Genomic DNA, 42,977 nt, shown 5'->3' with positions numbered 1-42,977 from the left:
GGAGCAAACTTCAAACAACGCCTTACCCTGCACGCTGAATTCCACACATGTGCAAGACCAGGCTGTAACAAGCCGGCTGATTACTGCCAAGTCCATCACCTCATCCCCTGGCAGGCAGGCGGCTACACCAACATCAAGAACCTGACCTTCCTGTGCGCCTACCACAACGGTATTAACGATGATGACCCGCAAAGGCCTACCGGCCGCGGCTACATGTACCGGCTCAACACCGGGGTCAGCTTCATCCCACCCTGGGGCACACCAATCACCGCAATGCCCGAATACCAAGAAGCAGTAGCCAGACTCAACGCCGAACAAGCAGGACAACCACCAGAGGAACCACCCGACTGCAGCTAACACCCACAACCACCACACGCAGCAACAGCAGAAAGGACACCGCCAGCCACCGATCCCGCCAACCCAAAGATGGTTGACGGGCAGATCGGTGATCCTTGATAACACTTCAAATACCGGCAGGAACAACGTGCATTTAAGCCCTTAAAGAACGAGACCCACCAACCGGATGAGGGTTGACGGGCCACTTGGGGTGGGTGAAGCGTCGTCAAGCGCGTGCGGCGCCGAAGATAGCTAGGCATTCACCGACGAACCACCCAGAGCCGAGTCAAGGATTCCCGCACCCACGAGATAGTTGGCCAAATCATTCAAGTCCGCTTCGTCCCCGTTGGAATCATAGCCGTCCATGACGTACTCGATAACCGCATTGCCATCCTCAAGCACTTCAGCAATCACGTACTCATCTTCCTCACTAAAAGCGCCAATCTGGGAGCCGCGGGCCGAGGTGAAGTCCTCGACGGTGCCGGCGAGCCCAACGCTTTCAGTATCGCGTATAGCATCCTTGTTCTCTGTGTACTGAGCCACGAATTCTCTGTCCGGACCATAGATGCAAGAAATCGTCGGAACCCACTGAACATCTAGGCCCAGATAGTCCGCCTGCCCGAAGAATGACGTGTCCTCATAGCACTCGTCCGAAAGGTCAATGAGCGGAGCGGGCACCGGGGCAGAAACCTCGGAGGCGCGGATCCTGTCAACCTCATCGGAGTCATATGTGCTGTTCCAATAGGCATTGTCGGAAGCACTTACGTCTTGTGGCGCATCATCAAAATCGGCAGCAACATCTTTGAAGAAAGAAACTGCAGCAAAAATAGCGACGCCTGCGATGATGGCGAATACAAGAACTACCGCCAGAACGATCCACAATGCTGTCTTCGAGCTGGGCCTCTTTTCGGGCGGCTGTGGCATCGCCGGGCCACCGACGTGAGATCCTTGATTTTGATTGATAAAGCCAGGCGGTGCTTGGTTGTGCTGCGGGTTCTGGCCAAATCCACGGGGCGGCTGTTGCGGGCTACCGAAAGGGTTCGTCATGCCGATCAATTTAGCAGAGACCTACATCACATTACTGCCAACAGTGCAGGATGCTAGGCCCATTCCCCGCACTGGCTTTTCTATCTGGCAGCGAAGCAAACTAGACTTCCACCCGATGAATACTTTCGCCGAACTCGGCCTCCCCCGCGATGTTGTCCGCGTCCTTGACAAACAGGGCATCACGACCCCCTTCCCTATCCAAGAAGCCGCGATTCCCGACGCCCTCGCCGGCAAGGACGTCCTCGGTCGCGGCCCCACGGGCTCGGGGAAAACCTTCACGTTCGGCCTTCCCATGCTCACTCGACTTGCCGAATCCGGTGTCTCGCGCCCTGCGCACCCACGCGGTCTCGTGTTGGCGCCAACGCGTGAGCTGGCAACGCAGATCCAACAACGCTTGGAAGAACCCGCAGCCGCGCTGGGGCTGCGGGTGTTGGCGGTTGTCGGTGGTGTCAACATCAACAACCACATTCGCTCATTAGCACGCCCGGTTGACCTACTTGTTGCTACGCCGGGCCGCGCACAGGATCTCATCAACCAAGGCAAGCTTTTCTTCGACCAGATCACCATCACTGCGCTCGACGAGGCCGACCAGATGGCGGACATGGGCTTCCTTCCCCAGGTACGCAAACTGCTCAAACTCACCCCACCAGACGGCCAACGCTTACTCTTCTCCGCCACCCTCGACGGTGAGGTCAACAAGTTGGTTGAGCAGTTCATGCACGACCCCGTAACCCACTCCACAGCCCCCGTCGAGGCCGCCGTGGACACGATGGAGCACCACCTCATTTTCATCGGCACGCGCGAGGCACGCAACGACGTCGTCCTGCGGCTCGGTGCGCGCAAGGGAAAGACCATCATGTTCATGCGGACCAAGCACGGAGTCGACAGGCAGGCGAAGAAGCTGCGCAGAGTCGGTATTAACGCACTGCCGCTTCACGGCGATAAGGGCCAAGGTTCACGTACCAAGGCAATTGAGGGCTTCGCCGACGGAAGCGTACCCGTGCTCGTCGCCACGGACATCGCCGCACGCGGTATCGACATTGCGGATGTCTCCCTCGTCGTCCACGTAGATCCACCCGCCGAGCACAAGGCTTACCTACACCGTTCCGGCCGCACCGCCCGCGGCGGTGAGTCAGGCACCGTCGTCACACTCGTTACCGACGAGCAGCGCGGAGAGGTGGCCAAGCTCATTGCAAAGGCCGGAGTGGACCACACCGACCTCGACATCAGTGACCGCGCCAACCCCGCCAGCAGCCCCGAACTTGCCCAGATGACCGGTGCGCGCAAGCCGAAGGGCGAGCCGCTCGGGCCACCGAACCAACAGCAGCCTAAGCAGGAAGCACCGGGGCACCGCCGCCGCGGCCGTAACAACCGCCGCCGTCGAGGCAGTGCTGGACAACGATGATTCTCGCGCCCAAGGATTGGCAAGCCCGGATGCGACAGCACGAGGAGGAAGCAAATGAGTTCCTCGCTCGCTATCGCCACCCAGGCTCGTATCACCCTGTCTACGACTTCCTTTTCGAGTACTACCCCGTCCGCCCCTCTCATCTGCGCCGTTGGCACCCAGGCGTAGGGGTCACCCTGGAAGGGAACGCTCCGCACAGCGAATGGCGCTACTACCGCCGCACTGCCGAGGGCATCACGATGGACACCGAGGCCTTCCTCGAACGCCGCGGCGGAACCGTGCGCTACATCCTGGAACTTCTGGAAAAGACGGCGCACAATCCCACCCAATTTGATTGTTTTGGCCTGCATGAATGGGCCATTGTGTACCACACCGATTCCCCTCGCCATGACCTGCCGTTGCGGTTGGGAGCGGAAGGGACGAACGCAGTCGTCGACAAGCACCGCATCAAATGCACGCACTACGATGCCTTCCGTTTCTTTACTGAGCCCGCCCGCCCGCTTAACCTCACGGTGCTGACCCGTGAGGACCAACCGGACAACGACCAGGCTGGCTGCGTCCATGCGACTATGGATTTATATAAATGGGCGTGGAAATTGGGCCCGTTGGTGCCAGGTGACTTGTTCCTCGATACCTTCCGGTTGGCGGTGGCCGCGCGCACGCTCGACATGGAGGCCTCGCCATATGACTGCCGCGAGTGGGGCTTTGGGGTCGTCCCCATCGAAACGCCAGAGGGAAAGTCGGAGTATGTGCGGCGCCAACGCGCGCTTGCCGACGCCTCCGAGCCACTCCGCGCGCGGCTTGTCTCCCAAATTAGAGCAGCACTGAGCGCTACAATGAGAGACCATTGATGTGACCCGTCGGGGCGCCCTCTACTGCCCCGAGACCCCAGCGCGGAAGGAAAAAGATGGCCCGGCACTCGGATGGAAAGAATAACTATGCAATCGCACCGTGGGTCATCATCGTGGCCGTCCTCGCGGTTTTGGCGTTGGTTATCGGCGCATTCTTCCTCTTCCGCGGAGGGGAATCCGATTCGAGCGAGCCAGTAGCGGCGGATAAAACCACTGAGTCATCGGCCGTACAGAAACCAACAAGTGTAAGCGCTAGCACTACGTCTGCATCGACCACGCCCTCGAAGTCAGTACAGCCGTCCGAATCGGTATCAGCCACGCCCAGCACTGAAAACAAGGAAGATCAAGGGGTGGCGCCGAATACGTTGTTCCTTCTTGATACCTCCGACAACCTTGCGCCGTACTTCGATGAGGTAACCGAGGGCGTGGCGGAGGCGGCGTCGGCAGTCGGCGCGGAGGGAAGCCAGGTGGCTCTCTGGAACTATTCCTCACCCATTTCAGCCACGGCCACCGTGGGCTTCCGTCAGAATGTAGCCTATGGCGACGCCGAGAACGTGGCCTTCGCAGTACGGCAATTCGGCACTGGTGGCGTTCCTCAAACTCGCAGCGCCGTGGTCGCGGCACTGAATAACGCCACGGACCAAAAGGCAGAAACGGGCAAAGACGCCCGCGTCGTGCTCGTTACTACTGGGACCCAACAAGATATGGATGACGCAAGCTTTACAGAGGCAGTCAAAGCCGCGCGCGGTCAGGGCGTTAGCTTGAGCGTGGTGCATATCGGTGAAGGTGAAAAGGACGCCGAGCTCGAAAAGCTCGCTGACTCCTACAAGACCATCTCGGACCCTTCAAATGCCCAAGAGGACAAAAAGGCCATCGCCAACGCCGCCGGGGCACGATAACCGGGACACTTCAGGCGCATCGACGCCGCACATCAAAAAAGCCGCCGCTTCCTCTAGAGCACTGACGTGAGCTGCAGTGACTAAGAGGAGCGGCGGCGGATGGCTTCCTTAGGAGGTTTTGAGCTTGCGCCGAGCAGCCAGTTCGTCGAGGCCAAATACAACGTCGACTTCTTCGTCCTCCACAACGCGCTCGGCCGGGAAGGAAGTGATGGTTCCGGAAAGCTCCTTCAGGATGCCTGGGACAGCGATGCCAAACACGCCCTGTCCACCGGCAAGAAGGTCGATGACTTCGTCGTTCGAGCGGCACTCATAAACCGTGGTGCCGTCGGAGACGAGGGTGAGCTCAGCAAGATCATTAACTCCGCGATCCCTCAGGGATTCCACCGCGAGGCGAATATTCTGCAAAGAAATGCCGGTGTCCAAAAGGCGCTTGACAATCTTGAGAACCAGCACGTCCTTAAAGGAGTACAGGCGCTGGGAACCAGAGCCGCGAGCAGTGCGAATCGAGGGCTTCACCAGGTCCGTGCGCGCCCAGTAGTCCAACTGGCGGTAGGTAATGCCGGCTACCTGACAAGCGATGGGCACGCGGTAGCCCAGCTCCTCGTCGGGCCCGACATCAAAAAGGGATTCCTGAACGTAGTCGTTGGCTGCGAAATCTTCGAGCGGCAGTGCGCTGGACTCGGGACGGTTATTCTTACTGCTCACGTAATTACTCCAGTGATACTTGAGGGGAGTTCTATTTTTCTATTAAAGGGCACGTCAGCGACCGCGTCAAGAGTCGTCCTCCGTGAACCTCTAGTAGAACTTTAGACTTTTTGAGTCACTTTGTCATCATTAGTCACACGCGTGTCATTAAAAAATTCAGTGGTAGCACGACTAAAGCGACGCCACAGAGGGCGCCGCTTCTAATGTCTAGCTGGGATCAGGGCTTAGGGCTGAATTATGTGGAAGGGAGCTTAAACTCCCCTTTTACTCCTCTTCACCATCTTTGCCGCCGAGCAAATCTTCCTCGGAGATTCCGGAATCACGCATCATCTGCTCGAAGTCATCGTCCTCCAGCGCGCTTTGCTGGGAATGGCGCTCCTTAAACTCGCGCATGCGCTTCTCCGGGAACGTCTCCAGGGATTCTGCCTCGCGTTCTAGGCCGTAATATTCTTTAAGGTCCTCATCGCTAATGTAAATGGCTACCTCGTCGAGCACATCCTTCTCAAAATGAATGGGCAACCCATAGTGATCTGCGAGGACAAGAGCGTCGCACAAGCGGGCATCGTGCTCTTCGCCGGTACCATCCAGGAGATCAACCATGAAAACGCCCTTACGGTACTCGGACACGCAAATATGCTCGATGCCATCTAGCTGATCCGCAAAGGCGATGAGCAGTTCATACGTGCTTGGGCGCGCATTAAAGTGCCGCTCAAGTACTTGGAGGACACGCGCGCCGTCGATGGGTGAGACCCAGACCGGCACGTGCCGGTCCGCCTCCGCCCAATAGAAAAGAGCACATAGGTTATTTTCGGGGCCAACGGGGTGGATACCTAGAAATTTCAATACTTCAGTGTTCATGGAATCCACTTTTACACACATTCCTTGCACATGGTTGTCGGGCCGGTTAAGTGGCGTAGAAAAGTCGGCGCCAAACTTACGGAAATAAAAGCCCGTATGGTTTAAGGGCGGAATTCGTCACGAAGCTCGGTCTTGACCAACGTCCCGTGAAGCGACAGAACAAGGGCCGCCATCTGCTGAGAAAGCTCCTCGGCCTGTTGCGGGGCAGTATCAGACTTCGAATGCGCCACCGGCGTTGCCACCTGCGAAATCATGTCCGCCTGGCGGCGGGCAGCATTGCGCAGCGACTTCAACTGTCGCGCCTCAAACCCGAAGGATTCCAGCGCCACGGCCGCGGCCACGATGGACACGTCATCCGTATCAAAGAAGCCCGCCGGATCCGGCTTAATCAGTCCCACAGAAACCAGCTTGGCGATGTTTTCCTGCGTAGTGCCTGCTTGGTCGGCCACATCGGCGTCGGTAAGCCGAGTGACCACCGGCGCGCGCAGCTGCTCGGCGCTGATGAGGGCCTCGGCCTGGGAGGACACGATGGCGGTAACTTGCCCCGAATCCATCGCGTCTAGCTGTTCCCGAATAACCTTGAGCGGCGTATAGTGATCGCGCTGCGCGGTCAGAATATAGCGAAGACGATCAAGGTCCTTCTGGTAGTAGCGGCGGTAGCCCTTCGCGGTGCGCTCTGGAGTAATCAGCCCCTCAGATTCCAAGAAGCGAATCTTCGACACCGTCACATCCGGAAATTGCTTCTGCACGTGCTTCAGCGTTACGCCAATAGACATGGGCTTCTGCTTAGCAGGCTTGGTCTTCTTGACCACGGAAGACGCTGCTGCGGCAGCGGCGGTGGACTTCTGTGCGCTCACGATAGGACTACTACTGCTTTCTTCACGATTTCACTATGACAAAAGGGGAGCTCAGGTGGAAGCTTCCCCCGGCCTTCTCCCCTAGTTCTTTAGGACAGGCACTGCCTTATTTCGGGGCAATGAATACCAAGCGGAATTTACCAATCTGGATTTCATCGCCCACTTCGAGTACCTGAGCATTGCGCGGCTCGCGGTTCACGTAGGTTCCGTTGAGCGATCCGACATCGACTACCTCAAACTGACCGTCCTTCGCGCGGAACTCCGCGTGGCGACGAGACACGGTGACGTCATCGAGGAAGATATCAGCCTCTGGATGGCGGCCGGCGGTGGTGGTCGGCTGATCAAGCAGGAAGCGAGCGCCTGCATTGGGACCGCGCTTGACGACGAGCAGTGCCTGGCCCTCAGCCAAGTTCTCAGCTCCAGCAACGGAGGCGTCAGAACCCGCCGCGGTGCCGTTTTCCATCTCCTTGAGAAGATCTGCGCGGAAGACAGAAGTAGTTTCTGCCTGCGGTTCCGGCGTTCCGGTATTCTCGCTCATTTTTACCTCCGAAGGGTCGGATCAATGTTGACTCATTCCATATTAGCGACTCCGCCGCCCGCGCGAGTCGCCTCTCCGCAATTTACATCAACGGAAAATGTTTCCTATGCCCTTGAGCACGGAGTTTCCGCCCCCTGATAGTGGGTTATCGGAGACCATATAAGTCCACGTTGCGCTCGGGCGGGACAGGCCGTGATCCTCTAGATGGGCGCCATCTGAATCGATAAGCACGGTTTTAAAAGTATCAACGGCGTCATTAACCGCGCGCTGCGCTAGGTCTTTAAACTCGCGCACCGCGATGCGGTGGTATTCGTCGATTGGCGTCTCGCGGGCGATGGCACGTAGGTGGATAGATTCCCGCACATCATCCATCAACTCCAGGTGGTCGGCCCACGCTTGGTCGAGGTGGAAGAGCATAATCTCACGGGCCGCCCGCTCACGGGCTTCAGCGGGGACATCACGAAGCTCAGCGGCACGCTCCGGTGCCCGCTCAGCCAGCTCTTGCCAGGCTTGGTCGGTATCGAGCAGCTTGGCTCGCCGCTCATCAATGATGATGCGCTGATCTGCGAGTAGGTGGTTGTACTTCCAGGTCTGCGCGTGAATCTCCAGAAGTTGCCCCTCGGTCACGCGCTGACAGTGCGCAATGAAATCACGAACCCTTTTGGATTCGATGAGCCCGTCGGCATCGGGGCGGGCGGACAAGGATTCATCTTCCCCACCCTGCTTAACCACGTCATCTTCTAAGGAAACGAAGAAGATGGACTTGCCCGGATCTCCCTGGCGGCCAGCGCGACCGCGCAACTGGTTATCCAGACGCGAGGAACGGTGCCGCGAGGTGCCGAGCACCGCCAGACCACCCTTCTCGACGACGGCATCGCGGTCTGACTCATCAGCGCCACCCAGCTTAATATCCGTGCCGCGGCCCGCCATCTGGGTGGAAACGGTGACACGGCCGACGTCGCCAGCCTCCGCCACAATGCGCGCCTCGTCCTCGTCATTCTTCGCATTAAGGACGTTTACCTCGATCCCCCGTTCGCGTAACGCAGCGGCGAGATCTTCGGATTCGGCGACGTCGTGGGTGCCCACCAAAACTGGTTGGCCGGTGCTGTTGATCGCGACGATTTCGTTCACGATGGCGCGGGACTTCTCATCCACCGAGGCATAGATGCGATCCGCCTCATCGAAGCGCTGCAGTTCCTTGTTTCTATCGATGACCGATACGTGGAGGTTATAGAACTGCCGTAGCTGATCGGTCGCCTCCACAGCGGTACCGGTCATCCCGCACACCAACGGGTAACGGCGCATGAGTTCCTGGAGCGTAATGGTGTCGAGGATGCGCCCTCCTTCCGATACCTCCAAGCCTTCCTTGGCCTCCACTGCGGCCTGCAGGCCATCGGGCCAGCGCTGCAGTTCGGCAACGCGGCCGCGGGAGGCGTCGATAAGCTGCAGCTTTCCGTCCGTAATGATGTAGTGAATGTCACGTATGAGCAGCGCCTTCGCGTGCAGCGCCAAGTTCACCTTGACCAGTACGGAGCCGATATTCTCCTCGGAGTAGAGCGAATCAATGCCCAATTCGCGCTCGACTCGCGCCGCTCCATCGTCGGTCAGCGCCACCGTACGCCCATCCTCCGCGATGACATAGTCCTGATCCTCACGCAGGCGCGAAACCACGTTGGTGATGTGGCCTGTGGACTCCTCACCCGGGCGGTTTCCGGCGAGGACGAGGGGAACGAGGGCTTCGTCGACAAGCACGGAGTCCGCCTCATCCACCAACGCAACATCTGCGCGCGCCTGTACCGTCTGCTCGCGGGAGGTGATCTGGTTATCCCGCAGAACGTCGAATCCCAGCTCGTTGACGGGGGCATAGATGATATCGCTCAGGTAGGCCGTGCGACGCTCCTCTGGGCCTAGCTTCTCGGTGACCGAGGCCACCGTGAGGCCGAAGAACTCCACGAGCGAGCGCATCCACTCGGCATCGCGCGCCGCGAGATAGTTATTGACCGTCACCAGGTGGACGCGTTTTCCGGTCAGCGCAAAACCAGTCGCGGCCATTGCGCCCACCAGGGTTTTTCCCTCACCGGTGGCCATCTGGATGACATCACCCTCAAGCAAGCGGAGAACGGCTTGGGACTGGACATTAAATGGGCGCATGCCGAGCTTGCGTTCGCTGGCCACGGCCAGAGCAGCGAGGAAACGCGACTTATCCGCAATCTTGCCATCCTTCACGCATTCCCGTGCGGTGGTGGCAACGTCTGCATCCGATAAGTTGGCAATTTCTTCCACCGCCGAGTCCGCAGCCGTGACGACGGCTTTCGATTTCTTATTGTTGCGCTCGGACTGTGCGCCCATTGCCTTCCAGAACCAATCGAATGCGCCCATGAGCACTCCTCCATCCTTGTGCGTCATACAGGTCTTCTATCGACTTTAGTCAACCCCGGTTCGCAGGCGTGCAGTTGCCCTTATATCCTTGTGGGCATGCAATCCGTGAACGTGTCGCTCCCCTCCAGCACCGGTACCACGATGGCCGGAACCATCGATTTCCCAGACTCCCCTCCGCAAGCCTTCGCCATCTTCGCGCACTGCTTTGCCGGCTCGCGCCATACACCCGGTGCCGCCCGCGTGAGCAAGCAGCTGACAAACTTTGGTATCGCCACCCTGCGCTTCGACTTCCCAGGCTTGGGACAGTCCGAGGGAAACTTCGCTGATACCTGTTTCAGCCAAAACGTTGCAGACATCCAGGCCGCCGCCGAGTGGCTGGCCCACAACTATTCTGCGCCGCAGCTCCTCATGGGTCACTCGCTGGGCGGCGCCGCAGCCCTAGCGGCGGCCAACGACATTCGTTCCCTCAAAGCCGTCGCCACCATCGGTGCCCCCTTCGATCCCGCACATTCAGTGCTGCATTACGCCGACAAGATTGGCGAGGTCGACGCCAATGGCGAGGTAGAGGTCACCTTGGGCGGCCGCGCGCTAACCATTTCGCGCCTTTTCCTCGAAGACCTTGCTGAGACCAACCCGGAGGAGTACCTTCCGCGCCTACGCAAGCCACTCATGGTGCTGCACTCCCCCATTGATCAGACCGTTGGCATCGACAATGCCCAGAACATTTTCCGCACCACGCGCTACCCCAAGTCCTTGGTGGCCTTGGACAAGGCTGATCACCTCGTCACCAAGCAAGGCGCGGCCGCACGCGCTGCCGACCTGATTGGCGCGTGGGCGGAGCAGTTCATCGTTCCGGAGAACCTTCCCGCGCCGGTCGCTGAGGACTCCGCAGTTGCAATCCCAGCTGTGGGCACGAGGATGGGCGTCGTAGTACGCCACAACGACCGTTCTGTGACCGCTGACCGCACGAAGAAAAGCGGCGGCAAGGGCCAAGGTTTTACCGCTGAAGGCCTCCTCATGTCCGCACTGGCTGTGGCAAGCACCCAGGCCATCAAGGCAGCGGGCAAGGCACAGAAGATCGACGCGAAGGCTCTCGAAGCTGTGTCCGTCAACATTACCCAAGAGTCCGAATCCCGATTTACACGTACGGTGACACTTCCTGCCTCCCTTAGCGCGGATCAACAACGCGCGCTTGGCGACGCCTCCGCATCCACCACCATCGACTCCCTCCTCGCCGTCGAGGTGACCACCACCGTGACAACCGCGGCACGATAGATTCACATGATTGTTCTCAACCCTCTTGATCCGGCTGCCCGCTGCCCCTGCGGATCCGGCTTGACGTTTGGCGAGTGCTGCTCGCGCTACCACGCCGGCACGCCCGCGCCCTCGGCCGAGGCGCTGATGCGCTCGCGGTTCAGTGCTTTCGTAACCGGCGACGAGGACTATTTGCTCCGTACCTGGGACCCAGAGACCCGCCCTGAGCGCCTCAACCTCGCAGATAACGGCATCCGCTTTTACCGCCTCGATATTATCGATACCGTCGCCGGCGGCCCCTTGGACGATACCGGCGTCGTTGAGTTCGAGGCCTTCTATAAGGGCGCCGCACAAGGCTCTCAGCGGGAACGCTCCTTTTTCCGCAGACAAGACGGGCAGTGGGTCTACTCCACCGGCGAGTTCTAGAGCCTTCAAAACACGCGTCAACCTGGGATTTGTCGAAGCGAATACCGCTGGTGTAATCTGTAGCAGTTGCACCAAATGGTGCGGCGGCGGACTATGGCGCAGTTTGGTAGCGCACTACACTGGGGGTGTAGGGGTCGCAGGTTCAAATCCTGTTAGTCCGACAGCATCCAGGCTGGTCAGAGCTTTTCTGACCAGCCTTTCTTTTTCGCCCAGTTTATTGGCGGCCCTGTTTAGCGGATCTACTTCTCTTGGCTAAGGACGTGGCCCAGGGCGTCGATAAGCGTGCGGTGAGAATCCGGAGATTGTTCATTGAGAAAGGCCTGCCATTCCCCGCTCGGCGCTAATGCTGCAAGCAGCAAACACAACTGAGCGCCGGCCTCATATGGCAATCGATTGCGCAGAAAGTCATTGTCGATCTGCCCGGACTCTAGGAACGGAACAACGTCGGTGAAACGCGCTTCCTTAGTGTTGTCGAAGTACATCGGGCCAAAGTCATACCCCACCGCACGTGAGGCCATTATCCCGAGGTAGGTAGCCGTGCCTTCCACGGTTTCCATCCAGCGTTCTTGGCTGACGTAGTCAGGATCTGCAGCTAGGCGTTCCTTTTCCAGAGCGAGCAATTCTGTGGCCAGTTCCCTCAGCCGAGCTTGGTCTGCACCCGCGTCGCGGACTGCATCGAGCAGCCGCATTCTCTCGTCGAGCAGCTCCACCCCATGCGGGGAGAGCTCGCCAAAGACACGCGAGTCCAAAGCCCACCGAGCTTGACCGTAGAAGTGGAAGGATTCATGCGCGAAGAAGGTAATGAAGTGTTCTGAGGAGAATTGTTTGTCAAAATTATCCTCGCCGAATTTGAGGTAGTAGACATCGCTCCCCTGGACCGTCGTGGTCTCGCCCACCGTGTTGAAGTTGCCGCCGGCAATCTTAATCGGCCACAGCCTCGGGTAGATCCGGTCCAACCGATAGACTTCGAGGCCGGCGGGGTTATCGCCCATGTCTACAGGGGCAGCGAAGGGCGAAGAGACTTCTTGGGAGGGGTTGATCAGGTAGGAAAAGTGGGTCTTCCTGCTGATTAGCAGCGTGGGGAACTCGGTAGCGGCCGCATTGAGCCAGGCCGCCGACTCCGGACGATCTGCGACGGCAGCGGCGTATTCCGAGTACTCCTCTAAGGCGCGCCGATCAATCGGGTCCAACTCTCCCACGGATATCCCTGCGGTATTACGCGCCACGTGTACGCTGCCGGCGATGATCACGACGACGAGCAGGATTACGCCGATTTCCCACCACCGGCGCGGCCGCCTCCGCGAGCTCTTCATAGTTGCGAGCTGAGATGATTTGCCCACCTACTTCACCTCCAATGGGTCGGCGGCACCGCGGACGGCGTGGCGCATGAAAAAGAAATTAGTGCTTAAAGGACTGTTGCAGTCACGCTTCCCACTCTATAGTCCGGTGTTTACGACCTACTCATCGCCTAGAACCGCCACAGGAATGCTGCTCTTATTGCGATAAACCATCTGGTCAACACCGCTGTGTTCGTTGTGCCAGCCCAACACAAGGGCAAACGCCATCACAGGCAGCTCTGAAATACGCACTCACGCTGCTATAAACAGCAAGCTTTGGCCCAATGCTGCGCTTGCCTACCCCTCAATCGCTCATGCAAACAGCCCCACTGCGGATGCAATGGGGCTGTTCTGTATTGCTCTGCCTGAGATTTCTCTGCTCAGGCTGGAACTACGAGTTGGTCTTAGCGGTTAGCGCGCCACGGAATGCCTTCCTTGGGCAGGTAGCCCAGCAGGTAGAGGTAATCAATAGCGCCGAAGATGGAAACGATTAGACCGCCACCGAGAATCGCTCCAAGGAATGAGTAACCAACAGCGGAGGACATATCAGCGTCTTCACCATCTTTACCATCTTTGCCGTCGACGCCATCGCGGCCGTTGATGCCATCCTTGCCGTCAAGCCCATCGCGGCCGTCGCGACCGTCACGGCCATCCTTGCCGTCGGCGCCGTCCTTGCCATCACGCCCATCGCGGCCGTCGCGACCGTCACGGCCGTCCTTGCCGTCGGCGCCGTCCTTGCCATCACGGCCATCGCGACCATCGCGGCCGTCCTCACCGTCGCGTCCATCGCGGCCATCCTTGCCGTCGGCACCGTCCTTGCCATCACGGCCAGGCTCCCCGTCTTCACCGTTATTATCCTCATCATCGGAATCTACAGGGGCCGAGGTAGTGGAAGCAGGCTCGGATTCCTCCGTCGGATCCTCAGGTTCGGCCGCCTCGGACTCAGTAGATTCAGGCGCAGTCGACTCTGCGGACTCAGAAGCCTCATCTGATGCGGAGGGTTCACTCGACTCGGAAGGCTCAGTGGACTCGGAGGGCTTCTCGGAATCAGAAGGCTCGGCGGACTCAGAAGGCTCAGAGGACTCGGTTGTCGAGGTGGAATCCGGCGCTTCGTCGCTGACCTGCTTGCCATTGAGCATGTCCGCACACTTCTGTCCAGCCGGTGCGTTAACCTCGGCCAACGCAGAAGCCGCGGTCGAGATACCAGACAGGGTGGACTCAATTTCCTTGCGCTGAGTATCGCTCAGCTTCAAGTCCTTAGCGGCACTAGCGCCCGGGAAAAGGCCAGCAATCGTAACGGCGGCATTAAAAACCTTCAATACGGTAGCCACTCCAGTACCGAAAGCACCATCAGCAAACTTGATGAGCCCAGAGACGGTCTTCTTCGCCGCATCCGGGTTCTTCAAATCGACATCAGCATCGGAGTTCTCGATCTTTGCGATAGCCATGCCCTGCGCACGTGCGAGGTCCCACGTGACATCCTTGTCTTTCTCGCCTTCACGGACCATTTCAGCGATCCGCTCCCACGAGCTTGCGCCAATCTTCTTGATGAAGTCCGACGGGACGAGATCGCCGACAACAGGAATAACTTCCCATACGGTCTGCAGCAGCTTGTTGCCGCCATCATAGAATGCACGAGCTAGGTCGAGCTTGCGCTCAAGAATCTCGCCTTCCTTACCAGGAGCATCAGAAATCTCACAGACCAGCTTGCCGTCCTTCTCGACGACCTTGATCGAAGCGTCAGCCGTCGATGCTTCAGTGCTCTTCAGCTCATCAAGCGTCGTCGGTTTGCTGTTTTCCGCGTCATAAAAGCTGATGTCGTTGTTGCGAGAGTCGCGGTCAAGCTCTTCAATCGCGTTATCACCAGCGTTGTCTTCATCAACCAGGTTGCCGTCTTCGTCGAAGGCAGTGCCGTTGACATCAAGAGTGCCAGTGCCATTCTCCTCGTGAACGAAGGAAGATTCTGCCGGTTCCTCTACCGCAATTGCCTGAGGAGCAACGATAACGGAAGAAAAGGTAGCCACTGCCGCTACAGTGGCGACAATGCGAGAGCGAGTAGGGCGCATAGTTAGTCTTTCTTAAACTGAAGTGAAAACCCGCTTAGCCTTATAAGGCTTGCGATTAAAGTTCGGACGTGGCCACCATACAACCTGCAGAGTATATTTTCTACACTTGAGCAACTACTTGCTACCCCCATTCAGAGACACCGGCCATCGACATCTTTGCAGTTCACGCCGTAAACATTAGTCGCTCCAGACCGATTTCTACCCCCTTCACGCAATGAATGCGCCCAGCCAAAGCCCACGTCCACACCACCCCGACAAGGTGCAGCCACCCTCAGATATTGACAAAAGAATCCCCACTTTCACTCTAAGAAAGTGGGGAGGAATATGATGCGAATCACTCTCAGTTGAGCATCCCGCACGCTCATTTCACTGAACTAGCCTGCCATGCCATTGAGGCTTCGCATGATGCCGCCGAGTTCGATATCCATATACTGAGTCAGAATTCCAAAAATAAAATCGGAATTATACCCACGCAATGGCCCGTTGGTGCTCAGCATGGCAAGACCGTGGGCGCCAGCCCACACTGAAATCACTAATGTAAAAAGAACCCATGGAGTGCGCGGCCCGTCCACCTCATCGATAGCCTCGCGTACGAGAGACATAATGAACCCAAAGGCTCGGCCGAACTCGCTGAAATCACGTTGAAGCTCGACCGCTTTATTCGCGTTTGGCAGGAAGTCATCCTCAAACGACATGGGCACGATCGGGCCGGATGCGATCTTAATGAGCGCCTCAAATCCTTGCGGGTCATGCAAAGCATGCGAGACATATCCATAGCCCGTAGCTTTAATCTTCGACACTGCGCTAGCGTCCTGCGGCAACGCGGCTACCTGACGGTAAATGAACTCATAGTTGATTTTGTCCAAATAGCGCTCCAAGAAACTCGCCAGCTCTTGGTCGCTTTCAATAAGGTGTTCAGCCTCTTGGACGCTAAGTCCTGCTCGTTTTGCGGCGCCACCGATATGCAAGCCAGTCACGCCGTGGTCTAGAGCCTCCTCAACGGCACCTCGGAGCAGAGCTCTCCGCTGCTCTTCTTCAGTCCCCCGCGGAAAGTTTTCTGCACTGATTAGGAGTGTTTCAGGCTGCTCCCCTGCCAGGCCGCAAGGTTCGGCGCGCTTGATACGCTCGCCCCTAAAAAAGGGATAAAGACCAACGCTCAGCGTATCCATGACAGCACTAAAGGTTTGCTTTTTCGCCGCTGGCGAGAGGTAGCGCAGAATCCCTTCGGCTGCAAGCTGTGTAACGCCGTGTAGGTGGGAGAATATCGACAGAGCGGAGAGCAGCGTCCCATAGGCATCGAGCTCCGTGCCGCCGGATTCTTTAATAGCGTCTTTAGTCAGGTCAAAAAGAATACGCATAATGGGGCAGGTGTCAGCCTCTCCATCACGGCTAGCAAAGTCCTCAGCCGTCAATCCCGTGCGGGGAGAAGCGTAGACAGCAGTAAAAGCCGCAAAAGAGGATGGGTCCTCGACCGCAAAAGAAAAGTAGGACAGCGCGGTAGCACGAAGCTTATCTACCGCGGTCGCATTTTCGGGCAATCCTTGTAGGTGCACATCAATAGTTGACGTCAGTGCATCATTGAGAGAGTGCTTAGTTGCCTCGACGAGTTCCGCTTCGGAAGCAAAAAGTGCCTGAGCTTCCGCAAGAGGCACATCAACCTGGTCAGCAACCTCCCGAAGGCGCACTTCATCGATGCCCGCCTTAGCAATGACCCGGCCAGCTTGCTCAATCAGAAGCTGCTTAAAGGGCTGGCTACTTTGTTCCACACCTACTGAAGTATTCACAGTGTTCAGCCTACCTAGGAAATGACCGATTTTATATTCATAAACACAACATAGGAGGATTTAAAGGTTTCTCTCAGATTCCTTTTCTCTATCAACTCGCCCATATTATGTCCCAGCCGAAACCAACATATACATTGCTACAAAACTTATACAGTCCTGCCCACATCGTGGACAGGACTTATAGAGCGAGCCTAGCGTGGCATTTCAGAGGCAGTGGGTTCTTACTCCTGCGACGTCAGGGTACCAGGCACACTGCCTCCGCCCTCAATTTTTAGGACTTAAGCGCCCTCGTTACCGATACGATCATCGAGCTGGTCGCGAGCAGAGTCAATCTTATCGGCCTTATCTTCGCCGAGCTTACCCTTAGCAAGATCAGCGCCCTTGTCCAGTGCGCTGTCCGAAACCTGCTCGCCCTTATCGGAGTTCAGCGCGTCCTTTGCCTTGTCAAAAATACCCATTCCTACAATCCTTTCGTTGCTTTTACTGTTTCTAACCGTGCTAGCTACCAACGTGTCAATACGCCTGCGGCTACAACCGATCAGTAGGCGTGAACCCCATCGATCGGCTCCGCACACTACGAACAAGTGCACTATCGACCGCGGCATTCACGTTGCGAGCCATCACGAGACTCCACCGTACCGACGCACCAGAGTCTTCGCCACACGAGTTATTAATCACCCTAGTTATGAGACGTACCGTTCCCACCCAAAGCAGCACTCTAAGAATTCTCAGGGTCGGCGCATCCGTTTACCCCCTCCACCTACCCCTTTTCGTTCAACAACTTGGTAAAAGCAGGCGCGCTTTCGTTAGCATTGCTGTGCACTCTAGGACACACTTCTTTGGCTGCGCTCCGCGCTCAGTTCTTTGCGCAATAATTAACGCACATACCCTCGTCCGTAGATCAATCGCCAAAGTACAAACCTGCCCACAATGCCTTCCCCTCATTCTGAGCCAACTCCCCGACCCGCTACACAACCTGATTCTTCGACGCCCTCTCATGGGCTAGAAATACCCACAAACGATGACTCAGCCTTTGGCTTAGTGTGGCCCGGAAAGAATGCTGCCGCTGCGCTTGCTGCCTCTCAAGCTGCGGGGAGGCAAACGTTGATAAGCGGCTCGGATTCCACCACCAATTCAGTCACCGTCGCCGATAATCTATCCGCGCTCAAGAGCTTTGTTGCCCGCGGTATGAAGGCCGACGTCATCTATATCGACCCGCCGTATAACACCGGCAAGGATTTTGTTTATCGCGACAACTTCCGCCAACGGCGAGAAATGCGCTCAGAGCACTTTGGTCAATGGCATGCCGAATGGCTTTCTATGATGCTTCCGCGACTGATCCTTGCGCGTGAAGTACTCGCAGACACAGGATCCATCGTGGTTTCGATCGGCGAATCAGAATGTGCCCATGTACGCCTACTCCTCAACGAGGTTTTCGGCGAGGATTGCTTTGCAAGCCAGCTCATTTGGAAAAAAGGCGGTACTGGAAAGAATGATTCAAGATATGCCGTCCAAGAGCACGAATATGTCCTTTGCTACGCTAAATCTCCGGAAAACTCCGGGTTCAATGTTGATCTAGGGGCGCAGACATCGACCCGCTACAACCATCGCGATGAGAAGGGTAACTATTCCCTCGTTCGCCTAGATTCCAAGACCTTGGGTTATCTACCAAGCCTCGACTTTCCCATCGTCGGTCCGAATGGTGATAAATACTGGCCTCATCAACCCGACGGGAAGTCGAAGGTCGCGCGCTGGCGTTGGGGGCGGGACAAAGTTGATAAGCACTATGACGACCTGGTTTTCAGACGCGGCTTTGTCTATACCAAAAACTATGAAAAGAAGGGTGCGCGCCCACGCTCCATACTGGACGGGGAACGATTCGGTGTAACCCGTACAGGCCGTCGTGACGCTGAAGAGGCACTCGGTGTTAAAGGCGTATTCGATTTTCCCAAACCAGTGCGGCTTATCAAGCACCTCATCGCAATCGCCGGCGGCCCCAACGCGGTAGTCCTCGACTTTTTTGCTGGCTCTGGCACCACCGCGCAGGCCGTCGTCGAGCTCAATCGCGAGGATGGCGGCCAACGCTCCTTTCACCTCGTACAGATTCCGGCCCCCACGGAAACCACCAGTGCCGCGCACCAAGCTGGTTATAAAACGGTGGCAGATATCTGCTTAGCGCGGGTTCGCTCCCTCGGCATCCCCTTTAATCACTACACGCTGAGCGAGTAGTCCACGAAGGAATCAATCCTAGGCCACTCCGTGTTCCTCGGTGTCTGCAGGCCGGCCGGGGATACCGAAGAAGTCTAGTACCGCGTCGGTGGCAAAACCTTTACCCACCTCAGTTTTCGTAGCGTTGTTTCCACCAGGCCACACGTGGGATCCGCCTTCGATGCGAATGTGCTGCAGCGGTGCTTGGCAGGCAGTCCATGTCTCTCTGGTGGCACCGTTTGTGAGACGTACGGACTCAACGTCGCCACGACACTTGTTACGACGCTGATGCTGCCCGAGCACTTCTGCGACCGAAGCATAAGCAGTCTCGTGCCGCACGCCGCCCTCATAGTTGACAACGGGGTCTTTTGTACCGTGAATATCCAAACGGCCAACAGGCTTGTCTGAGCAATCCGTATGGATGCCTTCGTAATAAGCCGCCGATACAGTAGCTACCGAACGAAACGTCCCCGGCATACGGCAGGCTAAGAATGCCGCGAATCCTCCTCCATTGGACAGGCCCGCAGCGAAGATAGCGTTATCGTCTACCTCATAAGTCGCGCGCAGGCTGTCCACGATTGCTCGCACGAATTCTAGGTCTTCTTCCGCGCTGGTAGCAGCATAAGGTGCCGGAGCCCACGCCGCATTTTCCCCTGCAGGGTAGGCGACTATGGCGTCAGCCGCATCAAACTGGCTGTATTGCTCCATGTTTTCCGGAGAATCTGTATAACCGTGGAAGGACAACAGGACCGGCCAGGATCGATCTGCAGTGTAGTTTTCGGGCACGTGGAGGAGAAAACTACGTCCGGAGGCCAACTTCATTTTTTTCGTGTGCCCGGGGTCGGGGCCAACGAGCATAGGGGCGACGGGAAAACCGAGGTCACTTCTCCACTCTGCTGTTGATGGAGAAGTAGTCGTGTCTTCTTCAGGCGAGCTGCACGAGACCAGCGCCATGACGCAAGCTGCGGTTGAGATGATCCCAGCCAGCGTGCGCGAACACCGCAGCCATGCTGCAGAATCTTCACTCATCATTTGCCTCGCCACGCTCGCCCTCGGGAAAATATCCTCGTCCACCTTAAAACATCCCACCGACATCCACGAACCTGCAGCACCGCGGTAGATTTAGGAGCATCATGAGCCCAACTCCTTCCGAATCAACTGATTCCCCCAGCGCCTCATCCCCTTTCCCGGTTCCCGAGCATTACCCCAGCTATCGCCCGGCTTCGGGGAAAGAGGCACCGAGCTTCAACACAGTTCAGCAGCGTCTTCGTTCTGCCCAATCATTCAGTCACGGCGCCGACGCCTATCATGACGTGCGTCCTGGTTACCCGCAGGAGGTATCACGGCTCATTGCCTCCGCGCGGACTGTCCTCGATGTTGGCGCAGGCACCGGAAAGCTCACTGAATCACTAAGCAACCCCGTTGTCTACGCCAGCGATCCATCCCCTGACATGACCCGAGTCCTAAACCGCCTCGGGGTGCCGTGCTGGCGTGCAACTGCCGAGAACACTGCGCTTGCCGACGCCTCCCTCGACGCCCTCACCTGCGCGCAGACCTGGCATTGGGTTGACGTCCAACGAGCCTGTGCAGAATTTGACCGGGTTCTCCGCCCCAACGGAAAAGTCCTCTTGGTGTGGAACACTCTGGACGTCAATGCGGACCCGTGGGTCCTGCGTCTTTCCCGCATCATGCATTCCGGAGATGTCCACCGTCCCGGGTTCTATCCCGCTTTTTGTGAACCATGGACGCTTCGCCAAGAGCTCCGCTTGACGTGGGAACACGAGCTGAGCCCCGAAGGCCTTCATGCTCTTATGCATACTCGCTCATATTGGCTTCGCAATGGCCAAAAGATCCATGAACGCATGACACATAACCTCAACTGGTACCTCTTCGAACACATGGGCTTTCGCCCCGGCCAAGTCCTTCGCATTCCTTATCGGACGGATGCGTTCTTATTGGCCCGCGCTGGCGAGTAGCCAGCCCGCCCCAACCATGACAACTGTCACGTCTAATTGGTGACACCACGTCTACGCTGCACATATCTGCCCACCATAGCGTGAAGATATGAGCACAACACGCACTCTCCTACCAGTCATTGACGTCAATGGCGTCAGCAAGGTTTTTAATGCGGCCTCGCCCAATCCTGTACAAGCGCTTCACGACGTCTCCCTTTCCATTCATCGGGGCGAAATCGTTGGCCTGCTGGGAACGAACGGCGCCGGAAAAACGACGCTTATTGATCTCATCCTGGGCCTGACAACACCGACATCCGGCACTATCCAGGTGCTCGGAGAAAGCCCACAGACCGCTATTAAAAGCGGACGCATAGGAGCCGTCATGCAATCCGGCGGCCTTCTTCCTAACATCACCGTCAAGGAAACCCTCGAGCTCCTCGGCGCGGCCTTCCCATCTCACCGTGCGTTTGACGACATCATCGAGCGCGCAAATCTAGGAGATATCCTGTCGCGCCGCGTGAGCAAATGTTCCGGTGGTGAGCAACAACGCCTTCGCTTCGGACTGGCTCTCTTAGGAGATCCGCAAGTGCTGCTTCTCGACGAGCCAACTACGGGGATGGACGCCGGTGCCCGACACCACTTCTGGGAAACTATGCGCGAAGAGGCAGATGCCGGCCGCACCATCGTGCTCACCACCCATTACCTAGAAGAAGCCGAGACCTTTGCCCAGCGCATCATCATGCTCAACAAGGGCCACATTCAAGCCGATGGCTCGACAGAAGAGATCCGCAACTCCAACTCCACCCGCATCGTCCGGGCCACCTTTCCCGGCGAGGTACCACATGTGCTGACGGCCAACCTACTTCCCGGAGCTATCCACCAAGAGCAAACAGACACGGGGCTGGTCATCACTGCTCGAGACTCTGATGCGGTGGCACGCTACCTGCTTAACGAAACCACTGCTCGCGACATCACTATCACAGGACACAGCTTGGAGGATTCCTTCCTCGAGCTCTACAACGCTACATCCAGTAACACCACGCGATAAGGAGATTTCACATGAGCCCCCACACCGCTGCGCACCCTACTCTTCGCACCACCCTCAACTACGCTGCCCACGACTTAAAGCGGCTACGTCGCGACCTGCCTACGCTCTTTTTCAGCGTTGGCCTTCCAATCATCTTCTATATTCTCTTCGGCGCCATGCAAGAATACGGCCAAGTCGAGTTTAACGGCGGAAATGTTGCTGCCCTGGTGATGATCGGCATGGCGCTCTATGCCGGTGCTACAGGTGCTGTTGGCGCCGCCGGCTCCATGGTTGCAGAAAACCGTGCAGGATGGGGCCGGCAATTGGCGCTCACTCCCCTGCGCTCTTCCCAGCTAGGGATTTCCAATTTCCTCAATATCACGGTCCGCGCGATCTTACCGATCGCCGCTGTCTTCATTACCGGTGCACTCACCGCAGCAAGCATGCAACCGACCCAGTGGGCATTAGCATTTCTTGCTACCGTCGCCTGCGCTATCCCCTTCGGCTTCTACGGCATGGCCTGTGCCATGCTCTTTCCCTCAGAAAACACCGTCTCTATCACGACATCCACTATTGTCATTCTCGCCTTCGCCGGAAATGTTTTCATGCCGCTAAAAGAATCGCTACTCGTGGTCGGACGATTCACTCCGATGTACGGCGCACAGGCTCTTTCGCGTGGGCCTTTGTCTGAAGGCGCCCAAATGATCAATAGCGAGCAGCTCTTTATTGAAGACCCGCTATGGTACGCATGGGTTAATATCGCTGTATGGACAATGGTTTTCGTCGGGTTGTGCCTGATTCTTCACAAGCGCGACAAGAACCGAGCATGATGAGTAGCTTCAAGGTTCGCAATGCCGCTTTCGCAGCTATTTGGTTGATCTTTCTCCTGCTTGTCCTTCTCCAGGTCTTGTTCCTTCCCACTTATACGCCTGCTCAGCGGACCTGGGCTGTGGCCATCACTGTGCTTTTCTGTGTGGCCTATTTTCTCTCCTTTGGTTCTGTCGACTTCTTTCCGCGCGGCTGGACCTTGGATCAACGCGTCACCCTTCGGTGGGTTATCCTCGCGCTACTCGCCCTAGCATCTATTCCGGGATATGGTGCCTGGGCTGTCGCCTTCGTCCCATATCTCGGAGCGCTCGTAGCATATACACAACCGTTCAGGACTGCCGCGACGGTTATTATGCTCACCGGCATACTTGCTGGTATCCCCGCATGGATCTACGAGAATCCTCGCTTTATGGACCTCGCGATCATCCTCTTCGGCTGGCCGCTGCTCATCTTGGTCCTCGGAGCGTTGTCCCAGCGCGAGGACACTGAGACAGCTCTTCGCCATGATTTGGATCTGGCGCATCAACGCGAAGATATTGCCTCCGATATCCATGACCTTCTCGGCCACTCGCTTACTGCTATCAACCTCAAATCCGAAGTAGCCCGTCGGCTCATCGAACACGACCCCGCCAAGGCAGCTGCCGAGCTCGAGGAGATCAGCGCCCTGTCAAGGATGTCACTCGCCGAAGTCCGCTCGACTGTTACTCGTATGAAGAACCCCACCTTTGCCGGCGAGATTCACGCTGCGCGCCGAATCCTCGAAACCGCCGGAATACAAACTCACCTTCCGGATACCCTCACGCACCCACAGTCTCATGAAGATCTGTTCTCCTGGGCGTTACGGGAGCTTAGCACCAACGTCGTGCGACATTCTGGGGCTACCGAATGCTGGGTACTACTCACGGAGAACTCCCTCAAGGTTATGGACAACGGCTGTGGCTTCACAGAAGACGCTACGCGTGCACTTGCTTCCGGTCTCACGGGCCTCGCAGGTCTTCGCCGCCGGGCAGAAGCCGCCGGCGGTGAGGTCACAATCGAGCGCGCCGGCGGTTTGACCACAGTCCGCGTGACGCTCAAAGGACCTGATACGCAGGAGGTTAAGCAGTTTTGACGAACGCCATCCGGGTGCTCATTGCCGAGGACCAGTCTCTAGTTCGCGGCGCGCTGACCGCGCTCCTTAATACCGAGCCGGACATTGAAGTCGTTGCAGGCTGTGGCTCTGGGACAGAGGTCGCGGAGCTCGTCGCTAAGCACAGCGTTGACGTGGCTTTACTCGACATTGAGATGCCTGGTATGAACGGCATCGATGCTGCCGAGAGTATCGCCAGCACCGACTGCCGGAGCCTTATCGTCACCACATTTGGACGGTCCGGTTACGTCAAACGCGCTCTCGAAGCAGGTATAGATGGCTTTCTCGTCAAAGACACCCCTCCCGATGAACTCGCTGATGCCATCCGCCGTGTCCATTCGGGTTTGCGCGTTATCGATCCGCAGCTTGCTCAGGACATTCTCTTCGCCCCCGACAACCCACTGAGCGAACGAGAAATCGAGGTATGCCGCCTGTTAGTCCGTGGACTCGGCTCCGCTGATATCGCTTCGCAACTTCACCTCAGCGGCGGGACCGTGCGCAACCACGTCTCCGCCATCATGGCGAAGACGCGGGCTGGAAATCGCTTCGAGGCTGCTCGGCGGGCCGAAGCAAACGGGTGGATTTGAGGCCTCTTCGTGGTTCCGCCTTCAGCCCGCTAGCGGAGCTATCGGCGTTGGCGGCGCTCGCGCACGCGCACCGCGATGCGCACGGGCGAGCCGTGGAAACCGAAACGCTCACGGAATTTACGCTCTAGGTAGCGACGATAGCCAGCGTCCAAGAAGCCGGTTGTAAACAGCACGATGGTCGGTGGTTGCGTCGACGCCTGAGTGGCAAAGAGCACTCGCGGCAGGCGGTTATTATTCATCGGCGGTGGATTCGCGGCAATCGCGTCACGCATCCAATTGTTGAGCTGACCGGTGGACACGCGCTGATCCCAGCTTTCTAGGGCCTCGATCATGGCGGGCTCAAGCTTTTGCAGGGCGCGCCCGGTCTCAGCAGAGATATTCACACGGGTCACCCACGGCAGGTGGCGCAGGTTCTCATCAATTTCGCGCTCTAGGTAGTAGCGGCGATCCTCATCCACAAGGTCCCACTTGTTAAAGGCAATAACCAAGGCTTTTCCGGCCTCGAGAATCATGTTGAGGACGCGTTGGTCTTGCTCCGAGACTTCTTGGGAAGCGTCGATAAGCATGACGCACACCTCGGCCGCATCAATCACGCCGCGCGTGCGCAAGGAGGCGTAGTACTCGTGGCCCTGCGCGTTTTTAACCTTCTTGCGCAGACCTGCGGTATCAATGAACTTCCACAAACGTTGGTCTAGCTGCACCAGGGAATCAACTGGGTCGACCGTGGTGCCTGCAGCATTGTCTACCACGGAGCGCTCCTCCGCCGTCAGCTTGTTCAGCAAGGAGGACTTGCCCACGTTCGGCTTGCCCACCAACGCCACGCGGCGAGGACCGGAGGTAATCGAGGAATGACGCGGTTCTGCAGGGAACAAACGGAGAATCTCATCGAGGACGTCGGCACCGCCCCGACCATGCTGAGCGGATACTGGCCACGGATCGCCCAAACCAAGCGCGTAGAACTCGGCCATGTCTGCATACATGGTTTCCGAATCAAACTTGTTGGATACCAGGATGACTGGGACCTCGGAGCGCTGCAATTTCCGAGCCATAACCGCATCGGTCTCAGTGATGCCCACCTTGGTGTCCACCACGAATACGATGACGTCGGCAGTTTCCATCGCCTGCTCTGCCTGGCGGGCGATGGCGGCATGGATTCCCTTGACGTTCGGGTCCCAACCTCCGGTGTCCTGAACAAAGAAGCGCTGGCCATTCCACTCCGCTACATAAGACACGCGGTCACGGGTGACGCCCGGGTGGTCCCCTACAACAGCTTCACGGCGCCCAAGGAAGCGATTCACCAGAGAAGACTTGCCCACGTTCGGGCGGCCCACTACGGCCACCGTGCACAGGTTTTCCTCCGTATGGCCTTCACCGACACCAAAGGCGTGGGATAGGGCTTCCCATTCTTCCTCGCTCAGCGGAGCCTCATCGTCGAATTCGGTCTCATCCTCACCAAAATCGGCCTCGCTGAATTCAGACTCGTCGAATTCATAGTCAAAGTCTTCAGAGTCGAAATCCTTCGGAGCCCAGCCGCCGTGCGGATCGCGTACGACCTCTTCTTCAAGTTTTCCGGCCGGATAGTGAAATTCCGTCTCAAAGTCTTCCGGCTGCTGCGCCGGATCTACATCCGGATTCTGCGGTTCATTAGTCATGTCAGGCCTCCTGTGCAGCCGATTCTTTGACGACGGCAATGAGAGCGTCAAGGACCTCATCTCGGGTCATCTCGGACGTATCAACGAGTACCGCGTCCTCCGCCGGGCGCAGCGGCGATGTAGCGCGGGAAGAGTCGGCGGCGTCGCGCCGTTCGACGGCGGCAAGCACGGAGTCAAAATCCGAATCAATGCCGGCAGCCAGGTTTTGGTCATGACGGCGCTGTGCTCGGACCTCGGCGCTAGCCGTCATGAAAGCCTTCGCGGGGGCATCGGCAAGAACAACCGTGCCGATATCGCGCCCTTCAACTATCGCGCGGTGAGCCTGGGCGGCAAGCTTACGTTGCAGTTCAACGAGGTTTTGGCGTACTTCCGGAATGGCGGAAACTGCCGAGACATTGCGGGTGACCTCATCTTCTCGGATGACGCGGGAGACATCCTCGCCATCAAAGACGACCATGGTGGAATCTGGATCATCAGACACCTCGAGAGGCAGGTCAGCAGTCGTGGAAATCACCGCCTCAGTATCCGCTGGGTCCACACCCGCGCGCAGCACAGCAAGCGTTGCCACGCGGTACATTGCACCGGTATCGACGTACTTGGCGTCAAGCTTCTTGGCCAGTGCTCGGCACGTCGTGGACTTACCGGTTCCGGAGGGACCGTCAACAGCCAGAATGAGGCCTTGATTGGGCATATTTGAAATCATTACATCCCCACCGCCTTGTACAGGCTGGTCAGTTCGTTGGAGTTCAGTGCACGCAAGGAGCCGGGCTTCATATCACCCAACTGCACCGTGTGGAGTTTGGTGCGCACGAGACGCTGGACCGGATACCCGGCTTCTTTAAGCATGCGGCGCACGATGTGCTTCCGGCCTTCGTGCAACTCGACGCGCACCAGCGAATAGCCCTGGTTCTTGTCCACAATCTGCACATAGTCCGCCTGCGCAAGACCATCGTCCAATTCGATGCCTTCGCGCAGCTGACGAACGAGCTTCTTATCTGCTTCACCAAGGACAGTCGCGAGGTATGTTTTGGTCACCTCATACTTGGGATGCATGAGACGGTTGGCAAGTTCGCCGTCGTTAGTCAATAAGAGAAGGCCCTCGGTATCCGCATCGAGGCGTCCGACATGGAACAAGCGCTGGCCTGCTACCACGCGATCAGCCACGACATCTCCCACGCAAGGACGGCCCATGTCATCCGACATCGTGGACTGCATACCGCGCGGTTTGTTGAGCACGAAGTATTGGGTCTCCTCGTTGACGTTGATGCGTGTGCCATCGACGCGAATCACGTCCGTGTTGGGGTTAACACGAGTGCCCTGCTTGATGATGACCTGGCCGTTGACCTCAACGCGGCCCTCATCGATGAGGATCTCTGCATGGCGGCGCGAAGCAACGCCGGCCTTTGCCAAGACCTTTTGCAGGCGCTCGCCTTGGTTCTGGGAGCCCTTCTTATTTTTACCGTCTACCAGCCAGTCCGCGCCCAAGTCTCGGGCGATAGATTCTGCGGTGGCCTTCTTCTTTACATGCTGATGGCGGGCCGGCTTAGCGTTCGACACGATCATGTCGCTGTCACGCTTTTTCTTTTCCGGTGTGCCATCGCGGCGAGCGGGTGGAGTCACGGGAATGTGTCCTCTCAATAGTTCTTCAATTTGCGGCGCGCGGAAACGCGCCGATGTCCGGCCGCAATCCTACCGCAGACAGCGCCTTTATGAGTAGTCCTCGTCGATCTGCTCGATGTCTGGCAGCAGCGGAGCGAGATCCGGGAGGCGCTCGAGGGAATCAATACCGAGTAGCTCTAGGAAAAGCTCAGTAGTCTCATAGTGATGTGCGTTGCCAGCTGAGGGCTCTGGGCTCTCTATCTCCCGGATGAGCCCCCGCAACATGAGCGTACGAACTACTCCGTCGACGTTGACGCCGCGTACGCCAGCGACTTGGGCTCGGGTGACCGGTTGGCGGTATGCGATAACTGCCAAGGTCTCCAATGCCGCGCGGGAAAGCTTGGTTTGGGTGCCATCGAGAACAAACTGCTCGACGGCATCTGCGTTCTCTTTACGCGTATAAAAGCGCCAGCCCTCCGGTGTCTCACGCAGATCGATGCCGGAGCCGCGCTCGCTCAGCTCGCGCTCTAGTGCACGCAGAGTATCACTGACGACGGTGACCTCCGCATCCAGTACACGGGCCAGCTCCTCCACGCTGGCTGGGGAATCAATAACGAGGAGGATGGACTCCAGGCGTGAGCGCAACTGTGAAATAAGAGGCAAAGCTCCCTGTCGGCTCGGGGCTACGAGGTCGCTGGGGGCCAAGGATGACGTATCGTCCATGACTCGGTAGCCTACCCTAATCCCAGTTTGCCGCCGCGACGACGGCCGGGTCCACGTCGAGCCCGGTCCAGGACAATTCAAGTGGCCCCAAAGACTCTGGTTGGGAAGCATCAACCGCTTTGGCCTTGTAGAGCTCCAGCAACGCCAGGAAACGTCCGACGACCTCCATAGAGATGGTGCAGTCCCTGGTTAAGGCTTCGAAACTCATCCATTGCCCTGTGCCCAGCATCTTGAGCGTCGTGAGGATCTTTCCGGCTTGCTCCGGCACGGAGACAGCAACCTGGTGAATATGGCCTGTGGCAACCTCTTCCGGGGGTTTGGGCCGGAAGACACCAGCTGCGAGTTCGGCGAACGTGGCTGGAGTATGCCCAATCTTGACTGGCGGAAGAAGGTTGCTAAAGCGCTCCTCCATCGCCACCGCACGCGGATAACGCCGCTGGGCCGCGCGCTGCCATTGCGCGAACTGGTCGGCAACCTGCTTATAAGCCTTGTACTGCAGAAGGCGTGCAAAGAGGAGATCGCGAGTCTCCAGGAGCTCAAGATCTTCAAAGTCATCGACTTCGCCACGCGGCAATAATCGAGCGGCCTTCAAATCCAGAAGTGTTGCGGCGATAAGAAGGAACTCCGTGGTTTCATCCAAATCCGCGGTTGCCCCTAAAGCACGCGTATAGGCCACGAACTCCTCGGTAACTTCAGACAGCGCCACCTCCGTAACGTCCAGCTTCTTCGCCTGAATCAGCTGCAGCAGCAAGTCGAAAGGGCCCTCAAAATTGCCCAGGGCGATGCGAAAGCCGGTAATCTCCGGTTGGGTCATAATGAGCGACTAGCCGTTAGCTCGCTCGATGACCTCTTTAGCCAGGTCGCGGTACTGCTTGGCTGCCTGGGAGCTGGGAGCCCAGGTAGTAATGGGCTCGCCGGCTACCGACGTCTCTGGGAAACGAACAGTACGTGTAATCACCGTGTCAAAGACCTTGTCCCCGAAATACTCCACCACGCGGTCCATGACCTCCCGGGCGTGGCGGGTGCGGCGATCAAACATGGTAACCAGAATTCCCATGACCTCGAGATCGAAGTTAATGCGGTCCGCTACTTTCTCCACGGTATCGGTCAACAGCGCGAGGCCGCGCAGGGAAAAGAACTCGCACTCCATGGGGATGATAACTCCCTGCGAGCAGGCCAAAGCATTGACCGTGAGCAAGCCCAGTGAAGGCTGGCAGTCAATGATGATGAAGTCATAGTCCTTGCGTACCGGGCGAAGGGCACGAGCCAGGGTATGTTCGCGGCCAACTTCATTGACCATCTGGATCTCAGCGGCGGAGAGGTCGATGTTGGCGGGGACGAGGTCGAGCCCGGCCACACCGGTGTGCACGATAGCGGAATGCACTGAGACTTCGCTATCAAGCATGACGTCATAAATGGTGTCCTGGATCTGGTCGTGGGTCAGGCCTAGGCCGGCCGAAAGAGCACCCTGCGGGTCCAAGTCAACGAGGAGGACTTTACGCCCCAGCTCCGCCAAACACGCGCCCATGTTAATGGTGGACGTGGTTTTTCCGACGCCACCCTTCTGGTTACACATGGAAATAATCGTGGCGGGACCATGCTTTTCCAATGGCTCCGGTTCCGGAAGCTCCCGCAGTGGGCGGCCGGTTAACCCGACCTGTGCTTCCGAGGCCTCAAACAGTCCCTCGTCGCTCACAGTCACACCTGCTTCCTTGACCTGTACGGCCCCTTTGCGGTCTTTCCGCTTCGGCTTTGCAGCAACACGCGGCGCCGCATTCTTACATCCTTGTGATTATAGGGTACCCCGTGGGTGCCTGCGCCGCGATTATAGCTAAGGAAAACCGGTGAATAAAGTCCATGGCCTAGATTAGGCGTCCTCCTGTGCACCCTTCGACCGGCGTCCCTTAAGCGCGAGCCACACGATGAGCGCGATAACTCCGAGGCCCGCGATACCTGCTGCAAGTGCGCCAACTCCAAGCCCCGAGTCTCCTTGTTCCTCTCCCCCGGCCTTGTCAGCTGCATCAGAATCCAGCTGCTGCTCCGCAGGCACCTCACTCGCGCTCTCACGGGTTGGATCGGTAAGCGTCACTACCAGCTCAGCGGACTGAGTGTCCTTGTTCACGAATTGCATGATGAAAGGATTGTCCGGCTCCGCCCCCTCTGGGTAGGTCAGGGTCATGGTGCGCGAGCCTTTGTCGATCTCCCGTTTGACCCCCTCTACGAACTCGCCTTCCGCGTTGAGGTAGCGCAGCGTGACTCCGTCATCCTCAAGGTGCTTGAAGCGGTTGTACAGGTCGAGAGCCTGTTTGAGCCCAAGCTTGGCAGTGATTGTTTGGCCGTCAATCGTGGATTCCAGGTTCACATAGGAAGTATTCGAATCATCAATTCCTTCCCACCCGCGGCCTGTTCGCGGAGGAGGCACGTGGCCTTGAGCAGAGCCATCCGCAGCGGACGCCGAGCCATCGGCGGGATGCTGTCCTCCGTTCTGCTCACCACCACCTGCGCTGTCATCGGAGTTCTCGCTCCCCGCCGGTCCCCCGTTGCCCCCGGGATTGTCCGGGTTCTCGTGGTCCTGCTGCTCACCGCCGAGCTGGCCCGGATCCCCGTTCTCAGCTGCGTCGTTGAGATCATCGGCAGTAACGTCGGCGTCGGCCACGAGCACGATGGTCATGGTCACGCCTTGGTAGGTCACCGGCACACTGATTTGTCCTCCCGCGGGTGGTGCGGTCACCGTAGCGCTGCCGCCAGAAGCAGTGACGTTCCAACCATCGGAGGCCACGTTGACGTCGACAGGAACTGGCAGCGAAACGGTCGTCGTCTGACCAGCCGGCACCGGAATGGTGGCGTCTTGTGCAGAGGCGGCGGCCGTACCGAACCCTGGCAGCACCCCAGTTGCGCTCACGATGTCCGACGCGACGCCGGAAAGGGAACCTACGGAGAGCACGGAAGCTAGCGCAACCGCTCGATAGGTTTGGGACAAAGAAGTGGTTGAAGCCATAAATATCCTTTTCATTAGGTTGAAGTCGTGACGATTCTAGGCGCTCTTAAGCGCGTGGATGGGCAGTGCGCCACACTTCGCGGAGTGAATCCGCAGTGACGTGGGTATAAATCTGTGTCGTCGTCACGGAAGAATGCCCCAAGAGCTCCTGTACGGTACGCACATCAGCCCCGCCCTCGAGCAGATGGGTGGCAAATGAGTGACGCAGTGTATGCGGAGAGATTTTAGTACTTAGGTGGGCGCGCTGCGCTGCGGTCTTGATCACGGCCCAGGCGCTTTGCCGCGATAAAGACTTGCCCCGAGTATTGAGGAACAGGGCGTGAGAGGCTCCCGTAGCCAGCACAGGGCGGGCACGCACGAGGTAGTTCTCCACCGCTGTCACCGCATGTGAACCCAGCGGAACTAGCCGTTGCTTATCGCCCTTGCCGCTCAACAACACAATGTCACGAACTGAAGCACTCCCCTCACCCGTCACATCGTCCACATTTAGCGCGATGATTTCGGAGATACGTGCGCCCGTACCATACAGCATCTCCAATAGAGCGCGATCTCGGATATCAATGGGCGTTGCAGTATCTCCGCTAGGGATGGCATCGAGGAGTGCCTCCACATCCTCCACGCTGAGAGTCTCCGGCAGCGGTTGCGCCCGCTTGGGTGGGGAAACCTCCGCCGCGACGTCTTCCTCAATCATCCCCTCGGCCAGGGCAAACTTATGCAACCCTCGAGCGACAACCAAAGCGCGACTAGCAGAGGACTGCGCAAGATTCTTACGCAAGTAAACGAGGTAGTTCTCCACGTGCGAGCGGGTTACGTGGCGCAAATCCGTGATCCCAGATTCCGCAAGCCAATTAACGTAACGGTTAATGTCTCGACGGTAATTACTTACCGTATTCTTCGAGGCACCTTTTTCCACCATGAGGTGCATCAACCAAGCTTGTCCGGCGGCTGCGGCGGGGTTAGAGGGCGTCACAGCTGCTTAAGATCCGGACCCGGGCGCCGGTGCGCGATCGATTCCGGGCGCAGCTCGAAAGGAGAGTCAACTGAGCGCGGGGTGGCATCCCCACGCACGCAGACAAATGCCGCAAGGATTCCTGCCACCGCAATGGAGTTCACAATCTCCCCCACCAGGATGCGCTCGACAGCCTCCGCAAGGGGAACCCATGCAAAGCCCATGTCAGCTTCCTCGTCGCCTTCGGCGTTGAGTTTGGGCACGCTCGACAGGCCTCGCGCCAAGAACACGCGCACGGCTTCCTCGCAGAATCCCGGGGAGGTCACCAGATCAGTCAACACTGCCCATTCCTCGGCGACCAGGCCGGCCTCTTCCTGGAGCTCGCGTTGCGCGCCGCCTAGCTCGTCTTCGCCCTTCACATCGAGCAAGCCGGCCGGCAGCTCCCACAGACGCTTACCGACGCTATGCCGGTACTGCTCCACCATGGCGATACGGTTGTTCTCATCCAACGCCACAACGGCCACAGCACCAAGGTGCTCGACAACTTCTCGCTGAGCAATAACCTCCCCCGGCATGACGACATCATCGCGGCGGACGGCGATGATGGGGGCGTCGACAAGCAGCTCGGTTCCCACCGTACGAAAATGGTGTGACATCTAGAGATCCTTCGGCAGCGCCGGCGCTGCGCTGTCAGCATTCGCCGCAGAACCATACACACCGTGGCCACCATCGAGTTGTTCCTTCACGGCTAAAACACTGGCCATCTGGGACACCGGGTGATCAATGGAGTCCACGGTGCTGATCTTCGTCTTGTCGGCTCGGAGTTTATCCAAGACGCCGTCGTCACCGGCGGATTCCACGCGCCCGGCATAAACCATCGCGGTATCCACCGAATCAAAACCTTCTAGGAAGTTGACCGTCGTATCAATGGCGTACTTCGCAGCAGCACTGTCGTCTTCCTCTCCCGGGGTCATGCCTCCGCCCACGACGACCACGGCCTGAGCAGGAAGAATAGTGCCATCCTTGTAGTCGATGTAGCCGGCATCGCGCAGAGCCCGCAAAAGGGTCGCGCGATCATCAACTGATGCAAGCGGCTCGGTGGTCTCAGCATCCATCATCAACCCCGCCGCAAGTGCCTGACCAGCATGTGTGCCGGCATCAATCTTCTTTTTATCGAGCTTCGCTCCCGCCGGCAACGTGGTGGTAACGAGGGACAAAAGCTTGTCCGCGGATTCTTGGGCTACAAACTTCTCAGTCAGCTTGATGCTTCCTGCATCGGTGGAATCTGCAGAACCCAGCAAATCCTTGACGGCCTTGACGTCGGCGTCGTCGGCATCGGGCATACTCACAACCATGACCGGGCGCTGCGCCAAGGAACCATCCACCACGTATCGGCCGAGATCTCCCATAACGGAATCAGCAGAGTCTAGCTGGGCCTCCGCGATGTTGTTGTCAAGAACCAGCTTTCCGTATTTCTCGCGCACCTCACTGGTCGATTCACCCCCGGGACCCGATCCGGAATCCATGTTTGGAGCAATCACCAGCGTGCCCAACGCAATGCCAAGGGCTGCGCCGAAACCGAGGCCGGTGATAATGAGGGACTTAGGCGACATCATTACTTAAACCACTCCTGCACGCTTAACGCGAAGTTATTCCAGGTATCGATCAGGTTCTGGAGGAAGGATTCATCGCCGCCCAAGCCGACGATCAAAATAACGACGGCAAGTGCTACGAGGATGCCAAGCAGCGCCCACAGCCATCCCATAGCTCCGGAATTTGGCGCGGAATAAAGGTTGATAACAGCGTCCGCATCCACCAGGCGCGTGCCCGCCTTCATGTGGCACAGCAAAGCCGCGGGCGTAGCATTCGGCTCGTTAGCAAAGATGTCGTCGAGGTCGAGGGATCCGCCAACCTGAACAATCATCTGAGCCTCGTGGTAGTCCGCAAGCAACAGCGCGAGATCGGTAGCTGAATCCGTAGCGGCAGGGAAGGTCATCGCACCAATCCCCAAATCCTGAATGCGCTCGAGCCCGTCAGCAGTACCGTCCGGTTCGGCGGGGAGAATAACCTGGGCACCGCTGCGCAGGGTTTCCGAGCTCACCTCGGAGGGGTTACCCACGATGAAGTGAGGCTGGTACCCCAGCTCGACCAGGGTGTCCGCGGCAGCATCCACGCCGATAATGATGGGTTCATACTCGCGGATAAAGTTGCGCAGGAGCGTCAGCTTCTTGCGGTGTTCCTCAGTGGGCGAGACCACGAGAACTTTGCGCCCGGCCATGACGGACCCTGCATCGGGAACACCCAGGCCATCGATGAGCAGCGGACCTTCAGAATGAATGAACTCAATGGAGTTACCGAAATATGCCTCCATATGATCGATGAGTTCCTGCTGGGCAGAAGCAAAATTCTTCTCCGCCCGGTCGCGGGTAACCACCGTTCCCGAAGAAAGCTGGGTATCGCCCGCAAAAATGGCGCCGTCTTCGGTCAGACGCGCCTTCTTTCCATCCTTGAAATTGTCCACAAAATCTTGGCCTACGCCCTCGATGAGGGTGACATCGGCGTCGAGAAGCATGTGGGGTCCATAATTCGGGATAGAACCAGTGGAGAACTCCGCGACGTTGATCACGGCGGCCGGCTTCATATCCACGAGGGTCTGGGCCTCTTGGCGGGAGATATTGGCGGCGTTGATGACTGCGAAGTCACCAGCGCTAAACTTCTTCATGCCCTTGCCACCCGGGGTGCAATCACGCAGCGCGCCGTGTTCTCCAGGCAGATCGGTATTACGGGAAAACAGACTCATGTCTGACAGTTTCCCCTGTTAGGGGCTCAAGGTGTGGAAGGCGCGCGGAAAGTCTCGACTTCTGCTTGAGCCCTATCGAAGAGCTCTTGTGCATGCGCGCGGCCCGTCTCGGTGTCATCGAGGCCAGCGAGCATACGCGCGAGCTCCTCAACGCGCTCCTCGGCGGCCAGATCCGCAACACCCGACGTGAATTTCTCCTTCGACACGTGCAAGTGTGAGTCCGCATAGGCGGCCACTTGCGGCAGGTGGGTGACACAAATGACCTGGTTGGTGGTGGACAGCCGCGCTAGACGACGCCCAATCTCCACCGCCGCGCGGCCACCGACGCCGGCATCCACCTCGTCGAAGACCAAGGTGGTCCCGTCGCCGCTGGCCAAAACTACCTCCATGGCCAGCATGACGCGCGAGAGCTCACCGCCCGAGGCCGCAGAAGCCAGGGGCTTACCGTTGAGTTGAAATTCGACCTCATCCGCGCCGGACTTGGAGTACTTCGTTTTCTTGACGACGGCCGTCAAGATGGAGTTCGGCATGGCCAGACCATGAATTTCCTCGGTAACCTGAGCCCCGAGCTTCTTCGCGGCCTTGGTGCGAGCGGCAGTGAGCTTTTCGGCTTTGGACACCATCGTCTTTTCGGCCTCCATTACCTCCTTCTTTAAGGCCTCGAGGGCCTCGGTAGAGGTATCCAACGTAGCGAGTTTGGCCTCAGCGGCATCCCGCCAGGCCAAGACTCCATCGATATCAGCAGCATATTTGCGGGTAAGCCGCTTGAGCTCCTGTTGGCGCTGTAGGGATTCCTCGAGGAGGTTGGGATCGGCGGGTAGATCGCTCAAATACGTCGTGAGCTCGGCAGCGATATCGGTCAATTGCGCGGTGACTTCGCTAACGCGCTCCCCTAGGCGAGCGAGCTCGGTATCACTTGCCCCAGCGAGTGCTGATTCGGCGGCGCCGACAAGATTGACGGCGGTGTCCTCATCCCCAAATCCTTCGCCCCCATCCAGAGCGCTGAGAGCGGTGGCTGCGCCCTCACGCAAAGCATCAACATCTTGCAAGCGCTTAATAAGGGTCACGAGTTCGGCATCTTCGCCTGGTTGCGGATCGAGCTCGGAAATTTCCTTAATAGCGAACTGCAACCTGTCAACTTCCTGCGCCATCTCGCGCCGTGATTCCGTACGACGCTGATAGTCCTTAGCCAACGCGCGCCAGTGGCTAAACGCATCGGTATATGCGGTGCGAACCTTGTCAATCGCAGGTTCAAAGCGATCGATCGCTGCCAATTGTTGATCGGCAGATAGCAAACGCAGCTGGTCGTTCTGACCGTGCACAGTAATCAGGTGGGAGGCGAACTCCCCCAATGTCGCCGCTGGCACTGAACGCCCACCCAAGTAGGCGCGTGAGCGTCCCGCCGCCGACACCGTGCGGGAGGCAATGAACTCGCCGTTTTCATCTGGCTCACCGCCTGATTCTTCGACTACCTTCGCTACGGCAAGAGAACTGGAAGAAAAATGCCCTTCTACGGCTGCTTTCGCGGCGCCATCGCGCACACGTGATGCATCCGCGCGACCGCCGGCGAGAAGGCGTAGGCCGGTTACCACCATGGTCTTACCAGCGCCGGTTTCGCCGGTGAGCACGGTGAGTCCTGGCGATAGTTCCGCTGCGGAGCTTTCAATCACGCCGAGGTCAGAGATGCTGATATCAACGAGCACGGTGAGCTATCTTCCTTCCTGAATACGCACTAAACAACCTAGTGACGCGGCCCGCGCCAACCTTCCACGGGGAGGCGCAGCTTGGACACCAGACGATCAGTGAATGGCTGCTGATCTAGACGTACCCAGCGCACCGGCCTTTCACCACGAACGACCTCCGCGCGCGAACCTGGAGGCATCGAGACTTCCCGGAAGCCGTCAAGGATAACCACAGCCGGAGTCGTCGCCGACGCCGATTCCACCGCGACTTGCGAATCCGGAGACACCACGAGCGGTTTGGTAAACAAGGCATGCGCGTTGTTTGGCACAACCAGGATGGCATCAAGAGAAGGCCACAGAACTGGCCCGCCGGCGGAGAAGGCATAGGCCGTGGATCCAGTCGGAGTGGAGATGAGCACGCCATCGCAACCAAAAGCAGATACCGGGCGCCCATCCACCTCGAGGATGGCGTCCAGCACCCCCGAGCGGTTGAGATTCTCAATCGACGCCTCATTGAGCGCCCAGCTACGCTCACGCAGTTTCCCGTCAGCATCGAACACGGTGACGTCGATAGTAAGCCGATCTTCGACCTCATAGGATTGCTCGATAACTCGCACCAACGCGCGGTCGAGCGACTCCGCTTCCCACTCGGCCAGGAAGCCGACGTGGCCCAGGTTTATTCCAAGCACGGGAACATCGACGGCGCGCGCCATATCTGCCGCGCGCAAAAATGTGCCATCGCCACCAAGAACCAGCACCAATTCACAACCTTCGGCAGCAGCTGGCGTATGCCGAACATGCTGCAGGCCCGGAAGGACGGTATCCGCTGCGCACACGCGCACCTTGATGCCTGCCTCCTGGAGCAGCTCCGCCGCGCGATGCGTAGCGGCAAGATTATCCGCGCGGCTCGCGTGCGGAACAAGAAGAATTTCGCGGCGGTTGGTGCCCTCCGCGGCGACACTACTGCTCACTGGGGTCCTTCCTTGATAGCCGTCTCGATCATTGCATCAAGCCTATCTTCCGGGGTGGACAATCCATCCTTGACCAACCAAAGGAAGTACTCAACATTGCCGCTTGGTCCAGGTAACGGCGATGCTGCCACGCCTTTCACGCTGAGCCCGAGCCCCTGAGCGAAGATAGCGACATCCTTGGTTACTTCCGCCCGTAGCTCAGGAGAGCGCACCACACCACCGGACCCTATCCGGTCTTTGCCCACCTCAAACTGTGGTTTGACCATGGGCAATAGCCACGCGCCATCAGCCATGCACGATGCAATCGCTGGCAGTACAAGCTTCAGGGAAATAAACGATAGGTCACCAACCATGGCGTCGCAGGGACCATTCGTGTGCTCAAGTGTCAGGTGGCGAATGTTAGTGCGGTCGAGCACCGTAACCCGTTCGTCATTCTGCAAACGCCACAACAACTGCCCGTAGCCCACATCGACAGATAGCACCTCCGCGGCACCGCGGCGCAGGCACACATCGGTAAAGCCGCCAGTCGACGCCCCCGCGTCCAACACACGCTTTCCCCTAAGATCGACGTCGAAAGCCTCGAGAGCGCCAAGGAGCTTGTGCGCGCCACGCGAAGCCCAATCATCCCCCTCGCTGGCCTCAACCTTGATAGATACCTCGGGCTCAACCACCGTCGCGGGCTTCATCGCCTTGAAGCCCCCGACGGTCACGCGGCCGGCCTTGATCATCTCAACGGCTTGTTCCCGTGAGCGCGCAATCTTTCGGCGCACTAGCTCCGCGTCGAGACGGCGGCGTTGCGGTGGCATGAAAAGCTCCTCTTCCCTTAGAATCCTCGACGGTCAGCGCTAATTGTCTTGGAGCGCATCCCGCAGCACAGTATGAGCGCGATCCAGCTGAACAAGTTCTTGTTCAAGGCTCTCAGCTGGTTCATTGAGAATCTCCGCGAGCGACGCATCCAGCTTCTCGGGAGCCAAAACCGCGCGCGGGTCATGAGGCTTTACCGCCATGTAGACACAACCCTCTCCGCGGCTTCACTCCGTGGCTGAATGTAGCGAGGCGGCTCAGCACCGGCCCAGGCAACTTCGAGGACAGTGCGCAGCGCCTCGATCGACGTCGATTTCTCGTTCCCGCCTTGAAGAACAATGTCGTAGCCGTCAAACCGTGCCCGGAAGCCTCCCTGGGAACCTGGGCGCGCCTGTGCGGCCGATAAGGAGAGCTCGTGGAATCCTGCACCAATGAAATCAGGGCGTTCCTCCGCAGTAGCTTCAATCAGAGCAAGCTCCCGGGACACTCCTGTAAGGACGTGGAAGGTATCCATTGCAGCGTTGTTGCCGCCAACAATGTCCGTGTCAAGGCGGTCCCCTACAGCTAGAGGCTTCGTCGAGCCCACGAGCTTAGCTGCTTGAGTGAACATAGCGGGTTCCGGCTTACCTGCCGAAATAGGTTCTACGCCGGTAGTTGAAACGATAGCTGCGACTAGCGAGCCGTTGCCCACAGCCATTCCGCGCTCCGTCGGAAGAGACGTATCCAGGTTGGAGGCAAAGAACTTTGCGCCGTGATTAATTGCCAACGCGCCTTCGGAGAGCTGCTCCCAGCCCACCGACTTGTCCATACCTTGCAGGACCGCGGCGGGCTTATCGTCGGCACTGTGTACAACATCGAAACCCGCCTCACGCGCCAGTGAACGGAATGAGTCCGCGCCGATGACGAGGACTTTCGCGCCTGCCGGAAGCTCCTCACGAGCGATCTTGACTACGGCTTGCGCAGAGGTAACAACGTGTTGCGCATCCGTCTCCAAGCCGATCTCGCCGAGCATACCGGCTACGGTTTGGGGGCTTCGGGATGCATTGTTCGTGACATAAACTGCAGGAATACCGCAGGAATTCACCACGTCGACGACACACTGGAGAGCCTGTCCGCCCTCCCATACTGTTCCGTCGAGATCGAGGAGCAATGAATCATGGGTTTTGAGAATACTCATTATTTGCACTCGGCCAGACGCTCTGCAGCGTCGGTCCAGTCTCCTTCATCGATGTCAATCGCGTGCTGGAACCACTCCCGGGCCTCTTCCTTGCGGCCAGCCTCCAACAAAGCATTGGCATAGGCGTAGGAAAGGCGGCATGCCGAGAATCCCGTGGAATCCTTAGAAGGCTTTGCGCGTTGGATGGTAACTACGGCGGAATCTGCCTGCCCCATGTCCAATCGCGCCCCTGCAGCAACGATAGCCAACTCGATCGCGTCCTCCGCCGCGAGTTCCTTGGCCTCCTCGCCGCGCCACAAATCAACAGCCTTTTCTGGGCGCCCGAGGCCTCGCTCGCAATCAGCCATGACGGCGAGCAGCCCAGGGCCACCGGAAATGCGGCGCGCTGCACGCAGCTCCGCAAGGGCTTCCTTCCACTCTCCAGCCCTATATGCAGCGATTCCGTTCATTTCACGGACGACTGATACACGTCCGGCACGGTCTTTGGCAGCACGTGCATGGCGTAGCGATAGTTGGGGGTCGTCCTCAAGCCACGTTGCCGCCATGATGAGGTGTTTAGCAACGGCTTCGGAGTTTTCCTTGGAGAGCGACGAAAGATCCTGAAGTACCGAAGGATCAAGATCCGTAATGTCGATATCAGATGGCAGGTCTGGATCTGTCATACGACGATTGATGCGCTCCTCACGGTAGCCTGAACGCTGTGGGTGCGAGACCTTGTTTTTGCCGCTGCCATGGCCATTGCGGTCGTTGCGGCGAGGTTTAGCGCCTGCGCGGCCACCTCGGCGGTCGTCTCGGCGATCACCGCGACGCTCTTCTCGACGCCCCGCTGCGCCGCCGTGCTTCTCAAACTTGCGGCCCCCAGAGCCGTAGTGCCCACGGTTGCCTTCTGCGGAACCTTCGCGGCCACGGCCGTGGTTACGGGAGTTGGATTCAGACATTAAAGCCATGCACTTTCTGCGGTAGACGTGTCCGTATGTACCGAACCAGTCTACAGGTCACGGCCCCAGAAACGGCAATACGAACCATCTGCTAGTGAAGTCCCCCACAACCTACGGCCCCAGTTTGGCGACTACACACTATTCGGCGGCCAGGCAACCTCATCCAAACGCCACTCATCACGCACGCACTCTAATCCCGCAGCCACCTGCGAAGAGCTAAGTCCATGCTCTACGCTTCCGTGCTCCAATGGCATACCACGGACGACTGCCCAAAAGGTCCAACCGTTGTTGCGCATGGCGTTAAGACGAATCCTTTCGGCATCCCGGGCCAGGGCTACGCCCTGCATACCCATCCGGTTTGGGCTAACTCCTTCGACGCACACTTCAATGCAACGGGAATCGCCATTTGGAGCGAGAACAAGACCCTTCGTCGCATACAGGTAGTGCTTCTTTCCTGTTCGGGGGTGCCCTTCACTACAGAAGAAACTGCCCAAGAACACAGGGTAGAAGTCAATCCAACCATTGTTCCAGGCGAGGCGAATTAGACACGTGAACGGGCCTGACCCCCGGAAAGTAGACACGTCGGGGGTTAGCTATGCTGCTTGGGTTGGTGTAGCTGATGTGAGTGCTTCGAAGTCATTGGCGGTTAGAAGGCCGCACCAGGAGTGCCGTCTGTGCCACTTTCCGATCATTTAGTACGTCGTTAATTCATCCAGTTGAGCCGGGCTCGCAAAGCCTGTTTATCCGTAGCTGTGAACCCACTCCTCGAATGTCTTGAAGGGGCCTTCAACGTAGTCCTTTTCTTGAAAATCGTACATTCCACATATAACCGACCCATTGGGCTTCTGTTCGAAGACGCCCCAGACAAAACCGTCATCATAGGCTACTGGGAAGAAGCGTTTTGAATCGACAAGATCGACTGACCGGAAATCTTCTAGAAACCCTTCGAAGGCGTTTTCATAGACTCCGTATGGGGCAGGTGTGAAGAAAACTAACGATGGCGGAGAAAAGGCCGTGTAATGCTTCCAGAATTGGAAGTATTGTTCGGGAATCCAAGATGGAGCCACCGACTTCAGCTGAGACAGTTCACTTTTACTTAGTCCGTGGCCGTACAAGTATGAGAGTAGCTTATCTGAGAGTTTTTTCTGACCGGTCATAGGTAGTCCAATGCCTTTTCTTTCCAGTATGTGTGTCTCCACTCCCTAAAGGATGCGCGGGCGTCAAGGGTTACATCTGTTGGAAACCCGCTCCCATTCATTCTGTGGAATAAAGGGAGAACTTTAGCGTTTTCTGTGTGCATCTGTTTTGTAATTTCTACTACAGCTGTTCGATCATCTTGGCCGATATGGTGCAAATTCACCGGGTTTCGATCTATCCCCATAGGGGCGCGCCATGCCTCATTAAATCGACATTGTTGCCAATTCCACCACCAACTTCCCGGGGAAGGCACACCTCTTTGTGCGGATTGAATACCTGTCTACCAGTCTGTTGATACACAACACCCACTGACGCGCGACAACACATAAGTGACAACACAACAACGCGCCAAGAAAGAACGCAAGCAGCCACGAGATATCAAAGCCATTTAGCAGAAGAGCGAAGAGGAAAATGCAGGCCGAGGCCACGACCATAATGACTAAGAACAGCAAACCGCCGAGCCCATCACGTACCTGCGGTATTAGCCCCTTCGACAAAAATGTCTCGAGAAACCTGGAAGAGGAAGGAGCGCCATTCTGTGTGCTGAAGCGCACGGACTTCAGGTCCTTGAGGAAGGCCGCGTTGTAGGAATGAGAGAACGTAGCTGACGTTTGGCTGAACCGCATCGCGTACTCCTTACTTTCCCGCCAAGGCACTGATATGAAGGATTCTAATAAGCCGATGCGCTCAAGGCGCGGTGCAAGAAGCATCTTCTCTGCTGCATGAGCCTTTGGTCGAACGTCTCACTCCTCCATCTGAATGGATATATGCTCCGGAATCTTGAAGCTGGGCTGGTGTGTTTATGTGTGGGCATTAGTGCAGACCTGGAAGTGCATTCTCGCAGGTCGCCGATCCTGGCCCCTTGGTGCTTGACGACGCCTACTTGCAGGTCTGTATTTTCAGGTCTGTACTTGTAGGCTGTATGCGAAAACCACGAAGGAGCCCGTCACCGTTGAGTTGTTGCTCAAGGGTGACGGGCTTGTTTGTATTGAGTTGTTGTTTGTTGTTTGG

The 42,977-nt window shown here is 57.8% G+C and carries 44 protein-coding genes and 1 tRNA gene; 15 read left to right on the top strand and 30 right to left on the bottom strand.

Features of this window, described 5'->3' with window-relative positions; all coding sequences use genetic code 11:
* On the top strand, positions 1-357 hold a 357-nt coding region (locus tag HMPREF2822_RS13130), incomplete at its 5' end, for an HNH endonuclease signature motif containing protein (protein ID WP_198530988.1).
* A gap of 231 nt (positions 358-588) precedes the next feature.
* Here the strand turns inward: HMPREF2822_RS13130 and HMPREF2822_RS11765 are convergent.
* Complete coding sequence (locus HMPREF2822_RS11765) at positions 589-1,383, bottom strand: hypothetical protein (RefSeq protein ID WP_232755706.1); 795 nt, start codon at positions 1,381-1,383, stop codon at positions 589-591.
* A gap of 115 nt (positions 1,384-1,498) precedes the next feature.
* On the opposite strand from HMPREF2822_RS11765, the gene HMPREF2822_RS11760 reads away from it, so the two are divergent.
* From HMPREF2822_RS11760 to HMPREF2822_RS11750, 3 genes are read left to right on the top strand one after another with little or no spacing between them, the layout of a single operon-like run.
* The gene (locus HMPREF2822_RS11760; RefSeq protein ID WP_070524840.1) at positions 1,499-2,788 is read left to right on the top strand and encodes a DEAD/DEAH box helicase; all 1,290 of its coding nucleotides are present in this window, start codon (positions 1,499-1,501) and stop codon (positions 2,786-2,788) included.
* Positions 2,785-3,639: a 3-methyladenine DNA glycosylase gene (locus tag HMPREF2822_RS11755; protein ID WP_070524839.1), complete on the top strand. Its 855-nt coding sequence runs from the start codon at positions 2,785-2,787 to the stop codon at positions 3,637-3,639. The genes HMPREF2822_RS11760 and HMPREF2822_RS11755 overlap by 4 nt, the downstream gene beginning before the upstream one ends.
* A gap of 56 nt (positions 3,640-3,695) precedes the next feature.
* On the top strand, positions 3,696-4,538 hold the full coding sequence (locus HMPREF2822_RS11750; RefSeq protein WP_070524836.1) for a vWA domain-containing protein: 843 nt from the start codon (positions 3,696-3,698) through the stop codon (positions 4,536-4,538).
* A gap of 108 nt (positions 4,539-4,646) precedes the next feature.
* Here HMPREF2822_RS11750 and HMPREF2822_RS11745 read toward each other — a convergent pair whose 3' ends face one another.
* The 5 genes from HMPREF2822_RS11745 to secA2 all read right to left on the bottom strand — a co-directional run bounded on the left by HMPREF2822_RS11745 (position 4,647) and on the right by secA2 (position 9,875).
* The gene (locus HMPREF2822_RS11745) at positions 4,647-5,207 is read right to left on the bottom strand and encodes a MerR family transcriptional regulator (protein ID WP_198530989.1); all 561 of its coding nucleotides are present in this window, start codon (positions 5,205-5,207) and stop codon (positions 4,647-4,649) included.
* A 300-nt stretch (positions 5,208-5,507) separates the two neighbouring features.
* Complete coding sequence (locus HMPREF2822_RS11740; protein ID WP_070524859.1) at positions 5,508-6,101, bottom strand: bifunctional nuclease family protein; 594 nt, start codon at positions 6,099-6,101, stop codon at positions 5,508-5,510.
* 101 nt (positions 6,102-6,202) lie between these two features.
* Positions 6,203-6,958 (bottom strand): transcriptional regulator FtsR, encoded by a 756-nt coding sequence (locus tag HMPREF2822_RS11735; protein WP_070524832.1) that lies wholly within the window; start codon positions 6,956-6,958, stop codon positions 6,203-6,205.
* Between the two features lie 106 nt (positions 6,959-7,064).
* On the bottom strand, positions 7,065-7,496 hold the full coding sequence (gene odhI / locus HMPREF2822_RS11730; RefSeq protein WP_010186533.1) for an oxoglutarate dehydrogenase inhibitor Odhl: 432 nt from the start codon (positions 7,494-7,496) through the stop codon (positions 7,065-7,067).
* Between the two features lie 87 nt (positions 7,497-7,583).
* Positions 7,584-9,875 (bottom strand): accessory Sec system translocase SecA2, encoded by a 2,292-nt coding sequence (gene secA2, locus HMPREF2822_RS11725; protein ID WP_070524857.1) that lies wholly within the window; start codon positions 9,873-9,875, stop codon positions 7,584-7,586.
* Positions 9,876-9,971: 96 nt separating this feature from the next.
* Here secA2 and HMPREF2822_RS11720 point away from each other — a divergent pair, with 96 nt between their 5' ends.
* The 3 genes from HMPREF2822_RS11720 to HMPREF2822_RS11710 all read left to right on the top strand — a co-directional run bounded on the left by HMPREF2822_RS11720 (position 9,972) and on the right by HMPREF2822_RS11710 (position 11,716).
* Positions 9,972-11,150: a bifunctional alpha/beta hydrolase/OsmC family protein gene (locus HMPREF2822_RS11720; RefSeq protein WP_198530987.1), complete on the top strand. Its 1,179-nt coding sequence runs from the start codon at positions 9,972-9,974 to the stop codon at positions 11,148-11,150.
* Positions 11,151-11,156: 6 nt separating this feature from the next.
* Complete coding sequence (locus HMPREF2822_RS11715) at positions 11,157-11,555, top strand: YchJ family protein (RefSeq protein ID WP_070524828.1); 399 nt, start codon at positions 11,157-11,159, stop codon at positions 11,553-11,555.
* Between the two features lie 87 nt (positions 11,556-11,642).
* Positions 11,643-11,716, top strand: a tRNA-Pro gene (locus HMPREF2822_RS11710).
* A gap of 78 nt (positions 11,717-11,794) precedes the next feature.
* Here the strand turns inward: HMPREF2822_RS11710 and HMPREF2822_RS11705 are convergent.
* The 4 genes from HMPREF2822_RS11705 to HMPREF2822_RS11690 all read right to left on the bottom strand — a co-directional run bounded on the left by HMPREF2822_RS11705 (position 11,795) and on the right by HMPREF2822_RS11690 (position 17,200).
* On the bottom strand, positions 11,795-12,895 hold the full coding sequence (locus HMPREF2822_RS11705) for a hypothetical protein (protein ID WP_148139426.1): 1,101 nt from the start codon (positions 12,893-12,895) through the stop codon (positions 11,795-11,797).
* A 401-nt stretch (positions 12,896-13,296) separates the two neighbouring features.
* Positions 13,297-14,916: a prolipoprotein diacylglyceryl transferase gene (locus HMPREF2822_RS11700; protein WP_232755704.1), complete on the bottom strand. Its 1,620-nt coding sequence runs from the start codon at positions 14,914-14,916 to the stop codon at positions 13,297-13,299.
* Positions 14,917-15,332: 416 nt separating this feature from the next.
* A complete protein-coding gene (locus HMPREF2822_RS11695; protein WP_070524822.1) occupies positions 15,333-16,742 on the bottom strand; it encodes a TetR/AcrR family transcriptional regulator in 1,410 nt (469 codons plus the stop codon).
* Positions 16,743-17,020: 278 nt separating this feature from the next.
* The gene (locus tag HMPREF2822_RS11690) at positions 17,021-17,200 is read right to left on the bottom strand and encodes an antitoxin (RefSeq protein WP_070524820.1); all 180 of its coding nucleotides are present in this window, start codon (positions 17,198-17,200) and stop codon (positions 17,021-17,023) included.
* A 472-nt stretch (positions 17,201-17,672) separates the two neighbouring features.
* On the opposite strand from HMPREF2822_RS11690, the gene HMPREF2822_RS11685 reads away from it, so the two are divergent.
* Positions 17,673-18,971, top strand: a complete 1,299-nt coding sequence (locus tag HMPREF2822_RS11685) for a site-specific DNA-methyltransferase (RefSeq protein ID WP_083306855.1) — start codon at positions 17,673-17,675, stop codon at positions 18,969-18,971.
* A gap of 18 nt (positions 18,972-18,989) precedes the next feature.
* On the opposite strand, the gene HMPREF2822_RS11680 is transcribed toward HMPREF2822_RS11685, so the two are convergent.
* On the bottom strand, positions 18,990-19,772 hold the full coding sequence (locus HMPREF2822_RS11680; protein WP_227486307.1) for a CE1 family esterase: 783 nt from the start codon (positions 19,770-19,772) through the stop codon (positions 18,990-18,992).
* Between the two features lie 94 nt (positions 19,773-19,866).
* Here HMPREF2822_RS11680 and HMPREF2822_RS13760 point away from each other — a divergent pair, with 94 nt between their 5' ends.
* The 6 genes from HMPREF2822_RS13760 (at position 19,867) to HMPREF2822_RS11655 (ending at position 24,476) form a co-directional block, all read left to right on the top strand.
* Positions 19,867-20,070 carry a hypothetical protein gene (locus HMPREF2822_RS13760; RefSeq protein WP_154737134.1) on the top strand — a complete coding sequence of 68 codons (204 nt, stop codon included), beginning with the start codon at positions 19,867-19,869 and terminating at the stop codon, positions 20,068-20,070.
* A gap of 13 nt (positions 20,071-20,083) precedes the next feature.
* Positions 20,084-20,926 (top strand): class I SAM-dependent methyltransferase, encoded by an 843-nt coding sequence (locus HMPREF2822_RS13125; protein ID WP_070708408.1) that lies wholly within the window; start codon positions 20,084-20,086, stop codon positions 20,924-20,926.
* An 88-nt stretch (positions 20,927-21,014) separates the two neighbouring features.
* On the top strand, positions 21,015-21,953 hold the full coding sequence (locus tag HMPREF2822_RS11670; RefSeq protein ID WP_070524816.1) for an ABC transporter ATP-binding protein: 939 nt from the start codon (positions 21,015-21,017) through the stop codon (positions 21,951-21,953).
* Positions 21,954-21,964: 11 nt separating this feature from the next.
* Positions 21,965-22,762, top strand: a complete 798-nt coding sequence (locus tag HMPREF2822_RS11665; protein WP_070524814.1) for an ABC transporter permease — start codon at positions 21,965-21,967, stop codon at positions 22,760-22,762.
* Positions 22,759-23,871 (top strand): sensor histidine kinase, encoded by a 1,113-nt coding sequence (locus tag HMPREF2822_RS11660; RefSeq protein ID WP_070524812.1) that lies wholly within the window; start codon positions 22,759-22,761, stop codon positions 23,869-23,871. The genes HMPREF2822_RS11665 and HMPREF2822_RS11660 overlap by 4 nt, the downstream gene beginning before the upstream one ends.
* A complete protein-coding gene (locus tag HMPREF2822_RS11655; RefSeq protein ID WP_070524809.1) occupies positions 23,868-24,476 on the top strand; it encodes a response regulator transcription factor in 609 nt (202 codons plus the stop codon). Before HMPREF2822_RS11660 ends, HMPREF2822_RS11655 begins: the two co-directional genes overlap by 4 nt.
* A gap of 38 nt (positions 24,477-24,514) precedes the next feature.
* Here the strand turns inward: HMPREF2822_RS11655 and der are convergent, their stop codons facing one another.
* From der to HMPREF2822_RS11575, 16 genes are all read right to left on the bottom strand, one after another.
* Positions 24,515-26,128: a ribosome biogenesis GTPase Der gene (gene der, locus HMPREF2822_RS11650; protein ID WP_070524807.1), complete on the bottom strand. Its 1,614-nt coding sequence runs from the start codon at positions 26,126-26,128 to the stop codon at positions 24,515-24,517.
* 1 nt (position 26,129) lies between these two features.
* Positions 26,130-26,831 (bottom strand): (d)CMP kinase, encoded by a 702-nt coding sequence (cmk, locus tag HMPREF2822_RS11645; protein WP_070524805.1) that lies wholly within the window; start codon positions 26,829-26,831, stop codon positions 26,130-26,132.
* On the bottom strand, positions 26,831-27,748 hold the full coding sequence (locus tag HMPREF2822_RS11640) for a pseudouridine synthase (protein ID WP_070524802.1): 918 nt from the start codon (positions 27,746-27,748) through the stop codon (positions 26,831-26,833). Before HMPREF2822_RS11640 ends, cmk begins: the two co-directional genes overlap by 1 nt.
* An 87-nt stretch (positions 27,749-27,835) precedes the next feature.
* A complete protein-coding gene (gene scpB, locus HMPREF2822_RS11635) occupies positions 27,836-28,450 on the bottom strand; it encodes an SMC-Scp complex subunit ScpB (RefSeq protein ID WP_070524800.1) in 615 nt (204 codons plus the stop codon).
* 16 nt (positions 28,451-28,466) lie between these two features.
* A complete protein-coding gene (locus HMPREF2822_RS11630) occupies positions 28,467-29,264 on the bottom strand; it encodes a segregation and condensation protein A (protein WP_070524797.1) in 798 nt (265 codons plus the stop codon).
* Between the two features lie 9 nt (positions 29,265-29,273).
* A complete protein-coding gene (locus tag HMPREF2822_RS11625) occupies positions 29,274-30,152 on the bottom strand; it encodes a ParA family protein (protein WP_180952111.1) in 879 nt (292 codons plus the stop codon).
* Between the two features lie 165 nt (positions 30,153-30,317).
* Positions 30,318-31,448, bottom strand: a complete 1,131-nt coding sequence (locus HMPREF2822_RS11620; RefSeq protein ID WP_070524795.1) for a hypothetical protein — start codon at positions 31,446-31,448, stop codon at positions 30,318-30,320.
* Between the two features lie 46 nt (positions 31,449-31,494).
* Entirely contained in the window at positions 31,495-32,373 is an 879-nt protein-coding gene (gene xerD, locus HMPREF2822_RS11615; RefSeq protein ID WP_070524847.1) for a site-specific tyrosine recombinase XerD, read from the bottom strand.
* A gap of 41 nt (positions 32,374-32,414) precedes the next feature.
* A complete protein-coding gene (locus HMPREF2822_RS11610) occupies positions 32,415-33,053 on the bottom strand; it encodes an NUDIX domain-containing protein (RefSeq protein ID WP_070524793.1) in 639 nt (212 codons plus the stop codon).
* Positions 33,054-34,013, bottom strand: a complete 960-nt coding sequence (locus HMPREF2822_RS11605; protein WP_070524790.1) for a copper transporter — start codon at positions 34,011-34,013, stop codon at positions 33,054-33,056. It lies immediately after the preceding gene.
* The gene (steA, locus tag HMPREF2822_RS11600; protein WP_070524788.1) at positions 34,013-35,197 is read right to left on the bottom strand and encodes a putative cytokinetic ring protein SteA; all 1,185 of its coding nucleotides are present in this window, start codon (positions 35,195-35,197) and stop codon (positions 34,013-34,015) included. Before steA ends, HMPREF2822_RS11605 begins: the two co-directional genes overlap by 1 nt.
* A 26-nt stretch (positions 35,198-35,223) precedes the next feature.
* Complete coding sequence (recN, locus tag HMPREF2822_RS11595; RefSeq protein ID WP_070524786.1) at positions 35,224-36,900, bottom strand: DNA repair protein RecN; 1,677 nt, start codon at positions 36,898-36,900, stop codon at positions 35,224-35,226.
* A gap of 38 nt (positions 36,901-36,938) precedes the next feature.
* A complete protein-coding gene (locus tag HMPREF2822_RS11590) occupies positions 36,939-37,850 on the bottom strand; it encodes an NAD kinase (protein ID WP_070524783.1) in 912 nt (303 codons plus the stop codon).
* Complete coding sequence (locus tag HMPREF2822_RS11585; protein ID WP_070524781.1) at positions 37,847-38,656, bottom strand: TlyA family RNA methyltransferase; 810 nt, start codon at positions 38,654-38,656, stop codon at positions 37,847-37,849. Before HMPREF2822_RS11585 ends, HMPREF2822_RS11590 begins: the two co-directional genes overlap by 4 nt.
* Before the next feature lie 191 nt (positions 38,657-38,847).
* Positions 38,848-39,831, bottom strand: coding sequence for an HAD-IIA family hydrolase (locus HMPREF2822_RS11580; protein ID WP_070524845.1), 984 nt, complete (start codon positions 39,829-39,831; stop codon positions 38,848-38,850).
* Entirely contained in the window at positions 39,831-40,769 is a 939-nt protein-coding gene (locus HMPREF2822_RS11575) for a tetratricopeptide repeat protein (protein WP_070524779.1), read from the bottom strand. The genes HMPREF2822_RS11580 and HMPREF2822_RS11575 overlap by 1 nt, the downstream gene beginning before the upstream one ends.
* 224 nt (positions 40,770-40,993) lie before the next feature.
* On the opposite strand from HMPREF2822_RS11575, the gene HMPREF2822_RS13385 reads away from it, so the two are divergent.
* Positions 40,994-41,314, top strand: a complete 321-nt coding sequence (locus tag HMPREF2822_RS13385) for a hypothetical protein (RefSeq protein WP_141746426.1) — start codon at positions 40,994-40,996, stop codon at positions 41,312-41,314.
* Between the two features lie 195 nt (positions 41,315-41,509).
* On the opposite strand, the gene HMPREF2822_RS11565 is transcribed toward HMPREF2822_RS13385, so the two are convergent.
* Genes HMPREF2822_RS11565 through HMPREF2822_RS11560 form a run of 3 tightly spaced genes read right to left on the bottom strand, consistent with a single transcriptional unit; the run spans position 41,510 to position 42,676 of the window.
* Positions 41,510-41,926 carry a hypothetical protein gene (locus tag HMPREF2822_RS11565; protein ID WP_070524775.1) on the bottom strand — a complete coding sequence of 139 codons (417 nt, stop codon included), beginning with the start codon at positions 41,924-41,926 and terminating at the stop codon, positions 41,510-41,512.
* Positions 41,923-42,150, bottom strand: coding sequence for an HNH/ENDO VII family nuclease (locus tag HMPREF2822_RS13890; RefSeq protein WP_083304457.1), 228 nt, complete (start codon positions 42,148-42,150; stop codon positions 41,923-41,925). The genes HMPREF2822_RS11565 and HMPREF2822_RS13890 overlap by 4 nt, the downstream gene beginning before the upstream one ends.
* 19 nt (positions 42,151-42,169) lie before the next feature.
* Positions 42,170-42,676, bottom strand: coding sequence for a hypothetical protein (locus HMPREF2822_RS11560; RefSeq protein ID WP_141746427.1), 507 nt, complete (start codon positions 42,674-42,676; stop codon positions 42,170-42,172).
* Positions 42,677-42,977: the final 301 nt, after the last annotated feature.

Source organism: Corynebacterium sp. HMSC062E11 (assembly GCF_001811845.1).
GTDB classification, from domain to species: Bacteria; Actinomycetota; Actinomycetes; order Mycobacteriales; family Mycobacteriaceae; genus Corynebacterium; species Corynebacterium hesseae.
This window is presented reverse-complemented; position numbering and strand designations above follow the sequence as displayed.

Bases quoted from the DNA above. Each gene is read 5' to 3' on its own strand.
- HMPREF2822_RS11620 (WP_070524795.1), bottom strand. From the start codon at position 31,448: ATGGCTTCAACCACTTCTTTGTCCCAAACCTATCGAGCGGTTGCGCTA.
- HMPREF2822_RS11750 (WP_070524836.1), top strand. From the start codon at position 3,696: ATGGCCCGGCACTCGGATGGAAAGAATAACTATGCAATCGCACCGTGG.
- HMPREF2822_RS11630 (WP_070524797.1), bottom strand. From the start codon at position 29,264: ATGACCCAACCGGAGATTACCGGCTTTCGCATCGCCCTGGGCAATTTT.
- HMPREF2822_RS11685 (WP_083306855.1), top strand. From the start codon at position 17,673: ATGCCTTCCCCTCATTCTGAGCCAACTCCCCGACCCGCTACACAACCT.
- HMPREF2822_RS11580 (WP_070524845.1), bottom strand. From the start codon at position 39,831: ATGAGTATTCTCAAAACCCATGATTCATTGCTCCTCGATCTCGACGGA.
- HMPREF2822_RS11720 (WP_198530987.1), top strand. From the start codon at position 9,972: ATGCAATCCGTGAACGTGTCGCTCCCCTCCAGCACCGGTACCACGATG.
- odhI (WP_010186533.1), bottom strand. From the start codon at position 7,496: ATGAGCGAGAATACCGGAACGCCGGAACCGCAGGCAGAAACTACTTCT.
- HMPREF2822_RS13890 (WP_083304457.1), bottom strand. From the start codon at position 42,150: ATGGGGATAGATCGAAACCCGGTGAATTTGCACCATATCGGCCAAGAT.
- secA2 (WP_070524857.1), bottom strand. From the start codon at position 9,875: ATGGGCGCATTCGATTGGTTCTGGAAGGCAATGGGCGCACAGTCCGAG.
- HMPREF2822_RS11740 (WP_070524859.1), bottom strand. From the start codon at position 6,101: ATGAACACTGAAGTATTGAAATTTCTAGGTATCCACCCCGTTGGCCCC.
- scpB (WP_070524800.1), bottom strand. From the start codon at position 28,450: ATGGACGATACGTCATCCTTGGCCCCCAGCGACCTCGTAGCCCCGAGC.
- HMPREF2822_RS11755 (WP_070524839.1), top strand. From the start codon at position 2,785: ATGATTCTCGCGCCCAAGGATTGGCAAGCCCGGATGCGACAGCACGAG.
- HMPREF2822_RS11605 (WP_070524790.1), bottom strand. From the start codon at position 34,013: ATGATGTCGCCTAAGTCCCTCATTATCACCGGCCTCGGTTTCGGCGCA.
- HMPREF2822_RS11670 (WP_070524816.1), top strand. From the start codon at position 21,015: ATGAGCACAACACGCACTCTCCTACCAGTCATTGACGTCAATGGCGTC.
- HMPREF2822_RS11760 (WP_070524840.1), top strand. From the start codon at position 1,499: ATGAATACTTTCGCCGAACTCGGCCTCCCCCGCGATGTTGTCCGCGTC.
- HMPREF2822_RS11560 (WP_141746427.1), bottom strand. From the start codon at position 42,676: ATGCTTCTTGCACCGCGCCTTGAGCGCATCGGCTTATTAGAATCCTTC.
- HMPREF2822_RS11575 (WP_070524779.1), bottom strand. From the start codon at position 40,769: ATGTCTGAATCCAACTCCCGTAACCACGGCCGTGGCCGCGAAGGTTCC.
- HMPREF2822_RS13385 (WP_141746426.1), top strand. From the start codon at position 40,994: ATGCTCTACGCTTCCGTGCTCCAATGGCATACCACGGACGACTGCCCA.
- der (WP_070524807.1), bottom strand. From the start codon at position 26,128: ATGACTAATGAACCGCAGAATCCGGATGTAGATCCGGCGCAGCAGCCG.
- HMPREF2822_RS13125 (WP_070708408.1), top strand. From the start codon at position 20,084: ATGAGCCCAACTCCTTCCGAATCAACTGATTCCCCCAGCGCCTCATCC.
- xerD (WP_070524847.1), bottom strand. From the start codon at position 32,373: ATGCACCTCATGGTGGAAAAAGGTGCCTCGAAGAATACGGTAAGTAAT.
- HMPREF2822_RS11565 (WP_070524775.1), bottom strand. From the start codon at position 41,926: ATGACCGGTCAGAAAAAACTCTCAGATAAGCTACTCTCATACTTGTAC.
- HMPREF2822_RS11585 (WP_070524781.1), bottom strand. From the start codon at position 38,656: ATGCCACCGCAACGCCGCCGTCTCGACGCGGAGCTAGTGCGCCGAAAG.
- HMPREF2822_RS11680 (WP_227486307.1), bottom strand. From the start codon at position 19,772: ATGAAGTTGGCCTCCGGACGTAGTTTTCTCCTCCACGTGCCCGAAAAC.
- HMPREF2822_RS11660 (WP_070524812.1), top strand. From the start codon at position 22,759: ATGATGAGTAGCTTCAAGGTTCGCAATGCCGCTTTCGCAGCTATTTGG.
- HMPREF2822_RS11715 (WP_070524828.1), top strand. From the start codon at position 11,157: ATGATTGTTCTCAACCCTCTTGATCCGGCTGCCCGCTGCCCCTGCGGA.
- HMPREF2822_RS11690 (WP_070524820.1), bottom strand. From the start codon at position 17,200: ATGGGTATTTTTGACAAGGCAAAGGACGCGCTGAACTCCGATAAGGGC.
- steA (WP_070524788.1), bottom strand. From the start codon at position 35,197: ATGAGTCTGTTTTCCCGTAATACCGATCTGCCTGGAGAACACGGCGCG.
- HMPREF2822_RS11665 (WP_070524814.1), top strand. From the start codon at position 21,965: ATGAGCCCCCACACCGCTGCGCACCCTACTCTTCGCACCACCCTCAAC.
- HMPREF2822_RS11610 (WP_070524793.1), bottom strand. From the start codon at position 33,053: ATGTCACACCATTTTCGTACGGTGGGAACCGAGCTGCTTGTCGACGCC.
- HMPREF2822_RS11765 (WP_232755706.1), bottom strand. From the start codon at position 1,383: ATGACGAACCCTTTCGGTAGCCCGCAACAGCCGCCCCGTGGATTTGGC.
- cmk (WP_070524805.1), bottom strand. From the start codon at position 26,831: ATGATTTCAAATATGCCCAATCAAGGCCTCATTCTGGCTGTTGACGGT.